At 74.5% G+C, this 41,417-nt stretch carries 37 protein-coding genes; 23 read left to right on the top strand and 14 right to left on the bottom strand.

Annotated elements, in window-relative coordinates; translation table 11 throughout:
• On the bottom strand, nt 1-1,001 hold a 1,001-nt coding region (locus SCA03_RS29565; protein WP_174864514.1), incomplete at its 3' end, for an alanine racemase.
• A 2,117-nt stretch (nt 1,002-3,118) separates the two neighbouring features.
• On the opposite strand from SCA03_RS29565, the gene SCA03_RS35600 reads away from it, so the two are divergent.
• Both SCA03_RS35600 and mycP read left to right on the top strand, forming a co-directional pair.
• On the top strand, nt 3,119-4,216 hold the full coding sequence (locus SCA03_RS35600; RefSeq protein ID WP_174864513.1) for a hypothetical protein: 1,098 nt from the start codon (nt 3,119-3,121) through the stop codon (nt 4,214-4,216).
• Complete coding sequence (gene mycP / locus SCA03_RS29555; RefSeq protein ID WP_141275751.1) at nt 4,213-5,460, top strand: type VII secretion-associated serine protease mycosin; 1,248 nt, start codon at nt 4,213-4,215, stop codon at nt 5,458-5,460. Before SCA03_RS35600 ends, mycP begins: the two co-directional genes overlap by 4 nt.
• Before the next feature lie 289 nt (nt 5,461-5,749).
• On the opposite strand, the gene SCA03_RS29550 is transcribed toward mycP, so the two are convergent.
• Nucleotides 5,750-6,514, bottom strand: coding sequence for a serine hydrolase (locus SCA03_RS29550; protein ID WP_086818384.1), 765 nt, complete (start codon nt 6,512-6,514; stop codon nt 5,750-5,752).
• Between the two features lie 236 nt (nt 6,515-6,750).
• Here SCA03_RS29550 and SCA03_RS29545 point away from each other — a divergent pair, with 236 nt between their 5' ends.
• Nucleotides 6,751-7,497 carry an SseB family protein gene (locus SCA03_RS29545; protein WP_030884065.1) on the top strand — a complete coding sequence of 249 codons (747 nt, stop codon included), beginning with the start codon at nt 6,751-6,753 and terminating at the stop codon, nt 7,495-7,497.
• A 181-nt stretch (nt 7,498-7,678) separates the two neighbouring features.
• Nucleotides 7,679-8,446 carry an MIP family channel protein gene (locus tag SCA03_RS29540; RefSeq protein WP_037852631.1) on the top strand — a complete coding sequence of 256 codons (768 nt, stop codon included), beginning with the start codon at nt 7,679-7,681 and terminating at the stop codon, nt 8,444-8,446.
• A gap of 293 nt (nt 8,447-8,739) precedes the next feature.
• On the opposite strand, the gene SCA03_RS29535 is transcribed toward SCA03_RS29540, so the two are convergent.
• Nucleotides 8,740-9,111 (bottom strand): DUF1844 domain-containing protein, encoded by a 372-nt coding sequence (locus SCA03_RS29535; protein ID WP_030884058.1) that lies wholly within the window; start codon nt 9,109-9,111, stop codon nt 8,740-8,742.
• Between the two features lie 338 nt (nt 9,112-9,449).
• Here SCA03_RS29535 and infC point away from each other — a divergent pair, with 338 nt between their 5' ends.
• From infC to SCA03_RS29490, 9 genes are all read left to right on the top strand, one after another.
• Complete coding sequence (infC, locus tag SCA03_RS29530) at nt 9,450-10,100, top strand: translation initiation factor IF-3 (protein ID WP_078873487.1); 651 nt, start codon at nt 9,450-9,452, stop codon at nt 10,098-10,100.
• Nucleotides 10,101-10,209: 109 nt separating this feature from the next.
• The gene (gene rpmI, locus SCA03_RS29525) at nt 10,210-10,404 is read left to right on the top strand and encodes a 50S ribosomal protein L35 (RefSeq protein ID WP_019360090.1); all 195 of its coding nucleotides are present in this window, start codon (nt 10,210-10,212) and stop codon (nt 10,402-10,404) included.
• Nucleotides 10,405-10,512: 108 nt separating this feature from the next.
• Nucleotides 10,513-10,896: a 50S ribosomal protein L20 gene (gene rplT / locus SCA03_RS29520; RefSeq protein ID WP_030884049.1), complete on the top strand. Its 384-nt coding sequence runs from the start codon at nt 10,513-10,515 to the stop codon at nt 10,894-10,896.
• Between the two features lie 135 nt (nt 10,897-11,031).
• Nucleotides 11,032-11,871, top strand: a complete 840-nt coding sequence (locus SCA03_RS29515; RefSeq protein WP_086818064.1) for a TrmH family RNA methyltransferase — start codon at nt 11,032-11,034, stop codon at nt 11,869-11,871.
• A 59-nt stretch (nt 11,872-11,930) separates the two neighbouring features.
• The gene (locus tag SCA03_RS29510) at nt 11,931-13,040 is read left to right on the top strand and encodes a sensor histidine kinase (RefSeq protein ID WP_030875347.1); all 1,110 of its coding nucleotides are present in this window, start codon (nt 11,931-11,933) and stop codon (nt 13,038-13,040) included.
• A gap of 151 nt (nt 13,041-13,191) precedes the next feature.
• Nucleotides 13,192-14,328, top strand: a complete 1,137-nt coding sequence (gene pheS, locus SCA03_RS29505) for a phenylalanine--tRNA ligase subunit alpha (RefSeq protein ID WP_030875350.1) — start codon at nt 13,192-13,194, stop codon at nt 14,326-14,328.
• Nucleotides 14,328-16,901, top strand: a complete 2,574-nt coding sequence (gene pheT, locus SCA03_RS29500; RefSeq protein WP_030875352.1) for a phenylalanine--tRNA ligase subunit beta — start codon at nt 14,328-14,330, stop codon at nt 16,899-16,901. The genes pheS and pheT overlap by 1 nt, the downstream gene beginning before the upstream one ends.
• Before the next feature lie 246 nt (nt 16,902-17,147).
• Complete coding sequence (locus tag SCA03_RS37070; RefSeq protein ID WP_141275750.1) at nt 17,148-18,746, top strand: PP2C family protein-serine/threonine phosphatase; 1,599 nt, start codon at nt 17,148-17,150, stop codon at nt 18,744-18,746.
• 86 nt (nt 18,747-18,832) lie between these two features.
• A complete protein-coding gene (locus SCA03_RS29490) occupies nt 18,833-20,356 on the top strand; it encodes an MFS transporter (protein ID WP_169729709.1) in 1,524 nt (507 codons plus the stop codon).
• Here SCA03_RS29490 and SCA03_RS29485 read toward each other — a convergent pair.
• The 3 genes from SCA03_RS29485 to SCA03_RS29475 all read right to left on the bottom strand — a co-directional run bounded on the left by SCA03_RS29485 (nt 20,307) and on the right by SCA03_RS29475 (nt 22,534).
• Complete coding sequence (locus SCA03_RS29485) at nt 20,307-21,131, bottom strand: LLM class F420-dependent oxidoreductase (protein WP_086818244.1); 825 nt, start codon at nt 21,129-21,131, stop codon at nt 20,307-20,309. The two genes, SCA03_RS29490 and SCA03_RS29485, sit on opposite strands and share 50 nt — an antisense overlap.
• A gap of 135 nt (nt 21,132-21,266) precedes the next feature.
• Nucleotides 21,267-22,139: a 3-hydroxybutyryl-CoA dehydrogenase gene (locus SCA03_RS29480; RefSeq protein ID WP_199812872.1), complete on the bottom strand. Its 873-nt coding sequence runs from the start codon at nt 22,137-22,139 to the stop codon at nt 21,267-21,269.
• Nucleotides 22,140-22,342: 203 nt separating this feature from the next.
• On the bottom strand, nt 22,343-22,534 hold the full coding sequence (locus SCA03_RS29475) for a DUF1918 domain-containing protein (protein WP_030875367.1): 192 nt from the start codon (nt 22,532-22,534) through the stop codon (nt 22,343-22,345).
• Nucleotides 22,535-22,957: 423 nt separating this feature from the next.
• Here SCA03_RS29475 and SCA03_RS29470 point away from each other — a divergent pair, with 423 nt between their 5' ends.
• Complete coding sequence (locus tag SCA03_RS29470; RefSeq protein ID WP_030875370.1) at nt 22,958-23,524, top strand: histidine phosphatase family protein; 567 nt, start codon at nt 22,958-22,960, stop codon at nt 23,522-23,524.
• Between the two features lie 105 nt (nt 23,525-23,629).
• Here SCA03_RS29470 and SCA03_RS29465 read toward each other — a convergent pair whose 3' ends face one another.
• From SCA03_RS29465 to SCA03_RS29445, 5 genes are all read right to left on the bottom strand, one after another.
• The gene (locus SCA03_RS29465) at nt 23,630-24,820 is read right to left on the bottom strand and encodes a hypothetical protein (protein WP_141275749.1); all 1,191 of its coding nucleotides are present in this window, start codon (nt 24,818-24,820) and stop codon (nt 23,630-23,632) included.
• A gap of 108 nt (nt 24,821-24,928) precedes the next feature.
• Nucleotides 24,929-25,918, bottom strand: a complete 990-nt coding sequence (locus SCA03_RS29460) for an aldo/keto reductase (protein ID WP_086816060.1) — start codon at nt 25,916-25,918, stop codon at nt 24,929-24,931.
• Between the two features lie 210 nt (nt 25,919-26,128).
• Nucleotides 26,129-26,827 carry a class I SAM-dependent DNA methyltransferase gene (locus SCA03_RS29455; RefSeq protein ID WP_030893138.1) on the bottom strand — a complete coding sequence of 233 codons (699 nt, stop codon included), beginning with the start codon at nt 26,825-26,827 and terminating at the stop codon, nt 26,129-26,131.
• Nucleotides 26,828-27,093: 266 nt separating this feature from the next.
• Nucleotides 27,094-27,846, bottom strand: a complete 753-nt coding sequence (locus tag SCA03_RS29450) for an SDR family NAD(P)-dependent oxidoreductase (RefSeq protein ID WP_086816058.1) — start codon at nt 27,844-27,846, stop codon at nt 27,094-27,096.
• 146 nt (nt 27,847-27,992) lie between these two features.
• Nucleotides 27,993-28,424 carry an Rrf2 family transcriptional regulator gene (locus tag SCA03_RS29445; protein ID WP_030875385.1) on the bottom strand — a complete coding sequence of 144 codons (432 nt, stop codon included), beginning with the start codon at nt 28,422-28,424 and terminating at the stop codon, nt 27,993-27,995.
• Between the two features lie 248 nt (nt 28,425-28,672).
• Between SCA03_RS29445 and argC the strand changes: the two genes are divergently transcribed.
• The 6 genes from argC (at nt 28,673) to SCA03_RS29415 (ending at nt 35,362) form a co-directional block, all read left to right on the top strand.
• Entirely contained in the window at nt 28,673-29,701 is a 1,029-nt protein-coding gene (gene argC, locus SCA03_RS29440) for an N-acetyl-gamma-glutamyl-phosphate reductase (protein ID WP_086816056.1), read from the top strand.
• A gap of 127 nt (nt 29,702-29,828) precedes the next feature.
• Nucleotides 29,829-30,989 (top strand): bifunctional glutamate N-acetyltransferase/amino-acid acetyltransferase ArgJ, encoded by a 1,161-nt coding sequence (gene argJ, locus SCA03_RS29435; protein ID WP_086816054.1) that lies wholly within the window; start codon nt 29,829-29,831, stop codon nt 30,987-30,989.
• On the top strand, nt 30,986-31,924 hold the full coding sequence (argB, locus tag SCA03_RS29430; protein WP_030875393.1) for an acetylglutamate kinase: 939 nt from the start codon (nt 30,986-30,988) through the stop codon (nt 31,922-31,924). The genes argJ and argB overlap by 4 nt, the downstream gene beginning before the upstream one ends.
• The gene (locus SCA03_RS29425) at nt 31,921-33,144 is read left to right on the top strand and encodes an acetylornithine transaminase (RefSeq protein WP_030875395.1); all 1,224 of its coding nucleotides are present in this window, start codon (nt 31,921-31,923) and stop codon (nt 33,142-33,144) included. Before argB ends, SCA03_RS29425 begins: the two co-directional genes overlap by 4 nt.
• A gap of 82 nt (nt 33,145-33,226) precedes the next feature.
• On the top strand, nt 33,227-33,751 hold the full coding sequence (locus tag SCA03_RS29420) for an arginine repressor (protein ID WP_030875399.1): 525 nt from the start codon (nt 33,227-33,229) through the stop codon (nt 33,749-33,751).
• Nucleotides 33,752-34,177: 426 nt separating this feature from the next.
• A complete protein-coding gene (locus tag SCA03_RS29415; protein WP_086816053.1) occupies nt 34,178-35,362 on the top strand; it encodes a PQQ-dependent sugar dehydrogenase in 1,185 nt (394 codons plus the stop codon).
• Here the strand turns inward: SCA03_RS29415 and SCA03_RS29410 are convergent.
• From SCA03_RS29410 to SCA03_RS29400, 3 genes are all read right to left on the bottom strand, one after another.
• Nucleotides 35,338-35,790, bottom strand: a complete 453-nt coding sequence (locus SCA03_RS29410) for a DoxX-related protein (protein WP_371864011.1) — start codon at nt 35,788-35,790, stop codon at nt 35,338-35,340. The two genes, SCA03_RS29415 and SCA03_RS29410, sit on opposite strands and share 25 nt — an antisense overlap.
• 130 nt (nt 35,791-35,920) lie before the next feature.
• Nucleotides 35,921-37,102, bottom strand: coding sequence for a bile acid:sodium symporter family protein (locus SCA03_RS29405; protein WP_086816051.1), 1,182 nt, complete (start codon nt 37,100-37,102; stop codon nt 35,921-35,923).
• A 105-nt stretch (nt 37,103-37,207) separates the two neighbouring features.
• Nucleotides 37,208-38,098 (bottom strand): SCO6745 family protein, encoded by an 891-nt coding sequence (locus tag SCA03_RS29400; protein WP_086816049.1) that lies wholly within the window; start codon nt 38,096-38,098, stop codon nt 37,208-37,210.
• Nucleotides 38,099-38,170: 72 nt separating this feature from the next.
• On the opposite strand from SCA03_RS29400, the gene SCA03_RS29395 reads away from it, so the two are divergent.
• From SCA03_RS29395 to argH, 3 genes are all read left to right on the top strand, one after another.
• A complete protein-coding gene (locus SCA03_RS29395) occupies nt 38,171-38,551 on the top strand; it encodes a DUF488 domain-containing protein (protein ID WP_086816047.1) in 381 nt (126 codons plus the stop codon).
• A gap of 104 nt (nt 38,552-38,655) precedes the next feature.
• Complete coding sequence (locus SCA03_RS29390) at nt 38,656-39,849, top strand: argininosuccinate synthase (RefSeq protein ID WP_030875416.1); 1,194 nt, start codon at nt 38,656-38,658, stop codon at nt 39,847-39,849.
• Between the two features lie 55 nt (nt 39,850-39,904).
• Nucleotides 39,905-41,362 carry an argininosuccinate lyase gene (gene argH / locus SCA03_RS29385; protein ID WP_030875419.1) on the top strand — a complete coding sequence of 486 codons (1,458 nt, stop codon included), beginning with the start codon at nt 39,905-39,907 and terminating at the stop codon, nt 41,360-41,362.
• The last annotated feature ends 55 nt before the right edge of the window (nt 41,363-41,417 follow it).

Here is a 41,417-nt window from a genome sequence, read left to right as displayed (position 1 = left end):
CCCGCCGGCAGATACGGCTGGGGCAGCCGGTCGCTGCCCGCCACGCCGGAGGCCGGATAGCCGCCGCCCAGCACCGTCACCACGCCCACGCCGGGCCGGCGGACCACCGGCATGGCGAACAGGGCGGCCGGGCGACCGGTGAACGAGGTGAAGTTGTCGAAGAGCCGCGGCACGTACAGACCGGAACCCGCCGCGATCTCGGTGACGGCGTCCTCGCCCGCGGTGTGCTGCACACTGCCCGTGCCCCCGCCGTTGACGAACTCCAGGCCGGGCGCGACGGCGCGCACCGCGCGGACGGCGGCGTCCCGCCGGGCCGCCAGCTCGCGCCGGGCCGCCGCCTGCATCAGCCGTATCGCACGCGAACGCAGCGCCGCCCCCGGCACGGCGTCCCCCACACCGGCCACATGTGCCTCGTACGCCATGAGCCCCACGAGCCGGAAGCCGGGCATGCGCTGCACGGTGCGCGCCAGCTCGACCAGGTCGGCGGGGGAGTGGAGCGGGGAGCGCCGCGCGCCGATGCGCACCCGGCCGCCCAACATCCGCAGCGAGGTGTCCAGTTCGAGACAGACCCGGATCTCCTCTGTGCCGCCGTCCCGCGCCGCGTCGATGAGCGCGAGCTGCGCCCGGTCGTCGACCATCACCGTCACCGCCGCCGCCAGCTTCGGATCGCGGGCCAGCTCGGCGAAGCCCTCCCGGTCGGCCGAGGGATAGGCGAGCAGGACGTCGGTGACGCCGGAGCGGGCCAGCCACAGGGCCTCGGGCAGGGTGTAGCTCATCACGCCGCTGAACCCGTCCTTGGCCAGTACGCGCTCCAACAGGGCCCGGCAGCGCACCGATTTGCTCGCCACCCGGATGGGTTTGCCGCCCGCACGGCGTACGAGGTCGTCCGCGTTGGCGTCGAAGGCGGTCAGATCGACCAGCGCGAGCGGAGCCTCCAGCCGGGCGGTGGCGCGGTCGTAGCGGGCGCGGTCGGCCACGGGATCGGCAGTCGTATCGAACACCCTTGCAGCTTGCCAGAGGCACACCCCCTGGCACAGCCCTTCCGTGCGCTGGGCTTCCGCACCGGAGCCGGGGGTTCCGCCGGGATCCGCCGGGTTGCCGTCCCTCCCTGTCCGCACCGTAGAGTGACGCCGCACACCGCTCGGCCGAGCGCCGGTGTGCGTTCCGATACGAACCGGCCTGCGTCCAGCGGCAGTCGGGTGGGGTGGCATCGCGCGGGAGGGGGGCGCTCATGGGCACGGATGCCGACCGCACTGGTGTTCCCCCAAGCTCAACTCCTCCCCGTTCCCTGTCCCGGCACCGCTTTCCGCCCCGGCCGACGGTTCCGCCGGAGCCCGGTGCCGCACCGGGCCCGACCGACCCGACCGACCCGCCCGGCCCGGCTGATCCGGCCGACCCTGCCGACGCCCGACATCCGGCCGTGCCGCCACAGCCGACGGCCCCGCCGGGCCCGGCACACCCCCGGGACCCGGCAGCTGCCAAGGATTCCTCGCCCTCGGCTGCCACCGCGCCGGCCCCGGCCGCTGCCTCGGATTCCCCGAACCCGGCTGCCACCACGCCGGGCCGGACCGCTTCCTCGGACAGCCCGGCCCCGGCCCCGGCCGCCCCGCCCCCACACGCCGCTCCGCCGCGCCCGACGGTGCCTCCACGCCCGGCCGTTGCTCCGGACCCGACGCCCGTCTCCCCGCAACGGCCCGCTCGGGCCCGGCCCCCTGCGTCCGGCCGCCCGGCTGACGCAGACCCCGGGGCCGGGACCGGAGCCGGAGCCGTCACCGGGGCCGGAACCGGCGCCGCGGCCCGGACCGGCCCGGGAGCCGACGCCGAATCCGGCTCCGGGGCACGACTCGGCCCGGGAACGGCCCCCGGCACCGCCCCCGGAACCGCTACCGATCCCGGAAGCAGACCCCGCTACGGCTCCGGTTCCGGCACCGACCCCGACACCGGCTCCGGGGCCGACTCCGGGGCCGGGAGCCGGGGTTCCGGACGCCGTTCGGTCTTCCGCCGCCCCGGCGGACCGCGCGGTACGGGCACCTCGCCCCGCCCGGAGCGCGGTGCCCCGGAGGACGACGGCACCGAACCCCCTGTCACCGCCACCCGGGAGGCCGTACCCCCGCCGCCACGCACACCTCCCCGCCCCGCCGTCCCCCCGCGTCCGAGCGTTCCCCCGAGGCCCGCCGCCGCGCCGTCCGCCGTCCCGCACGCCGGTCGGAGGCCGGAACAGGCCGGTACCGAGCCGGAAGCGGACCCACGTCCGGAAGTCGAGTCCAGCAGCCAGATGTCCCGATCCAGGGAGACAGCGGAACCCCGCCAGGAGCAGGCGGCCGCTCTCCGCTCCAGTCGGCCCGTGCCCCCCGTCGCACCTCCGCGCCCGCCGGTCCGGCCCGCCGCCGTGCCGCGCCCCCGCCAGGCCGGTGCGCCCGGTCCCGCCGCACACTCCGAGCCCCCGCCCGACGGTCCCGCAGCACCGGGCGGAACCCCGTCCGACGACCGCGCCCGGTCCGACCGCGCCGGGGCCGACCGCGCCCGGTCCGACCGAACACCGCCCGGCACACCCTCGCCCGGCGAAACCTCGTCCGGGCCGTACACCCGCGCGGGACGATCCGCGACGGGCAACTCCCCAACGGGCACCCCTCCGACGGGCGGCTCTCCGACGGGCGGCTCTCCGAAGGGCGGCTCTCCGAGAGGCGGCAGTTCCACGGCGGGCGCTTCCCCGACGGCCAACGCACCGACGGACAACCCATCGACGGCCAACTCCCCGACGGCCAACTCCCCGACGGCCAACTCCCCGACGGCCAACTGCCCGACGGGAAGGCCCCCGACAGGCCCGACGGGCCCGACGGGAAGGCCCCCGACAGGTGGCGCCGCGCCCGCCGGACCCCCGGCCGGGCGAGCCCCCACCGAGCGGGCCCAGGCCGGCCGGACCCCGTTCGCCGCCCCGCCGGAATCGCAGACGTCCACTCCGCCGGACCCCCGGACGTCCACCTCACCGGACTCCGGGACATCCACCTCACCGGACCCACGGGCGTCCGCCCCACCGGAACCGCAGACATCCGCCCCACTGGAGCCGCAGGCGTTCCCTTCGCCGGAGCGGGACGCCCCGCCGGGTCCCCGCGGCCCGGTGTCCCCCGTCCTGCCTCCGCCGCCCTTCGCCCCGCCGGGCGGCCGCGGTGGTGCCGAGGGAGGCCGGAGCGGCAGCCATGTCCCGCTCACCCCGCGCACGGTCGCCGTCGCCGTCTGCCTGGTGCTCGGCATCGGGCTGCTCGGTGGCGCGGGTGCCGGCGCCCTGTTGACGGGTGACGCCGGTGAACGCCCCGGCGCAGCACAGGGGTTCGACGGTGCCCGTACGGCCTGGCGGAGCGTGCCCGTCGACACGCTGTTCCCCCGCACGCTCCGGGGCAAGGGCGCCGGCCCGGGAGGCGCCGACCGCAACTGGACGCGGGTCGCCGTCGCGCCGGACAGCGGCTGTGCCCACGCCTTCGACCCGCTGCTCGCCGAGACGCTGTCGCCGGTGGGCTGCGCCCGCCTGGTACGCGCCACCTACGCCGACGAGACGACCAGCAGCGTCACCACCGTCGGACTGCTGTTCACCCGGGGCGACGAGGAGGCCATGCGCAAACTGCGCAAGCGCTTCGCGAGCGAGAACCTCACCAAGCGCACCGATCTGATGCCCCGCCCGTACGCGGCGCGCGGCACGGTCGCCGCGGACTTCGGCGACGCGCAGCGCGCCAGTTGGACGATCAGCGTGCAGCAGGACGTGCCCGTCGTCGTGTACTCGGTGAGCGGCTTCGCCGACGGACGCGTCGTCAGCGACCCGCAGCCCGCGGCCGACGCCGTCCGCAAGGGCGAGACGACCGCCGCCGCCCAGGCCGGGCTCGGCCACGACGCGCAGGGCATCGCCGACCGGATCGAACAGGCCCTGCGCCGGGCGACCTCCGGCGACGAGGCGCCCGGCAACGGACTGCGGCGGCCCGGCGGGGACGGCACCGGCGGCGGCGAGCGGCGGCCGGATTCCGCCGGGGACACCGCCGGGGACGCCGCTCGCGACACTGCCGGGGACGCCGCTCGCGACACTGCCGGGGACGCCGCTCGCGGCACCGCTCGGGACACCGCCGGGGGCGCCGCTCGCGACACCGCCGGGGGCACCGCCCGGGACACCGTCGGCAACTCCGCCGGGAACACCGTCGCGGGGGAGAGGAAGCAGGAGGCGGGCCGATGAGGCGCATGGCCAGGCGTACGGTCAGGGGGCTCGTCGCCCTCTCGTGCACGCTCGCGACGCTCGCGCCCGCCGCCGGTACCGCGCACGCCGAGGGCGAGGGCGTGCGGGCCCAGCAGTGGGGCCTGAAGGCGATCAAGGCGAAGGCGGCGTGGAAGACGACGAAGGGGCGGGGCATCACCGTCGCCGTCCTGGACACCGGCGTCGACACCACCCACCCCGACCTGCGGGGCAACACCCGCGACGGCAAGGACCTGGTCCGCATGGGCGCCGAGCGCGGCGACCGTGCCTGGGCGCGGCACGGTACCGCCATGGCCGGGATCATCGCCGGGCACGGCCACGGCGAGGACGGCAAGGAAGGTGTGCTCGGGGTGGCGCCGGAGGCGACGGTCCTGCCGGTGCGCGTCCTGCTGGAGGACTCCGACCCGGAGCGCAGAAAGGCGAGGACCGAGCGGGGCGACGCGCTCGCCAAGGGCATCCGCTGGGCGGCCGACCACGGCGCCGACGTCATCAACCTCTCCCTCGGCGACGACAGCGACTCCGCGCACCCGGACGCCCGCGAGGACGCCGCCGTCCGCTACGCGCTGCGCAAGGGCGCCGTGGTCGTCGCCTCGGCGGGCAACGGCGGGGAGCGGGGCGACCACGTCTCCTACCCGGCGGCCTACCCGGGGGTGATCGCCGTCGCCGCCGTGGACCGCTACGGCGCGCGGGCCTCGTTCTCCACCCGACGCTGGTACGCCACCGTCGCCGCGCCCGGCCGGGACATCATCATCGCCGACCCCGACCGCACCTACTACGAGGGCTGGGGGACCAGCGCCGCGTCCGCCTTCGTCTCCGGCGCCGTCGCCCTCGTCCGGGCCTCGCACCCGGATCTGAGCCCGGCGCAGATCAAGGAGTTGGTCGCGGACACCGCGCGCAACACCCCCGAGGGCGGGCGCAGCGACGCGGTCGGCACCGGCATCATCGACCCGGCCGCCGCCATCGAGATGGGCAGCCACCTCAAGCCCCGCAAGCAGCGTCCCGCGCCGGACAACAACTCCCGGACGTACTTCGGCCCCGGCCCGGGCAGCGACGGCCCCGGCGTGGGCTGGTTCGCCGGGATCACCGCCGCGACCGGGGCCCTGCTCATCGGCGCGGCCCTGGCCTTCCGCCGCGGCTTCACCCCGCGCCTCCCGGCCCCCTTCCGCCGCGCCCGCACCCCGTCCACGGCCTACGACCCGCCCCGCAACCCCTGGCCGGGCCCCTGAGCTCCACCTCCGCCCACACCCGCAACGAAGCCCCGCACGCCACCCCGGCGCACCCGGCCCCGGCGCACACCACACCCCGACGCCGAGCCACACCGGCACAACGGGAGCCGGGCGCACGCGGGTTGCGGATTCCGGGCCGGGGCGACGGCCTGGCGCGTCCGCCCGGCCCGCCCGGCAGGCCCGCAGGCCCCTGGGGCCCGGCAGGCCCCCGGTGTGCGGCCCGGCCGGCCTTCGGCGGACTCCTGGGCGCGCGCCCGGCGGAGTCCCCACGGGTGCGCCCCCGTGGCGCTCAGCTCGCGAGGGCCCGGACCGCCGCGCGGGCGCCCCGTTCCACGGTGGTGATGCCGGGGCGGAAGTCGCGGTGGCCGGCGGAGAGGACCGCGAGCAGGTGGACGTGGCCCGCCACGGTCACCCGGCCGACGCTGTGCACCACCCACAGCCCGGTGTCCGTACGCGGCAGCCAGCCGTTCTTCACCGCCGGGCGGCCCGTTCCGTCCCCGGCCGCCGGGACGCCCCACCGCTGCTCCGGCACGACCCGGCACATCAGCCGCCGCACCCAGGCCCGTTCCCCCGGCCGCAGCACCGGGCCCCCGGCCGTGAACACGGCCCGCAGCAGCGCCAGTTGGTCGTTCGCCGTGGTCCGGCTCAGGCCCCACCGGCCGGACGGCTCCGGCTCGGTGTGCCGCGCCCCGACGCGGTCCAGCAGCTCGGCGAGCCCGGCGGCGCCGCCGGCCGCCCGCCACAGGGTGTTGGCCGCGTCGTTGTCGCTCCGTTCGATCATGGCGGCGGCAGCGGCCCGTTCCGGCGCGGTGAGCGCCCGTCGCTCCTGCCGTGCCCGGCGCAGCACGGCCAGCAGCACGGCCGTCTTCAGGACGCTCGCCGCCACGAACACCCGGTCCCCGTGCGCCGCGGCGTACCGGCCGTCCGGCCCCAGCACCGCCACGCCGAGCCGCCCGCCGCACTCCCGCTCCAGGCGGTCGACCGCGCGCCCCAACGCGGCCGAGGCCCGCGCCCGTTGCCCGTCCCGCCGCACCGTCCCACCAGCCCCTCTCACCGCGCTCTCCGACCACGGGAACGCCCCGTCCCGCTCCGTCCCCGCCCACGGGCCCCCGGCTGAGGGCCTCGGCTCCGTCACCGCCCCGGGGCCCCGGCTGAGGGCCTCGGCTCCGGCCCCGTCCACGGGCCCCGGCTGCGGACCTCGGTTGCGGCACCGGCTGCGAGCCTCCGCCTCGGGACTCGGCTGCGGGTCCCGGCGTCGGGGCCGGGCCCGGGCGCGGATACGCTCGGGGCGTGGCGCTCAAGAACATTCCCCGCTCGGCATTCTCCAGCGACGACGGCACGGCCGATGCCGCGCTCACCGAGGCGCTCGCCGCCTGGCAGGCCGACCCGTCGGCGCCGGAGGCCGAGTCCGGCGTCCTCGAAGCGCTGGCCGGTGCCCGGCTGCTCGTTCCCGTCGTGGCGGTGCTGACCGAGGCGGAGACGGGCGAGGACGGGCTGCGCCGGGACAAGACCAGTGAGATGGCCGTGCCCACCCTGAACGCTCCCGACGGCCGCCGTGCGCTCCCCGCCTTCACCTCGACCGAGGCGCTCGCCCGCTGGCGCCCGGACGCGCGCCCGGTCGCGGTCCCGCTCACGCAGGCGCTCCAGGCCGCCGCGCACGAGCAGGCCGACACCCTCGTCCTGGACGTGGCGGGGCCGGTCACCTACGCGCTCTCGGGACCGGCGCTGTACGCCCTCGCCGAGGGCCGTACCCGTACGGGGGCCGCGGACGACCCGGCCGTGGCCGAGGCGTTGCGGACCGTGCTGTCGGCCGAGCCGGAGATCGCCGGGGCGCATCTGGCGCCGGGCGGCGGGAAGACCGACGGGACGCTCGCGCTGGCCCTGGCGCCCGGCGCCGAGCCGGGCCCGGTGGCGGAGCGGCTGGCCGCGGCGCTCGCGGCGGACGAGGTACTCCGGGCCCGGCTGGTCCGCGGCCTCGACCTGGCCCTGCTCCCGCCCGGCAGCGCCCTCCCCGAGCAGGCCCTCTACCGGCGCTGACACCGCGGCCCGGCCGCACCCGCCGGCGTCCGGCGGCGATCCGGCGGCGATCCGGTGGCCTGGGGGGCCGGAGGGGGCAGCGGCTCCCGAGGTGCGGCCGGGACCGCGCCGTCGGACACTCGGGAGGAGCCGGAGGACACCAGCCCTCCGGACGCTTCCACGACCCCCACGGGAGGTCGACATGCAGGTCAAATCGCTGCAACCGGGTCCGGCGCAGCTTCGGACGCTGGAGGACGAGCCGCAGCCGGTGGTCGCGGAGTTCGTGGGCACGCTGCTGCTGGTGTTCTTCGGTGTCGGTGCCGCGGTGCTGGCCGCCGAGTACGTCGGCACCCTCGGCATCGCCCTCACCTTCGGTTTCGTGCTGCTGGCCCTGGCCTACGCCATCGGTCCGATCTCCGGCTCGCATGTGAACCCCGCGGTGACGCTGGGCATGCTGATGGCCGGCCGGATCCATCTGGAGATGGCGGTCAAGTACTGGATCGCGCAGATCGTCGGCGGCATCGTCGGCGCGGCCCTGCTCTTCCTGGTGGCCAAGCAGGTCCCGGGGCTGAAGACCAGCGAGACGTTCGGCAGCAACGGTTTCGGCGACCGCTCGGCCGTCGGCATCAACACCGGCGGCGCCTTCGTCGCCGAGCTGATCCTGACGTTCCTGCTGGTCTACGTCGTGCTCGCGGTGACGCACCGGGTCGCGGTCGTGGGCTTCGACGGGCTGCCGATCGGTATCGCGCTGGCGACCGTCCACCTGGTCGGCATCCCGCTGACCGGCACGTCGGTCAACCCGGCGCGCAGCATCGGCCCGGCGCTCTTCGCGGGCGGAGCGGCCATCACCCAGCTGTGGATGTTCATCGTCGCCCCGCTGGTCGGCGCCGCACTGGCCGCCTATGTGCACAAGCTGACCCACCCCCAGCCCAATGTGCCGGCGGCGACGGAGCCGGAGGAAGAAGTGTGAGGGGTGCGAGAGACGTCAGGGGCGCGCGGGGTGTGCGGCCGGCCACGCCGGGTGTGCGCGAGCCCGCGTGCGCCGGGCGGCGCCTCGTGACCCTGTGCGCCGGGCACCCGGCCGGGACGAAGCGGACCTCACCGGCAGCACCCGCCGTGCCCACCGCGCCCGCCGTGCCCACTGTGCCGCCAGCGCGGAACGCGTCCTCCGCGTCGCCCACGGCAGCCGCACCGGCAGCGGTGTCCGTACCGCCCGCGGTATCCGTACCCGCGGCGCCCGCTGTGCCGGCTGTGCCCGCTGCGTCAGCCGTGCACCGGCCCGGTGTACTTCTCGCCCGGGCCCTGCCCCGGCTCGTCCGGGACGACGCTGGCCTCGCGGAAGGCCAGCTGGAGCGACTTGAGCCCGTCGCGCAGCGGAGCGGCGTGGTAGGAGCCGATCTCCGTGGCCGCCGCCGTGACCAGCCCGGCGAGCGCCTGGATGAGCTTCCTGGCCTCGTCCAGGTCCTTGTGCTGCTCGCCCTCCTCGGCCAGTCCGAGGTTGACGGCGGCGCTGCTCATCAGGTGCACGGCCACGGTGGTGATCACCTCGACCGCCGGCACGTCCGCGATGTCGCGCGTCATGCTGTCGAAGTCGGGGTTGTGGCCGGAGGGACCGGCGGCTGCGGCGTCGCTCATGCGGGCCAGCCTAAGCCCCGGTCCGCTCGTACTGCCGTGCGGGAGCGCGGGGGCCGCAGGCCGCGACCCCTGGTATGCTCGGAAAACGACCGGCTGAAGACTGTCATCGACAGCGCCCTCGCTGCCGAGGCCGACGGACTCCAGCCCGCAAGTGGAGGCTCCGATCTCCCACCTGGCGGCCCCTCGGGCTGCGGGTCAAAGGTCAGGCTGCGCCCCGCGGATCACCGCGGCGGTGCTCCCGGTCTGTGAGGAGCCCCGCCTGTGTCCCGTCCGGGGCGCTCTTCGCGTCCGGGCACGGTGGTCACACCTATACAGACTCATGCGCGGCCGTCCGCCAGATTGCCGCGCGGTGTACCCGAGGAGGCCCCATCAGCGCCGAGCCCCGCATCAACGACCGGATTCGCGTCCCAGAGGTGCGACTCGTCGGTCCCAGCGGCGAGCAGGTCGGCATCGTGCCGCTTGCCAAGGCCCTGGAGCTTGCGCAGGAATACGACCTCGACCTCGTCGAGGTGGCGGCGAACGCACGTCCGCCCGTGTGCAAGCTCATGGACTACGGAAAGTACAAGTACGAGTCGGCCATGAAGGCCCGTGAGGCGCGCAAGAACCAGGCGCACACGGTCATCAAGGAGATGAAGCTCCGGCCGAAGATCGATCCGCACGACTACGACACCAAGAAGGGTCACGTCGTCCGGTTCCTCAAGCAGGGTGACAAGGTCAAGATCACGATCATGTTCCGCGGTCGTGAGCAGTCCCGCCCCGAGCTGGGCTTCCGGCTGCTCCAGCGGCTCGCCGACGACGTGGCCGACCTGGGCTTCGTGGAGTCCAACCCCAAGCAGGACGGCCGAAACATGATCATGGTTCTCGGTCCGCACAAGAAGAAGACCGAGGCCATGGCCGAGGCGCGCGAGGCGCAGGCCGCCCGTAAGGCGGGACGCCAGCAGGAGTCCGCTTCTGCCGGTGACTCCGCCGAGGAGCCTGCCGAGGCGTGAGCCCTCCCGGGGCACCTGCCCCGGCCATCGACACCGAACCAGCTGGCGCTTCCGCGTGCCCGGGAATCCGGCCGCCGGGGGCGCCACCGACGAGGAGAGAACGGCGACAATGCCGAAGAACAAGACGCACAGTGGTGCCCGCAAGCGCTTCAAGGTCACCGGGTCCGGCAAGGTGATGCGCCAGCGCGCCGGTCGCCGCCACCTTCTCGAGCACAAGCCGTCCACGCTGACGCGCCGCCTTGCCGGTAAGACCGAAGCGGCCCCGGCCGACGCCAAGAAGATCAAGAAGCTTCTCGGCAAGTAAGACCCCGCACGACCGGGACCCCATTCGACCCGGGCCGCAGCAGCGGGAGCGCCGGGCACACACCGGGCGCCGGCTCCGCGGCACGGCCCCCCAACAAGGAGTAATCACGTGGCACGCGTCAAGCGGGCAGTCAACGCTCAGAAGAAGCGCCGGGCGATCCTCGACCAGGCCAGCGGCTACCGCGGGCAGCGCTCGCGCCTGTACCGCAAGGCGAAGGAGCAGGTCACCCACTCCTACGTCTACAACTACAACGACCGTAAGCGCCGCAAGGGCGACTTCCGGCAGCTGTGGATCCAGCGGATCAACGCCGCGGCCCGCGCCAACGGCATCACCTACAACCGCTTCATCCAGGGTCTGAAGGCCGCCTCCATCGAGGTCGACCGCAAGATGCTGGCGGAGCTGGCCGTCAACGACGCCGCCGCCTTCACCGCCCTCGTCGAGGTCGCGCAGAAGGCCCTGCCGAGCGACGTCAACGCGCCCAAGGCTGCCTGACCTGGGCCGATCCCCGGCCGTATGTCCGGCTGGAGCGCCCGGCCGGGTGCCGGGCCCTCGCCGTCGTGGTTCACCGCCGCGGCGGCGAGAGTTTTTTGTGCCGGCCTCTTCCGAGAAAGCGAGCGATCGTCCGCCATGCCACCCGAGCTGACCTCCCTGCGCTCCCCGCGCGTCGTCGCCGCGCGCAAGCTCGCCAAGCGGAGCTTCCGGGGCAAGGAGCGGCGGTTCCTCGCGGAGGGGCCGCAGGCGGTGCGGGAGGCCCTCGGCCACGCCGAGGTGGTCGAGGTGTACCTGACGCCCGAGGCGGCCGAGCGCCACCGGGAGCTGGTGCGGGCCGCGCGGGACGCCGGGGTTCCGGTGCTCAACGCCTCCGACGAGGTCGTCGCGGAGATGGCGGACACCGTCACCCCGCAGGGCGTCGTCGCGCTCTGCCGCTTCGTGGACCGGCCGCTCGCCGAGGTCCTCGCCCGCCGGCCGAAGCTCGTCGCCGTCCTCGCGCACGTGCGCGACCCGGGCAACGCCGGCACCGTGCTGCGCTGCGCCGACGCCGCGGGGGCCGACGCCGTCGTGCTGACCGACGCCTCCGTCGACATCTACAACCCCAAGGCCGTCCGGGCCTCCGCCGGTTCGCTCTTCCATCTGCCCGTCGCCGTCGGCGTCCCCGTCGAGGAGGCGGTACGCGGGCTCACGGACGCCGGGGTGCGGGTGCTCGCGGCGGACGGCAGCGGGCCGCGCGATCTCGACGAGGAGCTGGACGACGGCCTGATGCGCCGGCCCACGGCCTGGATCTTCGGCAACGAGGCGTGGGGCCTGCCCGAGGAGACCAGGGCCCTGGCCGACGAGACCGTCCGCGTGCCCCTGCACGGCCTGGCGGAGAGCCTCAACCTCGCGACCGCCGCCGCCGTGTGCCTCTACGCCTCCGCCCGCGCCCAGCGGCCCCGGCGGACGGACGGGACGGCGGTAACCGGCCCCTAGTAGGGTGTTCCGCCCGGGTGCCGGGGGAGACGGTGCCTTGGAGGAGGGGTGGAGCGGGGATGGACGTGAGGGCGTGCGAGGGGGGCACGGAGCAGGCGGTGCCCGGCGCGGGGGAGGTCCCGCACCCGGACGATCTGCCCGACGGCCTCGTCGTCGCGGACGGCGACGGACGCGTCGTCTGCTTCAACTCCGCCGCTGCCCGGATCACCGGCCGTCCCTCCGGGGAGGCGCTCGGGCGTCCGCTGCACTCCGCGCTCCCGCTGGAGGACCTCGACGGGCGGCGCTGGTGGCAGCTGACCGATCCGTACGGCGGGCTGGCCATCCGCAGGGGCCAGCCGGAACGCAATCTGCTGCTGCCGGGCGGCCGGGAGGTGCTCGTCTCGGCCCGGTACGTACGGCCCCGGCCGCGCGGGCCCGTGCACCAGGTGGTGATCACGCTGCGCGGCACCGAGGCGCGGCGCAGGACGGAGCGCGGGCACGCCGAGCTGATCGCCACCGTCGCGCACGAGCTGCGCTCCCCGCTGACCTCGGTCAAGGGTTTCACCGCGACGCTGCTGGCCAAGTGGGAGCGGTTCACCGACGACCAGAAGCGGCTGATGCTGGAGACGGTCGACGCGGACGCCAACCGTGTCACCCGGCTCATCGCCGAACTGCTCGACATCTCCCGTATCGACTCCGGGCGGCTGGAGGTGCGCCGCCAGCCCGTCGACATGGCCGCGGCCGTGTGCCGGCACGTGGCGGCGCACATCGCGGCGGGCCAGCCGGAGGACCGCTTCGCCACGCACATCGGCGCGGGGCTGCCCGACCTGTGGGCGGACCCGGACAAGGTCGACCAGGTGCTGGCCAATCTGCTGGAAAACGCCGTGCGGCACGGGGAGGGGACCGTCACCATCGAGGTGAGGCCCACCGCGTTCCCGCGCGAGCCGGGGGGATCGGCCACGGCGGTCACCGTCGGCGACGAGGGGCCCGGTATCCCGGAGGAGTCCATGAGCCGCGTCTTCACCCGCTTCTGGCGAGGCAGCCGGCGCGGCGGCACGGGCCTGGGGCTCTACATCGTCAAGGGCATCGTCGAGGCGCACGGCGGGACGATCTCGGTGGGCCGTTCCGCCGCGGGCGGCGCGGAGTTCCGATTTCTGCTGCCCGTGGGCGCCCCGGCCTTCCTGGCCTGACACGCGGCGCACACGGGCTCCTCGGGTCCGCGGTACTTCGGAGGCCCCGGGCCTCCGCGTTCGAGCGTCCCCGCGTCCCCTTTAGACTCGACCATCGGCACGCAGTCCACGGGGGCGGGGCGCAGCCAGCCAATCGGAAGCACGGGAAGAGATGTCGGCACCCAACAAGTCGTACGACCCAGTCGAGGTCGAGGCACTGAAACCGGAAGAGATCGACCGGGCCGTCCAGGAGGCGCTCGGCGCCATCGCGGCGGCCGGTGATCTCGAAGCGCTGCGCGAGGTGAAGGCCGCCCACGCCGGCGACCGCTCACCGCTCGCCCTCGCCAACCGCGAGATCGGCGCCCTGCCGCCGCACGCCAAGGCCGAAGCGGGCAAACGTGTCGGGCAGGCGCGGGGCGCGGTGAACAAGGCGCTCAAGGCGCGGCAGGAGGAGCTGGAGCGCGAGCGTGACGAGCGTGTGCTGGTCGAGGAGGCGGTGGATGTCACGCTGCCCTACGACCGCGCGCCGCGCGGCGCCCGCCACCCGCTGACCACCCTCTCCGAGCGCGTCGAGGACATCTTCGTCGCCATGGGGTACGAGGTGGCCGAGGGCCCCGAGGTGGAGACGGAGTGGTTCAACTTCGACGCGCTCAACCTCGGCCCGGACCACCCGGCCCGCACCATGCAGGACACCTTCTTCGTCCAGGGCCGGCACGCCGACGGCTCGGCGGCCGGTGAGGACTCCGGCGTCGTGCTGCGCACCCACACCTCGCCGGTGCAGATCCGCTCGCTGCTCGACCGCGAGCTGCCGGTGTACGTGATCTGCCCGGGGCGCGTGTACCGGACGGACGAGCTGGACGCCACGCACACGCCGGTCTTCACCCAGGTCGAGCTGCTCGCCATCGACGAGGGCCTGACCATGGCGGACCTCAAGGGCACGCTGGACCACATGGTCGCCTCGCTGTTCGGCGAGGGGCTGGGCACCCGGCTGCGGCCCTCGTACTTCCCCTTCACCGAGCCGTCCGCCGAGATGGACATGGTCTGCTTCGTCTGCCGGGGCGCGTCCGTCGGTGATCCCGAGCATCCCTGCCGTACCTGCGGCAGCGAGGGCTGGATCGAGCTGGGCGGCTGCGGCATGGTCAACCCGCGGGTGCTGACGGCCTGCGGGGTCGACCCCGAGCGCTACAGCGGGTTCGCGTTCGGCTTCGGCATCGAGCGGATGCTGATGTTCCGCCACAACGTCGAGGACATGCGAGACATGGTCGAGGGCGATGTGCGCTTCGCCCTGCCGTTCGGGATGGAGATCTGATGCGGGCCCCGCTTTCGTGGCTGAGGGAGTACGTGGACCTGCCGGCCTCCGAGACCGGGCGTGCCGTCGCGGCCCGGCTGATCTCGGCCGGGCTGGAGGTCGAGACGGTCGAGCAGACCGGCGCCGGGCTCAAGGGCCCGCTGATCGTCGGCAAGGTGCTCGCCATCGAGGAGCTGACCGAGTTCAAGAAGCCCATCCGGTACTGCCAGGTGGACGTCGGCAGCGCCAATGGGACGGGCGAGCCGCAGAACATCATCTGCGGTGCGACGAACTTCGCTGTCGGTGACAAGGTCGTCGTCATCCTGCCCGGCGGCGTGCTGCCCGGCGGGTTCGAGATCGGCTCGCGCAAGACCTACGGCCGGCTGTCCGAGGGCATGATCTGCTCGGAGCGCGAGCTGGGCATGGGCGAGGACCACGACGGGATCATGGTCCTGCCGCCGGAGCACGAGGTCGGCACGGACGCGATCGAGCTGCTCCAGCTCGTCGACGAGGTGCTGGACATCGCGGTGACCCCGGACCGCGGCTACTGCCTGTCGATGCGCGGCCTGGCCCGGGAGACCGCCACGGCGTACGGGGTCCCGCTGCGCGACCCCGCACTGCTGGACGTGCCGGCGCCCAACGCGCAGGGCTACGCCGTCTCCGTGTCCGACCCGCTGGGCTGCGACCGGTTCACCGCCCGTACGGTCGCCGGTCTGCGGCCCGACGCCGTCTCGCCGATCTGGCTGCGGCGCCGGTTGCAGAAGGCCGGGATGCGTCCCGTCTCGCTGCCCGTCGACATCACCAACTACGTGATGCTGGAGCTGGGTCAGCCGCTGCACGCCTACGACCGCTCCCGGGTCGACGGGCCCATCGGGGTGCGCCGGGCCGAGCAGGGCGAGAAGCTCACCACGCTCGACGGCACCGACCGGGCGCTCGACCCGGAGGACCTGGTGATCACCGACAACCGGGGCCCCATCGGCCTCGCCGGTGTCATGGGCGGCGCGGAGACGGAGATCGCGCACGGCACCGACGGCGGCGAAGCGGCCGGGGCGCGGCCCACCAGCGACGTCGTCATCGAGGCCGCGCACTTCGACTCCGTCGCCGTGGCCCGCACCGCGCGCCGGCACAAGCTGTCCTCCGAGGCGTCCCGCCGCTTCGAGCGCGGCGTCGACCCGGAGGCCGCTGCCGCCGCCGCGCAGCGCACCGTGGACCTGCTCGTCCTGCTCGGCGGCGGCACGGCCGAGCCGGGTGTGACCGAGATCCGTACGCCCTCGGGGCCGCGCACCATCAAGATGGCGGCCGGCCACCCCGACCGGGTCGCCGGCGTCCGCTACGGCCGGGAGATCGTCGTACGCCGCCTCCAGCAGGTGGGCTGCGACGTCTACGGCGAGGTGGCGACGGGCGGCACGACGCGCGGGGCCGACGGCGAGGAGGAGCTGACGGTCACGGTGCCGTCCTGGCGGCCCGACCTGACCGACCCCAACGACCTCGCCGAGGAGGTCATCCGGCTGGAGGGCTACGAGAACCTGCCCTCCACGCTGCCGCGCCCGCTGCCCGGCCGTGGCCTCACCGAGCGGCAGCGGCTGCACCGCCGGGTGGGCCGTGCGCTGGCCGGTGCGGGCTTCGTCGAGACGCAGTCGTACCCGTTCCTGGGCGAGGCGGCGCTGGACGGACTCGGGCTGGACGCGGACGACTTCCGGCGGACCACCGTGCGCCTGGTCAACCCGCTCTCCGACGAGGAGCCGGGGCTGCGCACCACCCTGCTGCCCGGGCTGCTCGCGGCGCTGCGGCGCAACCTCGGCCGCGGCAGCCAGGACGGGGAGCACCTGGCGCTGTTCGAGACGGGGCTGGTCTTCCTGCCCCGGGAGGGCGCCGGGAGCGTCGCCGAGCGGCTGCCGGTGGACGCCCGTCCGTCCGCCGAGCGGCTCGCCGGCCAGGACGCGGCCCTGCCCGCGCAGCCGCGGCACGCCGCCGTGGTGCTGGCCGGCGCCCGTGAGCGCTCCGGCTGGTGGGGCAAGGGCCGTCCGGCCGGCTGGGCCGACGCCGTGGAGGCCGCCCGCACCGTGGCGCGCGAGGCGGGGGCCGAACTGACCGTGGAGAGCGCGCAGTTCGCGCCGTGGCACCCCGGCCGGTGCGCCGCGCTGCACGTGACGCTGAACGGCGAGCGGGTGCTCGTCGGCCACGCCGGTGAGCTGCACCCCCGGGCGCTCAAGGCGCTCGGGCTGCCGCAGCGCACCTGCGCCATGGAGCTGGACCTCGACGCGGTCGCCCGCGCGGGCGGCGCGTCCGTCGCGGCGCCCGAGGTGTCGACGTACCCGGTGGCCACCCAGGACGTGGCGCTCGTCGTGGACGCCTCCGTCCCGGCCGCCGAGGTCGAGCAGGCGCTGCGTTCGGGCGCGGGCCGACTGCTGGAGTCCCTGCGGCTGTTCGACGTGTTCACCGGTGAACAGCTCGGCGCGGGCCGCAAGTCGCTGGCCTACGCGCTGCGGTTCCGCGCGGCGGACCGCACGCTGAAGGCGGAGGAGGCCACGGCCGCGCGGGACGCCGCCGTCGCCGCGGCCGTCGAGCGCACCGGGGCCGAGCTGCGGAGCTGATCCGTCCGCGCACCGCGTCCCAGGGGGCATCCGTCCGGTACGGATGCCCCCTGTCGCATGGGTGCGGCCTGTCGTTCACCCCTCGGACGCCGTCACACGATGGGGTGAGGAAGGGACGGGGAGAGTCCCGCGGAGGCGCGGGCATCGCGCACCATCGTCCTGGTCGAGGTCCCGGCAGATCCCGAGGGCGACCCGGAACAGGGGCCATCATCGATCGCCTCACCAGGCCGGGAGGGGACCAACGGGATGCGTCACGCGACGAACCGCTGCACGACCGTCCGCCCCCGGCCGTTGGCCGTCGTCCTCCCCGCGCTGTGGGCGCTGGCCGTGCTGGTCTGGGAGCTGATCGTGCCCAGCCCGGTGCATGTGCCGCAGCTGCTCTCCGCCGCCCCCGTCATCGCCTGCGCGGCCGGACGCCGGACGGAGGTGCTGCTGGCCGGGGTGTTCGCGCTGGCCGCCCTGGTACCGCTGGACGTCGCCTCCGGGCCGGGCAGCACCGGCTACCGGCTCGGCGCCTACGGCACCCTGGCCGTCACCGTCACCGCCGGGTGGCTGGCGGCGAAGCGGCGCTCGCGGCTGCACGGCGACCTCGTACGGACGAGGGAGATCGCCTCGGTCGCCCAGCAGGCCGTCGTCCAGCCCGTGCCCTCCCGGATGGGGCCGCTGACGCTGGCCACCGGCTATCTCTCCGCGACGCGCGGCGCCGCCGTCGGCGGGGATCTGTACGGCGCGGTGGCGGTGCCCTGGGGTGTGCGGCTCGTCATCGGTGATGTGCGCGGGCACGGGCTGGCCGCCATCGGCACGGTGTCCGCCGCGCTCGGCGTCTTCCGGGAGGCGGCGCACGACGAGCCGTCGCTCAGCGGGGTGCTGCGCCGGCTGGAGCGCGGCTTCGGCCGGGTGCGCAGCGCCGGTGCCGAGGGCGCCGAGGAGTTCTTGACGGTGCTGCTCCTGGAGGTGCGGCCCGACGGCTCGGTCTCCGCCCTCAGCTGCGGCCACCCCTGGCCGTACCTCATGGCCAGGCCGGACGCGACGGAGCCGGACGCGGTGCGGCCCGGCACCGGGCCGACGACCCCGGTCCGGCCGCGACCGGCTCCGGGCGCCGCCGGGCAGCCGGGCGCGCGGGGGAGAGCGGACGCGGGCACCGCAGGAGCGGCCGCCCGGGGGCCGGTCACCGACGACGGGCCGTCGGGCGGGGCGGGAGGTGGGGCCGGTGAGGCGGAGCCCGGGCACGGCGGGCCGGAGTCCCGGGCCGACGGGGCGGAACGCGGGGTCGAGGCGGGACGGGGCGCCGCTGATGGACGTCGGGCCGATGGGGCGGAGCCCCGAGCCGGCGGGGCGGAGTCCCGGAGCAGCGGTGCCGGGTGCCGGGCCGGGGGCCGGGCGGAGGCCCGGGGCCGTGGCGCGGAAGTCGGGCCCTGCGGAGGGGAGTTGCTGTTCGATGGCGGGGCGGCGGGGGACGTGTGGCCGGGCGGGGGCGGTGCGTGGCGGGCGGTGCCGCTCTCCGAGGCCGAACCCCTGCCCCCGCTGGGGCTGTTCCCGCTGCCGGCGCGGCTGCCCGCGCCGGTGACCGCCCGTCTCGCCCCGCGGGAGGGGCTGTTCCTGTGCACCGACGGTGCGTCCGACGCGCGCAACGTCCGGCGGGACTTCTTCCCGCTGGACGAGGTGGTGCGGGTGGCGGCGCGGCTGCGGGAGCCCCGCGAGGTCGTCGCCCTCGTCCGCGAGGCGCTGCTGCGGCACAGCGGCGGCCATCTGACCGACGACGTCGCCCTGTTGGCGCTGCGTCACGAGCCCTGTGTCCCGTCCCGCCCGGCTGAGCGGGAGCCCGAGGCGCACGCCTCCCGCTGAACGCCGCGCGTCACGGGACGCACGCCTTCGGGTGATTGTGCGGACGGCCGGGGCACCGCCGCCCGGCTCCGGTTACGGGTGACGGGATGGCAGCACCGCACACCCCGAACGCCCCGGGCGGCCCGGCGGACTCCGCGCCCCTGCGCAGCCTGATCCCGGCCCGTATCGACCGGATGCCCTGGTCGGGCTTCCACACCAGGATGATCGTGGCGCTGGGCTGCGCCTGGATCCTGGACGGGCTGGAGATCACCGTGGCGAGCGCGGTGACCTCCGTCCTCACCCACGCCGACACCCTCGGCCTCACCTCGGGCGAGGCCGGGCTCATCGCCACCGTCTATCTCGTCGGGCAGGTGACGGGCGCCCTGTTCTTCGGGCGGATGGCCGACCGGTTCGGCCGCCGCAAGCTGTTCCTGCTGACCTTCGGCGTCTATCTGTTCGGCAGCGGACTCACGGCGCTGACCTTCGGGCAGGGGCCGGGCTGGGACGTGTATCTGTATCTGACCCGCTTCGTGGCCGGTACCGGGATCGGCGGGGAGTACGCGGCGATCAACTCGGCGATCCAGGAGATGATGCCGGCCCGGTTCCGCGGCCGGATCGACCTCCTCGTCAACGGCACGTACTGGGCCGGGGCCTTCCTCGGTACCGTGGCCGAACTGCTGCTTCTCAGCCAGGTCGACGACACGCTCGCCTGGCGGCTGGGCTTTCTGCTCGGGCCCCTCCTGGGCTTCTCGGTGCTCTTCGTCCGCCGGCATCTGCCCGAGAGCCCCCGCTGGCTGATCATGCACGGGCGGGCGGCGGAGGCCGAGCGGTCCCTCGCACGGATCGAGCGGGAGGTCACCGAGCGGGGACACACGCTGCCGCCCGTCGACGAGGGCCAGGCCATCGAGATCGGCGCATCGGCACGCTCGACGTTCCCCACCCTGCTGCGGGTGCTATTCCGCTCCTACCCGCGGCGCGCGGTGCTCGCCTCGACGCTGATGATCACGCAGTCCTTCCTGTACAACGCGATCTTCTTCACCTACACGCTGGTGCTCACCGAGTTCTACGACGTGCCGTCCGACAGCGCCCCGCGCTATCTGCTCGCCTTCGCCGCGGGCAATCTGCTGGGCCCCGTGGTGCTCGGGCCGCTCTTCGACGTGGTCGGCCGCCGGCGCATGATCGCCGGGACCTATCTGTTCGCCGGCTGTGCCCTCGCGCTGGCGGCCGGGCTGTTCGCGGCCGATGTGCTCACCGCGGCCACCCAGACCGCCGCCTGGTGCGTGATCTTCTTCTTCGCCTCGGCGGGCGCCTCCTCGGGCTATCTGACGGCCGGTGAGATCTTCCCGCTGGAGGTGCGTGGCAAGGCCATCGCGCTGTTCTTCGCCATCGGCCAGGGCGCGGGCGCGGCCGGACCGTCCTTCTACGGCTGGCTGATCGGCGACGGCACGGACCGGATGCGGATGTTCGCGGGCTTTCTGACCGGCGCGGTGATCATGGTGCTCGGGGGCCTGGCGGCGGTGTTCCTCGGGGTGGACGCGGAGCGCCGGCCCCTGGAGTCCGTCGCCAGGCCGCTGTCCGCCGTCAATCGCGGTACGGGGCCGTCGACTCCGCGAGGCGGTCCAGCGTCCTGAGCGTGGCGTCCTCGGGTGCCGTGTCCACCATGAAGACGGCGCGTTCGGCGCCGGCCTCGGCGAACCGCTCCAGGGACGCCGGCTCCGCCGCGTCCCCGGGGACGGTGAGGACGGCGTCGGCACGGCCCGCCGCGTCCAGCTCGGCCCGGGCGCGGCGGATGTCCTCCGGGGTGGCCGACACCGGGAACCAGCCGTCCCCGTGCGCGGCCACGCGGCGCAGCGACGCCTCGCTCCCGCCGCCGATCCACAGCGGCGGATGCGGACGCTGCACCGGCTTGGGCCACATGTGGAGCGGCCCGAAGTCCACGAACTCGCCGTGGAATTCGGCCTCGTCCCGCGTCCAGATCTCCTTGAGCGCCGCCAGCTGTTCGTCCAGCAGCCGGCCGCGGGTGCGCGGGTCCGTGCCGTGGTGCCGCATCTCCTGACGGAGCCAGCCGGCGCCCACGCCGAGGATCAGCCGGCCGCCGGAGAGCACATCCACACTGGCGGCCTCTTTGGCGGTGTGCAGGACGTCCCGCTGGACGAGCAGGGCGACGGCGGTGCCCAGACGCAGCGTGCTCGTCGCCGCGGCGGCCGCCGCCAGGGTGACGAAGGGATCCAGCGAGCGGTAGTGGGGGCGGGCCAGCTCGCCGCCGTCCGGCCCGGCCGAGCCCACCGGGATGTGCGAGTGCTCGGCGACGAAGAGCGATTCGAAGCCGCGCTCCTCCACGGCACGGGCCAGCGCGCCGGGGCGGATGCCCTCGTCCGTGACGAAAGACAAAACACCGATCTTCATGACCGGCTCAACTCCCGCCGCACACCATGACCGGCTCAACTCCCGCCGCACACAAGGATATTCCCGTCCCCGGCCGTTCGGCCCGGGACGGGGGACCGGCGGCGGCCGCCGGGGATCAGCGGCAGCCGCACGGCATCAGCTGTAGGAGTAGAAGCCCGCGCCCGCCTTGCGGCCGAGGCGGCCCGCGTCGACCATGCGCTGGAGCAGCGGGGGAGCGGCGTACAGCGGCTCCTTGTACTCCTCGTACATCGAGGTGGCGACCGAGGCCACGGTGTCGAGGCCGATGAGGTCGGCGAGCTTGAGCGGGCCCATGGGGTGGGCGCAGCCCAGCTCCATGCCGTTGTCGATGTCCTCCCGGCCCGCGATGCCGGACTCGAACATCCGGACGGCCGAGAGCAGATACGGGATGAGCAGCGCGTTGACGACGAAGCCCGACCGATCCTGGGCGCGGATGGTGTGCTTGCCGAGGATGCCGCCGACCACGGCCTCGGCGCGCTTGATCGTCCCCTCGCCGGTGGTCAGCGCCGGGATCAGCTCGACCAGCTGCTGGACCGGGGCCGGGTTGAAGAAGTGGATGCCGATCACCTGATCCGGGCGCGAGGTCGCGACGGCCAGCTTGACCAGCGGGATGGAGGAGGTGTTGGAGGCGAGGATCGCGTCGGGCCGCGTCACCACCTGGTCGAGCACCTGGAAGATCTCGATCTTGACGGGCTCGCTCTCGATCACGGCCTCGATGACGAGGTCGCGGTCGGCGAAGTCGCCCAGGTCCGTCGTGAAGGTCAGCCGCTCCAGCGTGGCCTCGGCGTCCTCCGGCGAAATCTTCCCCCGCTCCGCGGCCTTGCCGATCGAGTTCGCCAGCCGGGTACGGCCCAGCTCCAGCGCCTCACCGGTGGTCTCGGCGACCATCACTTCCAGCCCGGCCCGCGCGCACACCTCCGCGATACCCGCGCCCATCTGGCCACAGCCCACCACTCCGACGCGCTGGACGTCGGCTACAGACTCCGTCACCTCGTGCCTTTCGCTGGTCTTCACGGTCCCCGGCGGCCCGGAACCGGGGCGCCGGGGCGCCGGGACCTGCCGCTTCGCCGCCCGACGTTACCTGTGCGGTTCCACCGGAGGGAGAGCGGGTGCGAAAGGTCACCTGTGCACGGTCGTGCACAGCGGGTGCGGAGGGTCCTCTTCCGCCGGGTGTGCGTGCCCGGCGGTCCTGCTCAGCGCTTCTCGGGCGGTGTGACGACGCTGTCCGGGCCGGGGGAGAGGACCGCCTCGTGCCCGTCCTCGAAGCGCACGCGGTACGGGGGCTCGCCGTTCGTGCCCATGACCTCGACGATTTCGGCCTCGCGGTCGTTCTGACCCACCACGCGGCCGTGCATCAGCAGATGGTCGCCTGAATTCGCCTGCATCGGTCGGCCTCCTGTTCGCCGTACTGCTGCGGGTTCCTGCGTTCCGTCCGGGGCCGTGCCCCTGGCCCGGCCCGCTTCTCGCCGGGTTCTCACCGTTTCCCGTCGGATGCGTGGGATGCATCGGTTTCATCGGACTCATCGGTTTCCCGTCGGTGATGCGTCCGACGGCTCCGCTTCCTCGGGTTCCTCGGGATATTCGGGTTCCTCGGATCAGCGCGGGTTCACCGGGTTCCCCGGATTCGCCGATTTCTCGGGCTCGCCGGGTGCCCCGGCCCACCGAGGCCCCGCCGGGGCCGTGCCCACTTCCAGTGTGACGCCGGAATCCCGGGACCGGCATCCCCCTGACCCCGGGCGCCGGAACGGGCCGGGGCGTTCGTCGCGCGACCCCTCGAACGTCCGGCCGGACGGCTCTACGATCGCCGGATGCACGTGCGCCTCACGCTGCTCGCCGCCGCCCGCAGCGCCTCGCTGCTGGACGTGCGCTTCGACGACGACCGGCCGCTGGACGCCGCGGGGTGGCACGACGTGCAGCGCCGCGTGCCCTCGCTGCTGCACCTCGCCGCCGCCGAGCTGCGCTACTGCTCACCGTCGGCGCGCTGCCGGGAGACGGGCGAGGCCCTCGGGCTGACGCCGCTCTCGCAGGTCGCGCTGCGCGAGTGCGACATGGGGCGGTGGCGGGGCCGGACGCTGGCCGAGGTCACGGCGGCCGAGCCGCACGCCGTCGACCGGTGGCTGGCCGACCCGCGGGTCGCACCGCACGGCGGTGAGTCGCTGCTGGCCTTCATCCAGCGGATCGGCGGCTGGCTGGACACCCGGCCGGTCGGGGACGGCGGCTGGGCGGTCGCCGTCGCCGAGCCGTCCGTCGTCCGCGCCGCCGTCTGCTACGTCCTCAAGGCGCCGCCGCACTCCTACTGGAACATCGACGCCCAGCCGCTCGCGGCCCTCACCCTCGCCGGACGGCCGGGTGAGTGGCAGCTGTGCCTGGAGTGAGCGGTGCCGGAGCCGTTCGAAACGTCCGTGGGAGTGTGCGGTGTCCGGAACGAGCGGGGTGCACGTGCGCGGGTGCCTGGCGCCGCGGCGTGGGGAGGGGCGACGTCAGGCGTCCGGGGTGCGCTGGGCGGCCTCGTACAGGGCGCGCAGCAGGGCGTAGCGTTCCGCTTCCGGGGTGTGTCCGCCGCCGCTCATCGCCCGGTCCAGCAGGCACATCGGCGGCGGGCCGGCCACCACGGCGCCCTCCTCGCGGGCCAGCAGATCGCCGAGCGTCTGCCACACGGCCGGCTCGTGTGCCACCGGTCCGCGGTCCGCCGCGTCCCCCGACGACCGCGGCGCGGCACGCCGGGCCAGCTCGATGCGCAGCTCCTGGCGGGCCTCGGGCGGGCCGCAGCCGTCCAGCACGGCGAGGGCGAGCGTGCACACCGGGTCGGAGGCCAACCCGTTGTGCCGGGCGGCGAGTTCGACGCCGTACCGCTCCATGGCGGGTAGGCACTCCGGGCCGAGCCGGGCCAGGAAGCCGGCGAACGGTTCCTCGGCGAGCAGCGGCGAGTCCCTCGGTTCCCGCGGGAGCGGCGCGGGGGAGACGCCCTCGACGGAGGCGGCGGGCGTGCCGGGGGCTGCGTCGGGGGAAACGTCGGTGAAGACGTCGGTGCAGGGGGCGACGGGGGCGACGGGGGCGACGGGAACGACGAGGTGCGGGCCCCGTGCCCAGGCCGCATCGAGGCGGGCCCCGGTCGCGCGGAGCACCGCGGTCACGCCGGCCGCGCGCCACCGGGGGCCGTCGAGGTCGAGCCCGTCCAGATGGGCGTCCCAGGCCGCCGGGCGGGAGCCGTACCGGTGTGCGGGGGCGCGCAGATCGAAGGCGGAGAGGAGTGCGCCGTCCTCGGCGAGGGAGAGCCGGGAGGGCGCGCCCCGGCCCCAGTGGACACCGGCGGCGCGCGCCCCCGGCGCCGCCAGCCGCCGCAGCACCTCCTCGTGCGGGCCCCGGTGGTCGCCGTATCCGAGCACCGTCACGGCCGGACCGGCCCGGGCCACCGCGAGGTGCGGGCGCCCGGCCCCGGACGACCCGGGCAACTCGGTCAGCTCGGGCGATCCGGCCAGCCCGCCCAGCCCGGTCGGCTCGGAAAGCAGGCGCTCGTCGAGGGCTCGGGGCCGCGCCGCCTCCGGGGCGCCCCCGCACGCCCGGATGACCGCCGCCGGGTCGCTGCCCGTCACCGCGGCCACCCAGGCCGTCTCCTCCAGCCGCAACTCCGCCAGGAGCGCGGCGATCCGGGTGCTCGTCCCGTCCGCCATGGCGACGAGTATGGCCCAGACGGCTCCGGGCGTCCCCGGGGCGGCCGGTACCGGCCCGCGCCGCAGGCCGCGCTCCGGCTCCGGCGCCGTCGCCGCCGGCGGCACCGCTCAGCGGTCGACGAAGGACAGGGAGCCCTCGTCGTAGCGGGAGCCGGCGACCTGGTCGCGCGGTGCCGCCGCCTCGATCGCGGTCAGCTCCGCCGCGGTCAGCTCCAGGTCGACCGCCGCGAGGTTCTCCTCCAGATTGCCGGTCCTGCGCGTCCCGGGGATCGGCACCACGTCCTCGCCCCGGTGCTGGAGCCAGGCGAGCGCCAGCCGGCCGGCCGTCACCCCGCGCGCGGCCGCCAGCTCGGTCAGCCTGTCGACGATCGCCAGGTTGCGTTCCAGGTTCCCGTCCGCGAAGCGCGGCTGGCTGCGGCGGACATCGCCGGGCGCCAGGCCCGCGACGGAGGTGTAGCGCCCCGTCAGGAAGCCCCGGCCCAGTGGCGAGAAGGGCACCAGGCCGATGCCCAGCTCCCGGCACACCGGGACGATCTCGTCCTCCAGGTCGCGCGTCCACAGCGACCACTCGCTCTGGAGGGCGCTGATCGGATGCACCGCGTGCGCACGGCGCAGCGTCCGCGCGCTCGCCTCCGACAGGCCCAGGTACCGCACCTTGCCCTCGGCCACCAGCTCCGCCAGCGCGCCGACGGTCTCCTCGACCGGGACCTGCGGGTCGACCCGGTGCTGGTAGTAGAGGTCGATGTGGTCCACCCCGAGGCGGCGCAGCGAGGACTCGCAGGCCCGGCGCACATACGGGGCATCGCCCCGGATCACCGTCGGCTCGCCCAGTTTGTTCGCGAAGCCGAACTTGGTGGCCAGTACGACCTCGTCGCGGCGCCCTGCGACGGCGCGGCCGATCAGCTCCTCGTTGTGCCCCGAGCCGTAGAAGTCGGCGGTGTCCAGCAGGGTGACGCCCAGGTCCAGGGCGCGGTGCAGGGTGGCGACCGAGGCGTCGTCGTCGGACTCGCCGTAGCCGTGGCTCATGCCCATGCAGCCGAGCCCCTGTGCGGAGACGGTCAGCGCGCCCAGCCGGCGGGTGGGAAGGGTACTGCTCATCGATGTGCCTCCAGGCGGTACGGGGCGCGGCCGGGCGGCGGCCCCTGATACGGGTACGGCCGGGCGCCACCCGTGCCCTCGGGGTGCGAGCGGGACCGGCCCTGCGACCCCTGGGACGCTAGGAGTTGGAGCGCTCTCCAACGCAAGCCCGCTCTCCGGCCGGTCCGCGCCCGCGGGGGCGTCGTCCGCGGGGGCCTCGCGGATCGGCCGTCACGCCTTGCGCCACACCAGCGCCGCTGACACCGGGTGGTTGCGGAACCTCTCCCACTTCGGCTTGACCGTCAGCCAGTCCGCGTCGACGACGCCCTCGCGCATCTCCGCCAGCTGCCAGCCGGCGCCGAGTGCCGCCGAGACGTGGTCGCTCAGCAGGTGGATGTGGGTGCTGATGGCGATGTCCTCGCCGTCCTCGTCGGTGAAGTGCGTCGGCATGCCCGAGGCCATGATGAAGTGCGGGTGGAAGGCGACGAGGACGCAGTGGGCGCCGGGCGCCGCCAGCCGCCACGCCTCGTCGTAGAACGGGCGCAGCTCGGGGAGGTGTTCGTCGATGAGCGAGGCGATCACCAGGTCGTAGGCGCCGGTGTCCAGCGGCGTCGTGCGGACGTCGCCGTGCACGAGGCGCCGGTGCGCGCCCTTGCCCCGGGCCACCGCCAGCATCTCGGGCGTCAGATCCACGCCGTCGACGGCCGCCACCCCACGGGCGCGCAGCCAGGCGCCGGTGCGGCCGGTGCCGCAGCCCAGATCGGCGGCGCGGCGTACGGAGTCCCAGGCGGGGACGGTCAGGCGGTCGAGCAGCGCGAGGTCCATCGTGTCCTCGACGGTGTCCTCGTAGGTGCGTACCCAACGGCCGTAGCCCGTGGGGACGTTGACGGTGCGGTAGCCGCGGGTGTCGAAATCGGTGAAGTCCAGCATGCCGGCGAGTATCCGCGCTCCGGCCACGGCCCGACGAGGGATTTTCCGCACACGGCGCCCTTGCACCGGCCGGTGTCCCACCCTCCTCCGGCCGGGCCCGGGCGGCCTGTGGCCAGGGCGGGGCCGGGGCCGTCGCCCGCGCGCGCCCGGCCGCTCCGCACCCCGCGGTGGGAGAGGCGGAACCGGCCGCCGCCCGACGGGTCCGCCGGGGCAGGCCGCCCCGGCGGACCGCCCGGGCACGTCGGCGGCGGCCGGTGAGGGGCGCCTCAGAGCTGAGTGACGCCGCCGTCCACGAACAGTTCGGCGCCGGTGGTGAACGTGCTCTGGCCGCCGGCCAGGTAGAGGGCACTGGCGGCGATCTCGTCGGGGTGGCCGGCGCGACCGAGCGGGGTCAGTGAGGCGGGGTCGGCCGTGGTGGGCCGTTCGTCGTCCGGGAAGGTGGCGAAGAGGTCCTCCAGTCCCGGGGTCCCGACGGGGCCGGGGGTGAGGGCGTTGACGCGGATCCCCCGGCCGGCCAGCTCGGCGGCCCAGGTGCGGGCGAGGCTGCGGATCGCGGCCTTGGTGGCGGCGTAGACGCTCAGGCCCGGGGTGGCCCGCAGGGCCGAGCTGGAGGAGAGGAGTATCACCGAGGCGCCGGCCGCCAGCAGCGGCAGCGCCTTCTGCACGGTGAAGACCGTGCCCTTGAGGTTGATCGAGGTCATGTGGTCGTACTCCTCCTCGGTGACCGCACCGAGCGGGGCGTAGTCCGCGACACCGGCGTTGGCCACCACGACGTCCAGACGGCCGCCGCGGTCCGCGATCCCGGCGAAGAGCCGGTCGAGGTCGTCGAGGTCCGAGGTGTCGCCCGGTACGGCGATGCCGCGGGGGCCGATCTGCGCGGCGGCGGCGTCCAGTTCGGCCTTGCGGCGGCCGGTGAGGTGGACGGTCGCGCCCTCGGCGGCGAAACGGCGGGCGATCGCCAGGCCGATGCCGCTGGAGGCGCCGGTGACGAGGGCGATCTTGTCGTCCAGCTGTCCCATGAGAGATTCTCCGATTCTTGAGGTAACCATTGTTGTTACATTGAGGGCGTCGAAGAGCGGCCTTTCTCCGACGGGAGAAGGCCGACGGTCCGAGGCGGGCGGCTTTCAGCGTGCCCCGGGGCGGGTGGCGTACGACGCGCCCCGGTTCAGGCGGCCTTGAGGATGTCGCGCAGCACGTCCTCCAACGTGGTCCCGGCCAGCTCCGCGCGCAGGGCGGCCTCCACCCCGTCGTACACGGCGGTCATCGCCGGGCCGATGCCGTGGCCGACGACGCACTCGGGGTTCGGTGTCGCGCGGTGCAGGGCGAAGACCGGCCCCGGTTCGATCGCCTGGTAGACGTCGAGCAGGGTGATCGCCGCCAGGTCCCGGGCGAGCATCCAGCCCGCCCCCGCGCCCCGCCGTGACTCGGCCAGGCCGGCCTTGCGCAGCTCGGCCAGCAGGCGGCGGATCACCACCGGGTTGGTGTTGACGCTCGCCGCGATCTGCTCGGAGGTGGCGACCTCGTGGCCGCGCCGCTGGTACAGCCCGATCCAGGTCAGCGCGTGCGCCGCGATGGTCAGCCGACTGTTGGCACTCATGCCGGACTCCACCTCCCTCGTTCCTCGGCAATGGTCGTAACTCTAGTTGTTACGACGTGGGACGGCAAGCCCGAGGGTCCCGGCCGCACCGGGGCGGCCGTGCGTCGAGCCGCGGGTTCGCCGGAGTGTGCGGCGTGCGGCCCCGGGGGCGGGTCGACGGGTCCGGCTGCCTGTTCGACTGTCCGGAACATGCCCATTGCATAAAACTTCGGCGATACGTATAGTCATACCTCCACGAAGGAGGTCCCATGACGGTGCGAGCAGCGGTGGCGGGCGCGAGCGGTTACGCGGGGGGTGAGCTGCTGCGGCTGCTGAGCGGACATCCGGATGTCGAGGTCGGTGCCGTGACGGGGCACTCCCACGCCGGGCAGCGCCTGGGGGCGCTCCAGCCGCACCTCGCCCCGTACGCGGACCGCGTGCTGGAGGAGACCACACCCGAGGTCCTCCGCGGCCACGACGTCGTCTTCCTCGCCCTGCCGCACGGGCAGTCGGCCGCGGTGGCGGAGGCGCTCGGCGAGGAGGTGCTCGTCATCGACTGTGGCGCCGACTTCCGGCTCGCCGACGCGGCGGCCTGGGAGCGCTGGTACGGCACCCCGCACGCCGGGACGTGGCCCTACGGGCTGCCCGAGCTCCCCGGCGCCCGCGCGGCGTTGCGCGGCACCCGGCGGGTCGCCGTGCCCGGCTGCTTCCCCACCGCCGTCTCCCTCGCGCTGGCCCCCGCGTACGCGGCCGGGCTGGCCCTGCCGGAGGCCGTCGTCGTCGCCACCACCGGCACCTCGGGGGCGGGCAAGGCGCTCAAGCCGCACCTGCTGGGCAGCGAGGTCATGGGCTCGATGAGCCCGTACGGCGTCGGCGGGACGCACCGGCACACGCCGGAGATGGTGCAGAACCTGACGGCCGTCGCCGGCGAGCGCGTGAGCGTGTCGTTCACCCCGGTGCTCGCGCCGATGTCCCGGGGCATCCTCGCCACCTGCACGGCCGGCGCGGCGCCCGGCACGACGGGCGAACAGCTCCGGGCCGCCTACGAGAAGGCGTACCAGGACGAGCCGTTCGTCACCGTGCTGCCCGAGGGCCAGTGGCCCGCCACCGCCTCGGTGCAGGGGGCCAACGGCGTGCATCTCCAGATGGCGTACGACGCCGACGCCGGCCGGATCGTCGTCGTCGGCGCGATCGACAACCTGACCAAGGGCACGGCCGGCGGCGCCGTGCAGAGCATGAACCTCGCGCTCGGCCTGGACGAGGTGCGGGGCCTGCCGGCGGTCGGGGTCGCGCCGTGAGCCGGACACGGCCGGCGGCGCGCGGAGCAGCGACGCAAGCGACGACAGCGACGACAGCCGTGCCGGCCACCGGCGCGGCCCACCGGGACGGATGCCGCGGGCGGGGCGCGGCGAGGGGAGAGACGCAGTGAGCGTGACAGCGGCCAAGGGGTTCACGGCGGCCGGGATCGCCGCCGGGATCAAGGAGAACGGAGGCGCCGATCTGGCGCTGGTGGTCAACAACGGGCCGAACCGCGCGGCGGCCGGCGTGTTCACGGCCAACCGCGTCAAGGCGGCGCCGGTGCTGTGGTCCCAGCAGGTGCTCAAGGGCGGGCGGGTGTCCGCCGTCGTCCTCAACTCCGGTGGCGCGAACGCCTGCACGGGCGCGCCCGGCTTCCAGGACACGCACGCCACGGCCGAGAAGGCCGCGGAGGTGCTCGGCGACGGGCACAGCGCGGGCGAGATCGCCGTCGCCTCCACCGGTCTGATCGGTGAGCGGCTGCCGATGGAGGCGGTGCTGAGCGGCGTCGGCACGGCGGCCGGGGCGCTGTCCGCGCACGGCGGGGAAAAGGCCGCCATCGCGATCAAGACGACGGACACGGTGCACAAGACGGCCGTCGTGGAGAGCCCGGCCGGCTGGACGGTCGGCGGGATGGCCAAGGGCGCCGGGATGCTCGCGCCGAGCCTGGCCACCATGCTCGTCGTCCTCACCACGGACGCCGATCTGGCCTCGCCCGCGCTGGACGAGGCGCTGCGCTCGGCGACCCGCACCACCTTCGAGCGCATCGACTCGGACGGCTGCCTGTCCACCAACGACACGGTGCTGCTCCTCGGCTCGGGCGCGAGCGGTGTCGTGCCGGACGCCGCGGAGTTCGCCGAGGCCGTCCGCGCCGTCTGCGACGACCTGGGCCGGCAGATCGTGCGGGACGCCGAGGGCGCCTCCAAGGACATCCGCGTCGAGGTCGTCGGCGCTGCCAGCGAGGCGGACGCCGAGGAGGTCGGGCGCTCCATCGCCCGCAACAACCTGCTCAAGTGCGCCGTGCACGGCGAGGATCCGAACTGGGGCCGGGTGCTCTCCGCCATCGGCACCACCTCGGCGGCCTTCGAGCCCGACCAGCTGAACGTGTCCATCAACGGCGTCCAGGTCTGCCGGGGCGGCGCCGTCGGCGAGGACCGCGACAAGGTCGACATGCGCTTCCGCGAGGTCCGTATCACCGCCGATCTGTCCGCCGGCACGGAGTCCGCCGTCATCTGGACCAACGATCTGACGGCCGACTACGTCCACGAGAACAGCGCGTACTCCTCATGAGCGCCCGCAAGCACACCGCGCTGCCCAAGGCGAGGACGCTCATCGAGGCCCTGCCGTGGCTGACCCGGCACCACGGCAGGACCGTCGTCATCAAGTTCGGCGGCAACGCCATGGTCGACGAGGAGCTGAAGGCCGCCTTCGCGCAGGACGTCGTCTTCCTGCGGCACGCCGGGCTGCGCCCCGTCGTCGTGCACGGCGGCGGGCCGCAGATCAGCCGCCAACTCGACCGGCTCGGCCTGGAGTCGGAGTTCCGCGCCGGGCTGCGCGTCACCACACCCGAGACGATGGACGTGGTGCGCATGGTGCTGGCCGGGCAGGTGCAGCGCGAGCTGGTGGGTCTGCTCAACCGGCACGGCCCCCTCGCCGTCGGGCTGACCGGCGAGGACGCCCGGATCATGGCGGCCACCAAGCACTACGCCGACATCGACGGCGAACGCGTCGACCTCGGGCGGGTCGGCGAGGTCGCCGCCGTCGACACCGGCGCGATAGAGGCGCTGCTCGACGACGGCCGGATCCCGGTGATCTCCTCCATCGCGCACAGCGTCGACGGCGACGAGGGGCAGACCGAGGGCGGCATCTACAACGTCAACGCCGACACGGCCGCCGCCGCCGTCGCCGCCGGGCTGGGCGCCGAGACGCTGATCGTCCTCACCGACGTCGAGGGGCTGTACGCGGACTGGCCCGACAGCGACGAGGTCATCAGCGAACTGACCGCGCAGCAGCTGGAGAAGCTGCTGCCCGACCTCTCCAGCGGCATGGTGCCCAAGATGGAGGGCTGTCTGCACGCCGTGCGCAACGGCGTGCACACCGCGCGGGTGCTCGACGGGCGGGTGCCGCACGCGATCCTGCTGGAGATCTTCACCGACGAGGGCGTCGGCACCATGGTCGTGCCCGACGCCGTCCCCGACCCCCGGACAGCAAAGGACCAGCCATGACCGGCACCCAGGAGAGCAGCGCCACCGGAGCCCCGTCCCCGGAGCAGGGCCTCGCCGACCGGTCGCGCGGCGCCCTGATGAACACCTACGGGCCGCCCCGGCTGCCGCTCGTCCGGGGCGAGGGCGCGACGCTGTGGGACGAGCAGGGCAACGCGTATCTGGACTTCCTCGGCGGTATCGCCGTCAACGCCCTCGGCACCGCGCACCCCGCCGTGGTCCGCGCCGTCTCCGAGCAGATCGCCACCCTCGGCCACGTCTCCAACCTCTTCGCCGCCGAGCCGACCGTCGCGCTCGCCGAGAAGCTGCTGCACCTCGCGGGCCGGTCCGGCCGGGTCTACTTCTCCAACTCCGGCGCCGAGGCCAACGAGGCCGCCTTCAAGCTCGGCAGGCGCACCGGCCGCACCCGTATGGTCGCCGCGCAGGGCGGCTTCCACGGCCGCACCATGGGCGCCCTCGCGCTGACCGGCCAGCCCGCCAAGCAGGAGCCGTTCGCGCCGCTGCCGGGCGAGGTCACCCATGTCCCCTACGGCGACGTCGAGGCGCTGCGTGCCGCCGTCACCGAGGAGACGGCCTTCGTCCTGCTGGAGCCCATCCAGGGCGAGCGGGGCGTCCTCGTCGCACCGGAGGGCTATCTGGCCGCGGCCCGCGAGATCACCTCGGCGGCCGGCGCGCTGCTGATCCTGGACGAGGTGCAGACCGGCATCGGCCGGACCGGGCACTGGTTCGCCTGCCAGGCCGAGGGCGTGGAGCCGGACGTCATCACCCTGGCCAAGGGGCTCGGCGGCGGGCTCCCGCTGGGCGCGACCCTCGCCTTCGGCGAGGCCGCCGAGCTGCTCGCGCCCGGCCAGCACGGCTCCACCTTCGGCGGGAACCCCGTCTCCTGCGCCGCCGGGCTGGCCGTGCTGGAGACCCTGGAGAACGAGGGGCTGCTCGACCGCGTCAAGCGCGTCGGGGCGCGGCTGCGCGAGGCGGTGCTCGCGCTCGGGCACCCGTGCGTCGCTCAGGTCCGCGGTGCGGGGCTGCTGCTCGGTATCGTGCTCACCGAGCCGGTCGCGGACCGGGCCCAGCAGACGGCCCAGGACGCCGGCTTCCTGCTGAACGCCGTCGCACCCGACGTCATCCGGCTCGCTCCGCCGCTGATCGTCGGTGAGAAGGAGACGGACGCGCTGGTACGGGCGCTGCCCGGGATCCTCGACGCGGCGGTGGAGCAGCAGCGATGATCCAGGACGGCGGACGCCGGGCCGGCAGCGGAAGGGCGCCGGCCGGCGCGAGCCGAGAGTGAACCGAAGGGGAACACGGAGCATGACCGAGGACCAGCAGGGGCAGGCCGTCCCGCAGACGCGTACGGCCCGGCACCGCAGGATCGTCGACATCCTGAACCGGCAGCCGATCCGCTCCCAGAGCCAGCTGGCGAAGCTCCTGGCCGACGACGGGCTCTCGGTCACCCAGGCCACGCTCTCCCGGGACCTGGACGAGCTGGGCGCTGTCAAGATCCGCAACACCGGGGGAGAGCTGATCTACGCGGTGCCCTCCGAGGGCGGGGACCCGACCCCGCGCGCACCGCTCGGCGAGTCCGCCTCGGAGGGCCGGATGGCCCGGCTCGCCGGTGAACTCCTCATCTCCGCCGAGGCGTCGGCGAACCTCGTCGTGCTGCGCACCCCGCCCGGTGCCGCACAGTTCCTGGCCTCCGCCATCGACCAGGCCGGCATCCACGAGATCATCGGCACCATCGCGGGCGACGACACCCTCCTGCTCATCAGCCGTGCCCCCGACGGCGGCCAGGCGCTCGCCGACCATCTGCTGGGGCTGGCGCAGAAGGAACGCTGAGCTGCCGGGGAACGCCGAGCCGCCGGAGGAACGCGGAGCAGGGCGGTGTGCGTGCGGGGCAGGTGGTACGGCGCGGTGCGCTGGGGGAGACGGAGCGCCGGGAGGGCGGCGGCCGGGGCGGGGGCTCGTCCGCGCCGGCCGCCGACTTCCGGCCAACTCCCTCCTGCCGCCCGGCAGTTGAACTCCGGATGAAGTCCGCACCCGTCCGTTCCGCGGCCTTCCCCGGCCTGGTACGCACCATTACCCTCATCGGACAGCCAGTGGCACATTCCCCCCACCCCGTTGCTTCCCGCCACGGGTGACCGCGCGTCCCGCGGTGCCCACGGCTCGCCACGGCACCGTCCGGCCCGCACGCCCGGGCCCGCGCGGCGCCCGAGGGGCGCGGCAGCCGGGTGACGACGTGACCGCCGCCTCCGGGAGGTTCAGGTGAAAGTCCGCAACTGCTCGGCACTCCTCGGCACCCTCGCCCTGTGCATCACCCTCGCGTTACCCGCCGCCTCCGCCCAGGAGACCGGACGTCCGGGACGGGCCGCGGACGCGGCGCAGCCGGCGGCCTCGTCGCACCGGGCCGCCGACGTCGGCCTGGAGAAGGTGGCGGAGGCGGAGATGCCCACGGCGGGCACCGCGGGCCCGGACGGCACCGTGTGGATCGCCGAACGGCCCGGCCGCGTCCGGGTGCTGGACGGTACCCAGCTCGGCGAGCCGGTGCTCGACATCACCGACGAGACGACGATCGACGGCGAGCGCGGGCTGCTCGGCATCGCCTTCGACCCCGCGTTCGAGCACTTCTACATCGCGTTCACCGACAAGGAGGGCACCAGCACCGTCGACGAATTCGCCGTCGAGAACGGGGCGTTGCGCCCCGACACCCGGCGGACGGTGCTGACCCAGGAACAGCCGTACGCCAACCACAACGGCGGCAACCTCGCGTTCGGCCCGGACGGCATGCTCTACATCGGGCTGGGCGACGGCGGCAGCGGCGGCGACCCGCACGGCAACGGGCAGAAGCTGGACACCCTGCTGGGCAAGCTGCTGCGGATCGACCCGCGCGGCGGCCAGGACGGCGAGCCGTACGCCGTCCCCGAGGACAACCCGTTCGTGGACGAGCCGGGGGCGCGCGGCGAGATCTGGGCCTACGGGCTGCGCAACCCGTGGCGGTTCTCCTTCGACGCGGACACCGGCGACCTGCTCATCGGGGACGTCGGCCAGAGCACCCGCGAGGAGGTCGACCTGGCGCCGGCGTCCAGCGGCGGCGGGGAGAACTACGGCTGGTCCGAGATGGAGGGCACCCTGCCCTTCGACGGCGGGACGGAGCCCGCGAACCACGTGCCGCCGGTCTTCGAGTACGACCGCTCCCCGACGCGCTGCTCGGTCACGGGCGGCTACGTCTACCGGGGCGAGGCCGTCCCCGAACTGGCCGGGAAGTATCTGTTCAGCGACTACTGCGAGGGCGACATCCGGGCGCTGGACATCGAGGACGGTGAGGTGACCGGCGAGACCAACCTCGGGGTGAACGGCGGCGAGGTCGTCTCCTTCGCCCAGGACAGCGACCACGAGCTGTACGTCCTCGCGCTGGACGGCAGCGTCTACCGGCTGGGCCCCGCGGCCTGACCGCTCCGGCCGGCCGGGTCGACGGCCCCGGCCGGCCGCTCCCGGCCGCCCTCGCGCGCGGCGAGCAACGCCCAGGCCAGCAGCGGGAGTTGCAGCGGAACCCGGCCGTAGGCCAGCGCCTTCAGCGGCCTCGCCCGGTGCCGCCAGTCGTAGGCCATCTGCACATTGGCCGGCAGGACGGCGGTGAGCAGCGCCGCCGCCGCGAGCCCGCCGGCCCTGCGGGTGCGCGGCCAGGTGAGGGCGGCGGCGACGGCCAGTTCGGCGGCGCCGCTCGCATACGTCCAGGCCCGGGCCCGGCCCGGCAGGGCGCGCGGCACGATCGCGTCGAACGGCTTCGGCAGGAGGAAGTGCAGCGCCCCGGCTCCGCCCAGCAGGCGGGCGAGGGAGGGTGCGGCGGCCGGCGCCATGGCGTTGCCCCTTCGTGTCACGGTCGGTTCCGTCGTGCCCGTACTCGGGCGCCACCGCGTACGGGCGCGCACCGGACGGGCCGCGGCCACCGTAATTACCCGGAGGTAGCAGCGGAAGAGGGCCCGTGCTCCCGGTGCCAGCGGGCCCGGCCTACCCGGTGGCCCCCGCCGCTCCGGCGTCCCCGGCGCCTTCGCCACCTTCCGCCTCCCCGGCGGATCCGGCGCGGGCGGACGCGGAAGGGGCGGATGCGCGGCGGGCGTCCGCGGGGGTTTCCGGGCCGGGGCCGGCGGCCGCGGCGTTCGCCGGGGTGTCCGGGCCGGGGGTGCCGGGCCCCTGGGCGCGGTCGCGGCGGGCGAACCAGGCGGCCGCCAGCGCGCCGGAGATGTTGTGCCAGACGGAGAAGACGGCCGCGGGCAGGGCCGCCAGCGGGCTGAAGTGCGCGCCGGCGAGCGACGCGGCGAGGCCGGAGTTCTGCATACCGACCTCGAAGGCCATGGCGCGGCTCGCCGGAGCACCGAGCCGTCCGATCCGGCCCGCGCCGTAGCCGAGGGCGAGCCCCAGCCCGTTGTGCAGGACGACGGCCAGCAGCACCATCGCGGCGGCCGACTTGATCGCCTCGGCGCTGCCCGCGACGACCACCGCGACGATCACCGCGATGGTGAGCGCCGACAGCCAGGGCAGCACCGGCAGCGCCCGGGTCACCAGCCGGCCGGCGACCAGCCGCACCAGGAGCCCGGCCAGCACGGGCAGCAGCACGGTCTTGAGGATGTCGGCCACCATCGAGCCGGCGTCGACCGGCAGGTACTCACCGGCCAGCAGCAGCGTCAGCGGCGGGGTGATCAGCGGGGCGAGGACGGTGGAGACGGTGGCCACCGAGACGGACAGCGCCACGTCGCCCCGGGCCAGATACGTCACCACGTTCGAGGCCGTCCCGCTGGGCGCGCAGCCCACCAGGATCACCCCGGCCGCGAGCTGCGGCGACAGATGGAGCACGTGTGCGACGAGCCAGCCCAGCCCCGGCATGAGGACGTAGTGCGCGACCAGTCCGAGCGCGACGGCCCACGGCCGCTGGGCCACGCCCTTGAAGTCCTGCGGCGTCATGGTGACGCCCATGCAGAACATCACCACGCCGAGGAGATAGGGCACGGCGTCGCCGCCGCCGGAGAAGGTGCCGGGGCTCAGCAGGCCGACCGCACCGGCGAGCAGGACGAGCACGGGGAAGAGGGTGACGGCACGGCGCGCGCCGCGCTGTTCCGCGCCGTCGTCGGGCGCGCTCGGCGCCGGGGCGCTCGGCTCGGTGTTCGCCGGGGGTTCGGGCTGTTCTCTTCGCACCGTGCGAGAAAACGCCCTGCCGGGGCCGGTGCGCAAGGCCGTCTCGCCATGTGACCTGCGACGGCGGTGGCCCGGGCCGCCTCCGGGCGTCCGGGCCACGCCGGGTCAGCGCGGGGCGGGGGCCGGCACCCTGAGGATGCCGAGCGTGTTCTCCTCGGGCAGCAGCCCCGAGGTGACGACGGCCTCGATGAGGGGCGTGGTCAGCTCGCCCAGCCGGGCGCAGCCGTCCTCGCCCAGCACCTCGTAGGGCGCGGCGGCCAGTTCGTCCGTCGTGCGCTCCACGTCCTCGCGCAGCCGGTGGCCCCGCTCGGTGGCCGTACCGTCCGGTTCGACGAGGCCGCGGTCCGCCAGCCGTTCGCGCGCCGCGGCCCACTCCTGTGCGCTCCAGCCGCGTGAGGCGAAGGTCTCCACCGGGGCCGCGCCGATCGCGGCGAAGGAGACGAGCGCCTCGCAGCCGTCGAGCCCGGCGGCGGTGAGCGCCGCAACGTGCCCGTCGCCCCGGTGCTCGCGCAGGATGTTGGCGGCCTGCCACAGCACCAGGTGCGGCTCCTCGGGCCAGGGCAGCGCCGCGTTGGCGGCGGCCAGCGGGCGTCCGGGCAGCCGGGCGGCGGCCTCCTGCGCCGCGGTGCGGGCCAGCTCGGCGGCCTCGGCGAGCGAGGGGTCGGCGAGCCGGTCGCCGAGCAGCGTGCGCAGGGCGGTGTCGGCGGCGCGGACGCGGGTGTCGAGGACGGCCGCGGGGGTGGCGGTGTCCCAGATGCCGGGGACGTGGTCGGCGACCAGGCGGGGGCTGAAGCTGTGGAAGACGGCGGTGAGCAGCTCCGCCGGGACGGCACCCAGCGGGGCACCGCGCAGCGCGAGGGACTTCTGGGCCGGCGAGTCCGGGTCGTAGCCGAGCGCTGCGACCTTCTCGGCTGCCTGCGGGACGAAGTAGAGGGAGGCGTAGACCGGCTCCATGCGGTGCCACATCTGCCGGGCGAGGGACGGGAAGTCAGCCATGGCGGCACGCTATCCGCAGGATGTGAACACCGTCAACATGCGGGGGGCGGCGGCGGGTTGCAGGCTGATGCCATGAGTGCGAAGAAGAAGCCGACGGTGCGTGTCCGCCGCGTCTACGAGGACCCCGATCCGCGCCAGGACGGCGTACGGGTGCTCGTGGACCGCGTGTGGCCGCGCGGCGAGTCCAAGGACCGGGCGGCGCTGGACGACTGGAACAAGGATGTCGCCCCCACGACCGAGCTGCGCAAGTGGTACGGCCACGATCCGGAGAAGTTCGAGGGGTTCGCCGACCGCTACCGGGCGGAGCTGGAGACGGAGCAGGGGGAGGAGGCGATGCGTGCCCTGCTGGGCCAGGTCCCGTCGGGCGGCACGCTCACCCTGCTCACCGCGACCAAGGACCTCGACCACGCCCATACACGGGTCCTCCGGGAGGAGCTGCGCAGGCGCGCCTGACCAGGGCTTTCCGGGGGCCGGCGGGGGCTCACCCCATGCGTTGACGAAACATACGGTGGAGTGCATACTTATACCAGTCAGCGCATGTACGTGAGGAGAAGCCCGTGACCGAGCGCGTCGTACTCGCCTACTCAGGCGGCCTGGACACCTCTGTCTGCATCGGCTGGATCGCCGAGGAGACCGGCGCCGAGGTCGTCGCCGTCGCCGTGGATGTCGGCCAGGGTGGCGAGGATCTGGACGTCATCCGCAAGCGTGCGCTGGCCTGTGGCGCGGTCGAGGCCGAGGTCGTGGACGCCAGGGACGAGTTCGCCGAGGAGTACTGCCTCCCGGCGATCAAGGCCAACGCCCTGTACATGGACCGCTACCCGCTGGTCTCCGCGCTCTCCCGGCCCACCATCGTCAAGCACCTGGTGGCCGCGGCGCGCAAGCACGGCGCGGGCACCGTGGCGCACGGCTGCACCGGCAAGGGCAACGACCAGGTCCGGTTCGAGGCCGGCATCTCCTCCCTCGCGCCCGACCTCAAGTGCATCGCGCCCGTCCGCGACTACGCCATGACGCGGGACAAGGCCATCGCCTTCTGCGAGGAGAAGGGCCTGCCGATCGCGACGACCAAGAAGTCGCCCTACTCGATCGACCAGAACGTCTTCGGCCGGGCCGTCGAGACCGGCTTCCTGGAGGACATCTGGAACGCCCCCATCGAGGACGTCTACGACTACACCTCGAACCCGGCCACGCCCCGCGAGGCCGACGAGGTCGTCATCACCTTCGACAAGGGCGTGCCGGTGGCGATCGACGGCAAGCCCGTCACCGTCCTCCAGGCCGTCCAGCAGCTCAACGAGCGCGCCGGAGCCCAGGGCATCGGCCGGATCGACATGGTCGAGGACCGCCTCGTGGGCATCAAGTCCCGGGAGATCTACGAGTCCCCGGGCGGGATCGCGCTCATCACCGCGCACCAGGAGCTGGAGAACGTCACCGTCGAGCGGGAACTGGCGCGCTACAAGCGGCAGGTCGAGCAGCGGTGGACCGAACTCGTCTACGACGGGCTGTGGTTCTCCCCGCTCAAGCGCGCGCTCGACGGCTTCATCGACGAGGCGAACCAGCATGTGACCGGCGACATCCGGATGACCCTGCACGGCGGCCGCGCCGTGGTCACCGGCCGGCGGTCCGAGCAGTCGCTGTACGACTTCAACCTGGCGACGTACGACACCGGGGACACCTTCGACCAGTCCATGTCGAAGGGCTTCATCGAGATCTTCGGCCTCAGCAGCAAGATCGCCGCCAAGCGCGACCAGTCCTGACACCTTTCCGTCCGACTCCCGTCCGACTCCCGTCCGAAGAACAGGGCAGCAACGAGTGAGCAGCGACACGAGCGACAGCGCCGGTGAGGCCACCGGCGGCGAGGACGTCCGGCTGTGGGGCGGCCGGTTCGCCGACGGCCCCAGCGAGGCGCTGGAGAAGCTCTCGGCATCCGTCCACTTCGACTGGCGCCTCGCGCCGTACGACATCGCGGGCTCCCGCGCCCACGCGCGGGTCCTGCACAAGGCGAACCTGCTCACGGACGACGAGCTGGAGCGCATGCACGCGGGCCTGGACGCCCTGGAGCGCGATGTCGCCTCCGGCGCGTTCACCGGCACCGTCGCCGACGAGGACGTCCACACGGCGCTGGAGCGCGGTCTGCTGGAGCGTCTCGGCCCGGAGCTGGGCGGCAAGCTGCGGGCGGGGCGTTCGCGCAACGACCAGGTCGCCACGCTCTTCCGGATGTATCTGCGGGATCACGCCCGGGTGATCGGCGGCCTGCTCGCCGATCTCCAGGCGGCGCTGGCCGGCCTGGCCGAGCAGCACCCCGCGGTGGCGATGCCGGGCCGCACCCACCTCCAGCACGCCCAGCCGGTCCTGTTCGCGCACCATGTCCTGGCGCACGCACAGGCGTTGGCGCGGGACGCGGAGCGGCTGCGCCAGTGGGACGAGCGCACCGCCGTCTCCCCGTACGGCTCGGGGGCGCTCGCGGGCTCGTCCCTCGGGCTCGACCCGGAGGCGGTGGCGGCCGATCTCGGCTTCGAGCACGGCAGCGCCGCCAACTCCATCGACGGCACGGCCTCCCGGGACTTCGTCGCGGAGTTCGCGTTCGTGACGGCGATGATCGGTGTGGACGTGTCCAGGATCGCGGAGGAGATCATCATCTGGAACACGAAGGAGTTCTCCTTCGTGACGCTCCACGACGCCTTCTCCACCGGCTCGTCGATCATGCCGCAGAAGAAGAACCCGGACATCGCCGAGCTGGCGCGCGGCAAGTCCGGCCGGCTGATCGGCAATCTGACGGGCCTGATGAGCACGCTCAAGGCCCTTCCCCTCGCCTACAACCGCGACCTCCAGGAGGACAAGGAGCCGGTCTTCGACTCCATCGACCAACTGGAGATGCTGCTCCCGGCGTTCACCGGCATGATGGCCACGCTCACCGTGCACGGCGAGCGGATGGCCGAACTGGCCCCGGCAGGCTTCTCGCTGGCCACCGACATCGCCGAGTGGCTGGTCAAGCGCGGTGTCCCGTTCCGGGTGGCACACGAGGTCGCGGGGGAGTGCGTCCAGGTGTGCGAGCGCGAGGGCATCGAGCTGGACGAGCTGACCGACGCACAGTTCGCCGCGATCTCGCCGTCCCTCACCCCCGAGGTGCGGGAGGTGCTGCACGTGCAGGGCGCGCTCGCCGCCCGGAACGCGCGCGGCGGCACCGCACCCGCCGCAGTCGCCACCCAGCTCGCGGAGTTCCGCACCGATCTGGACCGGCAGCGCGCCTGGGCCGAGGCCAAGCGCTGACGGGCCCCCGGCCCACCACCCGTGCCGCCCGCCGCGCCGTTCCACCGGCGCGGCG

It is taken from the genome of Streptomyces cacaoi (assembly GCF_006539165.1).
Classification (GTDB): domain Bacteria; phylum Actinomycetota; class Actinomycetes; order Streptomycetales; family Streptomycetaceae; genus Streptomyces; species Streptomyces cacaoi.
Note: the sequence above shows the minus strand (reverse complement) of the source record. Positions and strands in the feature narration are given on the sequence as shown.

Bases quoted from the DNA above. Each gene is read 5' to 3' on its own strand.
- SCA03_RS29420 (WP_030875399.1), top strand. From the start codon at position 33,227: ATGACCGAGGACCAGCAGGGGCAGGCCGTCCCGCAGACGCGTACGGCC.
- argB (WP_030875393.1), top strand. From the start codon at position 30,986: ATGAGCGCCCGCAAGCACACCGCGCTGCCCAAGGCGAGGACGCTCATC.
- mycP (WP_141275751.1), top strand. From the start codon at position 4,213: ATGAGGCGCATGGCCAGGCGTACGGTCAGGGGGCTCGTCGCCCTCTCG.
- argC (WP_086816056.1), top strand. From the start codon at position 28,673: ATGACGGTGCGAGCAGCGGTGGCGGGCGCGAGCGGTTACGCGGGGGGT.
- pheT (WP_030875352.1), top strand. From the start codon at position 14,328: ATGCGGGCCCCGCTTTCGTGGCTGAGGGAGTACGTGGACCTGCCGGCC.
- SCA03_RS29445 (WP_030875385.1), bottom strand. From the start codon at position 28,424: ATGAGTGCCAACAGTCGGCTGACCATCGCGGCGCACGCGCTGACCTGG.
- SCA03_RS29425 (WP_030875395.1), top strand. From the start codon at position 31,921: ATGACCGGCACCCAGGAGAGCAGCGCCACCGGAGCCCCGTCCCCGGAG.
- SCA03_RS29485 (WP_086818244.1), bottom strand. From the start codon at position 21,131: ATGAAGATCGGTGTTTTGTCTTTCGTCACGGACGAGGGCATCCGCCCC.
- SCA03_RS29490 (WP_169729709.1), top strand. From the start codon at position 18,833: ATGGCAGCACCGCACACCCCGAACGCCCCGGGCGGCCCGGCGGACTCC.
- SCA03_RS29470 (WP_030875370.1), top strand. From the start codon at position 22,958: ATGCACGTGCGCCTCACGCTGCTCGCCGCCGCCCGCAGCGCCTCGCTG.
- rpmI (WP_019360090.1), top strand. From the start codon at position 10,210: ATGCCGAAGAACAAGACGCACAGTGGTGCCCGCAAGCGCTTCAAGGTC.
- SCA03_RS29540 (WP_037852631.1), top strand. From the start codon at position 7,679: ATGCAGGTCAAATCGCTGCAACCGGGTCCGGCGCAGCTTCGGACGCTG.
- SCA03_RS29450 (WP_086816058.1), bottom strand. From the start codon at position 27,846: ATGGGACAGCTGGACGACAAGATCGCCCTCGTCACCGGCGCCTCCAGC.
- SCA03_RS37070 (WP_141275750.1), top strand. From the start codon at position 17,148: ATGCGTCACGCGACGAACCGCTGCACGACCGTCCGCCCCCGGCCGTTG.
- SCA03_RS29400 (WP_086816049.1), bottom strand. From the start codon at position 38,098: ATGGCTGACTTCCCGTCCCTCGCCCGGCAGATGTGGCACCGCATGGAG.
- SCA03_RS29475 (WP_030875367.1), bottom strand. From the start codon at position 22,534: ATGCAGGCGAATTCAGGCGACCATCTGCTGATGCACGGCCGCGTGGTG.
- pheS (WP_030875350.1), top strand. From the start codon at position 13,192: ATGTCGGCACCCAACAAGTCGTACGACCCAGTCGAGGTCGAGGCACTG.
- SCA03_RS29515 (WP_086818064.1), top strand. From the start codon at position 11,032: ATGCCACCCGAGCTGACCTCCCTGCGCTCCCCGCGCGTCGTCGCCGCG.
- SCA03_RS29395 (WP_086816047.1), top strand. From the start codon at position 38,171: ATGAGTGCGAAGAAGAAGCCGACGGTGCGTGTCCGCCGCGTCTACGAG.
- SCA03_RS29465 (WP_141275749.1), bottom strand. From the start codon at position 24,820: ATGGCGGACGGGACGAGCACCCGGATCGCCGCGCTCCTGGCGGAGTTG.
- SCA03_RS29460 (WP_086816060.1), bottom strand. From the start codon at position 25,918: ATGAGCAGTACCCTTCCCACCCGCCGGCTGGGCGCGCTGACCGTCTCC.
- SCA03_RS29455 (WP_030893138.1), bottom strand. From the start codon at position 26,827: ATGCTGGACTTCACCGATTTCGACACCCGCGGCTACCGCACCGTCAAC.
- SCA03_RS29510 (WP_030875347.1), top strand. From the start codon at position 11,931: ATGGACGTGAGGGCGTGCGAGGGGGGCACGGAGCAGGCGGTGCCCGGC.
- SCA03_RS29535 (WP_030884058.1), bottom strand. From the start codon at position 9,111: ATGAGCGACGCCGCAGCCGCCGGTCCCTCCGGCCACAACCCCGACTTC.